The sequence below is a fragment of the Pseudomonas sp. DCB_BI genome, from assembly GCF_026240995.1.
Taxonomy (GTDB): Bacteria; Pseudomonadota; Gammaproteobacteria; order Pseudomonadales; family Pseudomonadaceae; genus Aquipseudomonas.
On record NZ_JAPFCG010000032.1, the window covers coordinates 1 to 49,518 of the forward strand.

Genomic DNA, 49,518 nt, shown 5'->3' on the forward strand with positions numbered 1-49,518 from the left:
ATCCGACCGCGTAAGCGCTTCGGTTTCAAGTGCCCCATCGAGGTCATGACCGAGCTGATGGCCAAGCATCACGAGGCTCCCGCCTCAATCCAGTAACTGTGTTGCACTCAGCTCCTGCAACCGCCCATTCTTAATTCTGAGTCCGTACTCGGCCATTCAATAAACTCCATACTGGATGAGCACAGGTGTGGGCGTGTAGCCCACCGCCGATACGAACGTCCAGGTGACCGTATTTCCACTGACGCTAATCTCAGGGGTTGTCTGCATAGCATCGAAATTGCTAGCGACAGCACAAATGAAAAAGGCAGCGCCCAAGGAACTGGGCACTGTGAAAGATCCGCTGGTCGTACCAGTGCTGAAAGAGCCAATGATCCTCGTGATTCGATCGGTGACTTCCAGAATCACAGCACCGGTTGCAGGGTGTTTTACCCTGAGCCCATAAACAGCCATCAGCTGAGCCTTCCAAGCGTGACCACATCTACGCTACCTGCATACACCTTGGTGCCAGCAGCAGTAAGAGTGTTGCGCCCATCGGTGGTGGCCTCGTTGATCTCAATTTCGTTGGTCACGAAGTTGATCCTGATACCCCGTTGACCAGCAAGGTAGTCGGCGCTGCGTAGTTCTCCCGTGATGATCAAGTTGACGATGTCTGCCTGCCTGATGACAGCAGAGTTCATGAATACCTGGCCGCCCTGAACAGTGAACGGACTCACCAGCGTGCCGTTGATGCCGTTGACCACCGCGAACCGGTCGGCCGCGACCAGGAACTGGCTTTGCAGGCCGGCCGGCCCGTTCTCGATGCCAAGACCAATGCCCGCGGCAACGTACTGCCCCTGGGCGTTAACCTGCATCTTGACCGACCACATCGTGCTGGCCTTGTTATCGAGTGCGGCCAAAGCTTGACTGGTGACCTGCACCGAGGCGCTGGTTTTCTGTATTTCACCGTTGGCTTTATCCAGCGCCGAATTGAACGACACCTCCAGCGTTTCGGTGCGCCGCGCCTGGACCTCAATCTCGGACGCCCGAACCTTCGACTCGTCAGCGATCTTGGCAGTGTTCTCCCAGCCCTTCAGTGCACCAGCCAGCGCGCCCTCGCCACTATCGTCTCGCTCAGCCTGCGGCACGGTGAACGACGCTTCCATGTAGCCGATGCGCGTGCCAAGGGCTTGGTCAGCATCTGCCCTGGTTGTGGCCTCGTCGCTGATGGAAGCCTCACGCAGCGCGCGCTCACCGGCTATAGCGTCGGCGCGGTCAGCCTTCTCTTGATTGAGCGCTTCGTTCGTAGAGTCCACCCGAGAGTTGACAGTCTGCAACCGCGAAGCCGTAGACGACTCGTTGTCCGATACGGTTTTTTCCAGCGCCGAGATGCCAGCCGTATTACTGCCCACCTTGGTATTCACGTCCATGAATCTGCTGGCCGTGGCCTGCTCGTTCGTGACTACCGTCTGCTCCAGGCTGCGGATGCTGCCCATGTTGCCGTCTACGCGCGCCTCGACCGTGGTCACCCGGCTGGCCATGGCCTCGTTCTGGGTCGCTCGGGTGCGAGCTTCTTCGGAAACCTTGGCCAGGGTGTCCCAACCGCGCAGCGCGTCGTTTAGATCCCCCTCCCCGTTATCGTCACGGTACGCCGACTGAACAGCCTGGAGCATCGCGGCAGTGACCTCGATTTTGCCCTCGACCGTCTTGATGTCAGTGGTGTTCTTGGCCACCGCCTGCGCCAGGCCATTTGCCGTCGAGGCAATGCTGCCGATATCGATCCAGTAAGTCGGGTTCGGCGGCGCGTTGCTTCCATCAGTTGCCGCCGATACCGGCGCAATGGCCATGTACAAGCGCTGTCCGCTGCGCACGGCGTCGTCCTTGGCGTAGGTGTTGGTGGCCACGTACTCGAGCGGGTCGGTCAGCTCGGCGATCAGGTCCTCCAGCTCCTGTTTCGCCTCGTTGATCCGGTCGTTGACGGAGCCCGGGAAGTCGCCCGAGATTTTCTCGATTTCCTTCAGCAACTCCTGGCCGAGTTCGCTCTCGGTGATCTGGCCGCTGATCAGTTCAAGGATCGGGCCGGCGTCGGAACTCGATCGACCGAAGACCCCATTGCCGACAGGGTACCAAGCGCCGATATTGCCCGTGCGGTCCACCAGGCGCGCCCAAAAGAAGAACGATACGCCAGCCTGCAAGCCCTGCATCACATAGTCGGTCTGCGGGTACGCCAGGTCTGCCAGCTTGGTCGCGGCCTCCAGATCATTGGTCGGGCCGTACCAGATTTCTGTCCGCTGGGTGTCCTCGGCACCCGGCGGAATTCCCCACTTCAGGCCAATACTGAAGATGAGAGAATCCGCAGTCAGGAATGTGACCGAGGGCGGCGCACCCTCCTTGCCCTTCAACTCTGTCAGCATCGACGAGCACCAGGTGGAGGTGATGTCGAACGCGCTCACAGCTCGCACGCGGGCAAGGTAGGCGCCGGCGTAGATCCCGACAACGTCCACTGAGGACGTGCCAACCCGCTGCAGCCTGATCCAGTTGCCGTTGTCCTTGCGCCATTCCACGTCATAGGCAACCGCCCCCGGTACCGCCGGCCAGCTGATGGTCATGGTGCTGACCGCAATCCCCTGATCCACGGCGTAAGCCGAAGTCAGCGCAACGCTGGCCGGCGGCGGCACGGTAGTGACCGGGATGACGCTGATCGGGCGCTCGTCCAGCTTGGCGCCTGTGTCGATGGCTGCGAATTTGCTTGGGTTGAACTCGAGTGCGGTGATTTCGTACTCACCCTCTTGGGTGCGCACTGTCTTGAGCACTCGGAACAGCTGCACAGCCAAGTCGTCGTAGTCGATCGCCCATTGCAGTTCAGGCTCTGGCTGCACGCTGTAGGCCACCGTCACCGTGACAGCACGGCCGCTGACCGACTGGACCGTCCGGGCCTGGGCGGTACCGTTCGGCAGGTTTAGGATCAACCGGTCGCCAGCTTTGATCGGAGTGTCACGGTCGAGCGTTACAACGCGGCCGGCAGCAGCAGAGATACGCCCGCCATTCGGACGGCCCGCCACCAGTTCATCAGCCACAGGAATGACGTAGCCCGGCAGCGGAATACGGCCCTCCATGCCGGTCTTGAAGGTGACAGTCCGGTCCTGACTGTTGCTCAGCAACGCCCATTTCCCACGGCGTTGGGCTTCGGAGGCGCGGGTGCAGCCGATCGCCGAAATCTCGATTGGCCGGTCGCGGAACCGCCGCTGCAGCGCCAGATCGGTCACCGGGATAACGTCGGTGTCATAGTTGTTGGCCGGGTTGTCATAGCTGACCAGGGCGCGGCTGTAGTGCGTATTGCGCTCGGCGCCACCGTAGACGAACTCGCCGTCGATAACGTTGGCCCGGGTGAACACGTAGTCGATGTCTTGGGCGCGCGGCATGTCCGCCTGCATGAACAGCGAGCCATGAGCCCAGTACACCATGCCCCTGTAAATGGCCGACAGGTCGCGCAGCAGGGTCCAGGCCTCAGCGCGGCCCTGCAGGTTCATGTCGCACAGGTAGCGCGGTTCTTGCCCGCCAATCCCGTCCGGCACCAGCTGGTCGCAGTACTGGGCGATGCGGTACATCTCCCACTTGTCGACCATCCACGACTTGATGCGCTTGCCCAGGCCAAAGCGGTCCTCGACGCACAGGCCGTAGGTCACGAATGCCGGGTTGTTGGTCCAAGCCTGCTTGAAGGTGCCGTCCCACACACCGGTATAGGTGCGGGTCGCCGGGTCGTAATTGGTCGGCACAGGCCAGAGTTTGGCCTTGCAGTCCACGGTCGCCGCAGGGATGTTCTGGAACTGCTGGGCGTCGAACTCGATGTAGAGGAGCGCGGTGTTCGGATAGCTGAGCTTCTGGTCGATGATCTCCGTGTAGCCGGCAATGGTCATCGTGTCACCCACGGTGCCGCTATTGGCGTTCGGGGTGATCCGGCGGACGCGCATCATCCAGCCGGTGGTTGCCTTAGGCAGATTGACCCGCACGGAGCGCTGGTAGCCGTTCGTGGTTTTACCGTCGACTGCGCCCAGATGCGCTTCAACGTACGCTCCTCCATCGGTGGCGATATCGATGGCGTATTCGATGCGGTAGCCGTTGGTGTTGCCACTGCTGTCCTGGCTGACCAAGCGAGGCCAGGACATGCGCACGCGCACCGCAGACAGCTGCGTGTTGCTCAGCGAGCGCGTGAACGGGCTGTCACTGCGCAGCTCAACGTTGACGGTGTTCTCGCTCTCGATCGAGGGAATGCCCTGGATGTAATCCTGCTCAACGCTCCCGCGGCGCCACTCCCACTTCACACCTGGGAAGTTCACATTGCCGCTGACGTCCATGATCGGCGTGTTGTCGAGGTAAATGTCGCGATCGGTCGGCGTGCCGTCGAACTCGCCCTCGCCCACCGCCAAAAGAATCTTGGCGATGTTCGTCGACTGCAGGCTGTCCGGTGCCTCAACCGGGGTTTTTGGCTTGCTCTCGCCGCCCTTGGCGCCGGTGATGTCTAACTGATCTGTGGCGCCCATGCTTTCCTCCGGGCAATAAAAAACCGCCCGAAGGCGGTCTGTTCGCTATGTTGGCCTAAGCCTTGTCTTGCGCCTCGATGGAGGCCGAGATGATCGCCCCGCCCCAGCGGCGCTTGCCGATACAGATCGGCACCGGGTTTCCGCTCGCGGTAGTGTTCTTGGCGCTGCCGAAGGCATAGCTCGGGAGGTTCTCCGGAGAGCCACTCATGGTGAGTCCTTGAGCCTGCGGGCTTAGCATTTGGATCACACCGCCCACGGCCATCGATCCACCGCCCATGCCAACGGCGAGAGCTGTGGCAGCAGACCAGCCCAGCGGGTTCCACCAGGCCAAGGCCACAATTGCAACGCCGATGATGGTCTGAAGCAGACCTGCTCGCTTGCTGCCGGTGATCACCGGGGCTATTCGGATATCACCAGTTCCCCCGAAACCGAGCTCCTTTTCTTCAAGGTTTCTTGCTCCACGGAAGATGGCAAACTCGAGCCCCTCCGCCTTGGAATTGGCAATAAACCGCTCGAAGCCAGGAACCTGAATACAGAGGGCTTTGATCGCTTCCGCAGGAGACCGAACGGATAGCCTGAAAGACCGCCCGAATCGGCGAAGCTTTCCGTAAAGCAGGACGTTGGTCATTGGTTGATGTTCGATTGCAAAGGCGATCATGGCTTTCCTCCAGGAACAAAAAAAGCCACCCGAAGGTGGCTTGAGATAAGTGCGTCCTCTACTTGACGCACGCCTTCACCGCATCGGTGACCCGTTCAAGCGGCGACTGCCATCTGCGGTAGAAGTGATACTTCACCGTGGATCCGGCCTTGCTTGGCTCCACATCGACTAAGTGCAAAGGCGCCTGAGCGTCTGGAGCAAGAACCGAGTAGCGATTGCCGGATGACTGAAGGATTCCACCGACGCTTGCGCCCAGAACGGTAGTGCTCTGCCAGCTATCACGAATGCATTCAGCGACGTCCTTGGCAGGCTTTTGTGATTTCAGATCCAAAAGCGGCGGATTGTTCCGAGTTTCCGAAACGCTCGCACACCCGGCAACCAAGGTCAGGCCCAGAGCACCGATCAGAATTCGCATGTGATCCCTCCTTGTTGATGGCCGGCAATCTACCACAGCCTGACCGGTCTAGGAGACTAAGCTACAGGGCTTGGACCAACTCAACTGGCTTTTTGATATCTCTTTGCTTTACTCCACCTAGCAAAGCGCAACGCGGAATTGTGAGATAGCCCCGGCAGGAGTTTGACGATGCGTGCATACCTTCAGATTTTGCTTTGCCTACCACTTCTCCAGAGCTGCGCATTTTTTCAGCAGAGGGCCAATCACTTTGAGTCGAACTCCTTCATCGGATACGCCAAACCAGCCACCCTCAATCCACCTGCCAACATTGCTACTGGAAGCGCACCGCTGAAAATACAAGACATCAACATTAACAAATCCGACGCTACAGGCGATCTTCTAGAGGCCGGAGAATGCATCGTTGTTGACCTTGTAGACGGATTTTACAACCAGAATTTCGAAACCGGCCTTGAAACTATTTTCGGAAAATCCACCACTAGAAACGAAGTAGTCTTAACAACAGCAATTTACGAGCGGGCCAACAGCAGAGCTCTTTCAGCAGATTCTTCCGGAAAAATACAGGGAGCGGAGTACTTCATCCATAATGGTAATGGCCAGATTGCTAGGCGGCCATTCCACTTTGAAAATATCCCTGTATACGGACCTAGACCCTACAACGGCGGCGACATAACTTTCGAAGTCACTCTACTTGAAAAGGACAAAGATGAAATCAAGGCAGTAACCGAAGATATCGCCGAAGCAACAAGCCAGGTCAACGCAATTATCCCTTCTGATCAAAGGAAGGGTTTGAAGGATGTTGCATCAGAGGTCCTAAACGGGGCAACCTTATCACTCACTGGCGCAGGGTATGTAGCAGTCGGGATCAGCGCCGTGGAGCTGTTCAACAAGGCATATAAAGAGCTCAACGAGGAAGATGACGTAATCATTCGTCACTCCTTTGCACTGGCATCCAGCGGGCGCTCAAACAAAACCTATCAACCGTATCTGAGAGAAGGCTATTTCCCGTTAATTAGGATATCAGTTGAAGACACGGTAAAAGATCGTTTACAAGACGCCACGTACGACCCACTGCAGAAAAAGCTTCGCACTGGCGTCAAATCGGCCACCCCACTATGGCTAGTGTTTAGAGTTTCCAAGGTAGATACCTGTGGCACTAAGTAACTGGACAGGGCTGGTGATTTAAGAAGGTACTCAATCTGCGCAACGATGGTGCAATACAAGCCGTTAAGCAAAAAGCCCAGCGCGAGGCTGGGCTTTCGACCGGAACTTAGACCGCGCCATCTTCTTTTTTTATGGCCGCACGCTGGAAGATGAAATAATCCATCAAAAATACAAGTGCGATTACGGACCCCCAAGTCAAGAGCATAAAATCCTCCGTAACCAGGCTATGATCGAGAGCCAAACTACCAACCTGATACTCACGAATGTATCCGATGCCAGGTAATGCGACAAAGGCCAACACAAATGAGAAGGCCAGAGATTCTAAGCAGGTCCGCTTAGCTGAAAGGGTGTAACCACAGACCAAGAGCAGTAGCGTCAGGCTCATGATAAGGTTGAGCGAATTGTAAGGCCCGGAAGCAAGGAAGATAGAAACCGAACTTGCAGTCGCCGCAGCTGATAGTGCCGGAATGTCTGTTTTATTGCTCAAAATATAACCTGCTGAATTTCCTAATTTGAGCTTCGCATTGTAGCCAGTCGACGACCAGCAAGGCAAATAGCCATCACTATCTCATGCAGTGATGGTTATCCGCTGCCCACCCACCCTGTACGAAAACCCAGTAACCGGCTCTCTGTGCGGCGTAGTAGCGTCATGCCTCCAACGAACCGCCCCGGTCCGTTGCCGGAAAGCCCATGGACTGGGGTTCTACACGCTAGGAGGCAAACTTGAGCAAGAATGAAGCATTTGAGCCGAGACCCGCATTCTCCATTGACTGGGTCCGTCAATACGACTGCGGCCCTTCTGACTCTCACTTGCACGCAATCGGGCAGTTCATCGCGAACTATTCGTCTGTCGAGTGGAGGATAGCCGAGCTATTTGCATTGATGCTTGGGAAGCCAGTGGCCGAAGCCCAGCGCATCTGTGTCGAAACTAACATGTCCATCGCCGGGATGGTTCGCTACACCAAGTCAAAGCTTTCCGACATTTCCGGGCTGCACGCTGAGACAGCCAGAGATCTTGAGTTCAGCGTCGACGCCTTTGAAAAGATCTCTCCCACTCGCCACAAAATTGTACATTGGCAGTGGGGACTGAATGAGGGCGAGCACGCTACGCTATCGGATCTTATCAAGCCCAGAGGTCGAGAGAAGGCGAACGCGGCGATTACATTGGAGGAGATCAGAAAACTTTGCTTGAGCCTGATGAAAATTATGCAGGCTATTTCTCTTGGCCTTGAGGTGCTTTCTGGGCGCATGACCAGGCAACAGATTCTTGCAATCCGCGAAGGCACATCTCCTGAAAAGCTCTTTCGACCGTGAGCCGTGAAAAGGGTCGGTCATCAGTTTCCTCCAAAACTGCCAGACCGACCTCTACCATGCCCCTGGATACGGCTATGTCCTCTGCACGCATGCAGCTCAGGGCAGAAGGTTCAATCGTCGACTTCATATCCTTCTCCTTGCAGTGCAGTCTATCCGCTTCAGTTCGCGTCCTGATGACGCAGGACAAGGCGCGTACGTTCGAGCCAAGGCCCGCCGAACACAATGATTTCAGATGGCCGCCCCAGCAGGTGGTGCAGCATAAACGGGCCAGGCCCGAAGACCTCTACCGCTTCCTCCGGCACCCGAGCGTCAGCGCCCAGGTAGATGCCGGCGTGGTTCGGGTGAACCGTGCGGCCTACGGCCATGACGATCATGTCGCCGCGTTGCGGCTGGCTGACCTGGTAGAAACCGGCGGCCTCATAAGCCTGTTCGTATAGGCTAGGGCCGTCTGCCTGCTCCCACCATCCCTCCTCCCGGGCGTAAGCCGGGAACTCCAGCCCCCACTCGCGCTTGTACCAGTCCGCGCAAACCTGCCAGCAGTCCCAGGCGCCGTGCACGAAAGGTCGGCCCAGCAGCGCTGTGTGACCGGTTGGCGTGGTAGTGCGAAGATCGCCCTCCGGCCACGACAGGATGTACCAGGGCAACCCTGTCGCCTCACACATGGCGAGATCGCGGGACGAAGGCCTGCTGGTGGCGTCCGGATGCGAGTGCACGATACCGATCACCTGGCCCTGGTCCTCGGCGGCCGCATACTGCTCCGGTGAGATGCGGAACTCCTCCGCCGGATCGGTCGCGGTATTGTCGCACGGTATGTACCGCTGGGAGCGGCCCACGGCAATGATCAGGCCGCAGCACTCGCGCGGGTATTCCGCCGCAGCGTGCGCTTGCACGGCGGCGAGGATGTGTTTGCGCATGGTCAGCTCCGTGCGATGAGGGAAACGGCCGGGAAGCCGCCAAAGGGCAGTTGGTTGCCCTGGCCAAACCGGACGGTGCAGCCTGAGTCGAGGCAACCGTTGCACTGGTCTTTGGCCGGGTCATCCGTGGGCTTGCCGTCCAAGTCGTAGTAGGGGCCGGTGTATCCACAGTTCGGGCCACGGTAGCCGGCGGTCATCGCCCAGTGGCATAGCTGGGTCATCTGCCGACCGATTGTCTCCCCGCCCACATCGCCAGGGCTGGCGAGCTCCCAAGACACAGTCATACCGTTCTCGGACACCTTCTGGTCGATATACCAGACCTCAATAGCTTCTTCGGTCGGGTCGGCCTCAGGGTTGCCTTCCGGAAAGTTCACCTCATCCAGGTAACGCGCCATCGTGTGGCGCATGGTCAGCTTGAACTCGAGCAGGTTGTCGAAGGCCAAGCACAGGGCTGTGATCCGTCCATTGACGTTGCCCACGCTCAGCGTTGGGCGCACGGCGGTGCCGTCCGAGTTCGCTTCGATGCCATCGATCTGCATGGGCCAGGCGCCGTATTCGTTACCCTGCCACCAGATCGACTTGGCCGGAAGCTGATCAGCGTTCGCGCCAGCGGCAGCCAAATCCTGTGCAGTGTGCGGGATTGCATGCCCATGGAACCGCAGCGTATCGGCGCCGAAATCCGAGCCATCCAGCTCGAACAGCAACACCTCATTGCCAGGCTCTAGGGTCTGGATGTCCTTGATCAGTGACATGCTCGTTCCTATGGGTGGAAGGCCCGCTCAAAGGTGGCGGAGACCTTAAATCGACCGCCGCCGACAGGCGTTGGCTTGGGATCCTTACAGGTAAACAGCCCAAGATCACCTAGCGGCGTCGACCATAGAAAGGCCTTGGCGCCCCCGTGCCGGTCAAAGAACTCCATGATCTTGCGGACCTGGGCCTTCGTACCGGTCACAGTGATCGGGTAGCTGTCTTCCTTGTTGTTGGGACCGTCGCCCACTGTTTGCCGGTAACCACCACCGAAGCGAGACTCGCGTACCCGGTAACTGATCTCTGGCGTTTCACCGCGCTGGGTGGGCCAGCTGAACTTCTCGATGGCCATCAGCGCTTCCCTTGTGCGTTTCGGTAGCTCACTCCGCCCGGGCGCCACGAATCTGCGACCGCCTTTTCTGCAGCAATCTGCAACTGCTTCTGCATGTTCTGTTGAAGCAGTGCTTGATCGAGCTGCATCCCCTCGTTACTGCGGTCCTTCATGACTAGGCTGATCGGAGCCGACAGGCTAATAGCGGTTCCAGATCCTCCTCCGACCGCCCTGACACCCAATTGGCCGCCGGACGTGCGGGTCAGAGGCATGACAGCTTCGTCGCCAGCCTCCCCCATCACCCCCAACTTGCCCCCGGCCATGCCGAAGGCCGTGGGCGTGCTGACGATGGAGTTGGTAAATGCGCCCCCATTGGCGAACATTTGCACGCCATTCGACCAAGCCCCGCCCAGAGCCTGGGGGAAATAGGCGCTGCCGTATCCCGCCTGCGAAGCCCCGAGATTAGAGGAAACAGCACCTGCGGAACCGGCAGCCATACCATTGCCGCTACCCCCGCCAAAATAAGCAGAGGCCGCAGTGGCGCCCCAACTCACGAGGCTACCGAGGAGACCTGATGCAGCCCGCTGCGTCTCGATTCTTACCATGTCGGCCAGAATCGACTTGGTGAAGTCCGCGAACGAGAACTTGCCGGTCATGGCGAAGTTCACGACCGCATCCTCCATTGACGTGAAGGCATTCGTGAACAAGCTTTTCGTCTGCCCGGCAACATCCCGTGCCTGATCCAGGTAATTCTGGAAGGCCGACGATGCGCCTTTGCGCCAGTCACCTTGCGCCGCGGTCATCGCGTCGTAGTTGGCAATGGTGGTTTCCTGAAGATCCCTTTCGGTCTTGCTCAGGGCTGCCAGCTTCTGGTTGTACTCATCGAGGCTCATGCCGCGGGAGCCGTCGCCATACTGGTTGGCTAGGTCCAAGCGCTGCTGATTCATGCGATCGGTGATGCCGTTCTGCTGATCCTGCAAGCCACGCTGGCGATCACCGAGCCCAAGGCTGTCGGCGGAGCGCTGCCCCTGCTGTCTCAGCGCAAGGACCTGCTGGTCTAGTGCGTCGGTGTAGGTCTGTACTGCCCTGGCCTGCTTGGCCAGCCGGCCTTGCTCATTGGTCGCCAGCACCGAAAGCTCGGTGTCGGCGTCCTTCTGCGCCTTGACCATGGCCACCCGGGCATCTGCGATCTTCTGGTCCAATTGGATGCGCTGCTGGGCGCTGGTGCTGCTGCGCCCTTTGGCTTCCTCCAAGGCTTGGATTTCGGCCTCGTAGGCGTTTGTGACCTCGACCTTCTGCTGCTCAATGATCGCGGCGCGCTGGGCGGCATACGACTCCTGCGAGATGAGTCCGGCCTTCTGCGCCGCGTCCAGCTCCTTCTGGTGGTTTTTGTATTCGGCCAGGATGGCTGTCAGGGCGTTCTTCTGGTCGTTGAAGCCGGAAAGGTCGACGGGCGTGGTGCGCCCGCCGGTATCCTTGAACTGCTTGGCGATGTCAGCCTGCACCCGAGCGATGTTCTCGGGTTTCAGCCGCTCATCATCCGGGTTGACCTTGCGGATCGCTTCGAGAGATTTGGTGTACTCCTTCAGCGCGTCCGCCCGCTTTTCTGCGTTGGTCCTGGCTGACTTCTCCAAAGCGTCGATCTTGCCGATCGCCACAATTGCCGCCTGCTGCCGCTGGGCGTCGAGCTCCTGTGCCCTAGCGATGGCTTGCTGCGTGTCTCGCTGCTGGATGAGCGCTTTGAGCTCAAGGTTGGCGTCCGTCAGCTTCTTCTGTGCTGCGGTGTCGTCAGGATCACCATTCACCGCACTCTGCGCCGCTGCCAGACGCTGCTGCGTCTCGACGATACGGCTCGCTATATCCTGGTCACGGCCGATGTTCTTGACCGAATCGACTGTTGCAGCGACCTCGCCCCGCAGTGCCTTCCAGCCGCGTTCCCAGATCGAGAGGTTCTCGGTGACTTCCTTGCTGCGGTTCTTGATGGTATCGACGTAGGTGTCGGTCAGCAGCTTGGCAGCGCCAATGGTGTCGCCCTGCTCCTTCAATGCGACGATCTGCGAGTACGTTATTGCTGTCAGGAAGTTGTACTGCTCGTTGAGCTCCTTGGCGGCGGTCACCGGGTCCTTGCCGATTTTCACAAACTCGGCGACGGTATCTTCGACTGCCTTGCCGGTTGCCGATCGCCACTCCAGTGCGGCCTCGGTGATCTCGACGAAGCTGCCAGAGGCTACCTTGCCGCTGCTGGCTAGCTGGGTGAGCACCTCTGCTGCAGCGCCAGTGGTGCCGACAGTTGCCGCTACCTCACGGGCCATGCCGGAAAGTCGATCCGATGTTGTGCCGGCGGCATTGCCGGTGGTGATCAGCGCTTTCTCAAACCTGACCGCATCTTCGCTGCCCGAGTAATAGGCATAGCCGAGCACGCCCACCGCTGCAGCTGCGACGGTGAACGGGTTCACCAGGCCCAAGACGTAGCCGCCGAGCGCTTGCACAGCCGGCCCAATACCGCCAAACATGTCCTTGAGCTGTCCGCCCTGTTGCAGCAACACCTGGAGCGGAGCCTGTCCACCCTGCAAGGACACCACAATATCGGTGAACTGCGCCGGTACGCCGCGCAGTGCTGCTGCGGTGGCCTTGGCCGACATGCCCGTCTTGTTCAGCGCAACATCGGCGCCGCCCAATGCGGTGCGCGCTTGGTCGATCTTCGTCTGGTACTCTCCGAAGGTCTCTGCATCAAGCGCGCCACTGGTGCGGAAGCCCTTCAGCTTCTGCTCCATCTGGTCCAGGCGGCTCATTGCTGCGACGGTCGGGTCAATCTTGCCCAGCAGCTCGTCGAGCGCCTGGCCTTCTTCCCGATGCGCGCCGGCGGCCTTCTTCGCCGCCTCCGCCTGACGCTCCTCCGTGGCGATGAGCGCTTGGGCCCGGCTATTGATGGACGCCTGACGGCTGGCACTGTCCGATAGAACTGCGTTCGCCTGGGAGGTGACCTCGGCACTTTGCTCTGTCGCCCGGTTCAGCGACTGGACGTACTGGCTTGCCTCAAGCGAGGCCTTGGCCACGGCCAGAATTCTGGCTTGCTGCTCGTCAGCAGATTCGGCAGCGCGCCGGCCGGCCTGGGCTCCGGCATCCGTGGCACTGGTAAGCGCCTCCTGCACCTTGCCCGCCTGTGCGGCCTCGGTCCGAAAAGCCCCCATGTTCGCCGCTGCGCTGCTGAACGCCGTGGATGCGCTGGTAACGGCTCGCCCCACAGTCGCCATTTGCTGCGCCAGCTCTGCCTGCTTGGCGTTGAGCGCCTGAAGCTCCTGCACGATCTGCCGGGTATCACCCTGCAGACTGCCCAGGGCAGTTTCCCAGGCCCGGCCCGTTCGACCAGCCGACTCTTCGCTACGCTTGCCGGCAGCCGTCAGCTGGTCGAGATTATCCTTGGCCTCAACGGCATCACCGGAGTCGATCTGAAGACCGAGAGAGGCAATGGTGGTCATGATCTACTCCATGAATTCGGCCATGACGGCCAAGGCCTCGACCTCCATGACGCGGAGATCGGGGAAAATGTCGGTGAGGTCGCGGCGCTTGATGCCGAGCATTGAGGACGCTGCAGGAATGGCGGCGTAGTCCAGGCCTGACGGACCGCCAGAAGCCACCCGCCACTGTGTACCCATGGCATCGAACAGGCGGAAGGCAGGCCATGCATCTGGCCAGACCTCCACTTCCTCTTCCTCGATGTCATCGAGGGTCAGCCCCAGCGCCGCCAGTTGCTCGGCGGACGGGCCGCGCTCGTAGCAGGCCCGTGCCGCCGCCCTCAGTTTCCCAGGCGGGCCGGGCTGTAGGCGGACTGGAAGGCGTCGATGACCGCCTTCGGAGCGCCGGTGCAGGTGCGCACCAGTTCGGCGATGGCCTCGGCGCTGAACTCGTCCTCGAGATCCCAGCCAGTGACGATCTCGCCCAGTTGCTCGGCCTGCAGGGCGATTTCACCGGTGGTGACCTCCTCCCACGTCGCCCCGTCCTTCTGTGCCTTCTCCGCCCAGGCATCACGCGCCTTGTTCCAGCGGTCGAACATTGCGGACAGGGCCAGGCGGTCCATGTAGCGGAACTGGAACTCCACCGGCGCCGGCTCTGCGCCAATGCGCGGAACCTGCACCACAGCGGCGAACGTGGGGTTCTGCGCGATCTTGATCTTTGCCATGAGTGCTCCTTACGCGCCGGCCAGGTAACGAAGCGAGCGAGCCGACAGGCCGACGCTGATGGTTCGAGTCATGACGTTGTTCCGCTCCATGGTTGGGTCGGGCGTGATGCTGACGTAGCCCGGGTACAGGATCTGGTCGCCGTTGCGAAGCTTCATGCGGATCACCGTCAGCTCTTTCGAGGCGTCATAGCCCTCCACGGTTTCGACGTAGGCAGCGCTGGGCTGGTCCTCAACCGCGATGGTCAGGGACCGAGGGTTGCGGTTCGACGGATACTGCTTGTCGTCGTCATCCTCCAGATACCCGACGGTGGTGTACTGCTGCTCACCACCTGCGGAGTTGAAACCGGTCACCTTGGAGATCTGCACCCAGTCCGACACAGGCAGAACGGAGCCGACGCCTGCGCCAGCGGTGAAGAATTCGGCGTCGCTGGTGTCCAGGCCGGCCAAGGAGAAGGCGTCGGCGGCGACACCGGAAGCCTTGACGGCTCGGTCGTTAATCAGCGCCCAGCCGGAGTTAACCAGCAGAATGTCGCCGTTCGCGATGTTGTGGCCGACTGCGGTAGCAACCGGCGGCTTTGCGTTGGACAGCGCGGTGAACGGGACGGCGGCGCCGATGACGCGTGCGATTTCCAGCACCGCGCCGTTTGGCAGCGGGAAGCGTGCGGCCATGGTGTGTTTCCTCTTGATAGCCCGCCGGGCGGCGGTTGGTTATGCCCCAGCGGGCGGTTGGTCCGCGACACCGCGGTAGGTGAAGCTGGCCGGAACCGTGTAGGTTGCCGACTCGGGGATGGTTGGGCCCTGGTCAAACGGTTCGGTGACCAGGCCCTCGAAGCCGTTGCGACTGAGCGCCGAATCAACCCGGAAGAGGCTCGAAAGCTCGTCGATCAGGTTCTCAGCGGTTACCAGAGGCTGGCCTGCTGGGCAGACGATGCTCACCTGGTAGACGCCGGTGTATTCGTAGGCCTCGCCGCCCAGGTAGCGGCAGGTGGTTGCTCCGGGCAGCTGAAAGGCTTGCAGGTAGGTTTCCCCTGGCTGAGCCTCGAAGGCCTGTTCGAAGTTCGCGACCCGAATCGGGCGCGCAGCGGCCCAGGCCATCAGCTTGATCTCGATGGCCTGGCGGGCTCGTGCATGGCTCATACGCTGTTGTTCCTGATGGCTTCGTCGACGATGCGCTGGAAGTTGGCCAGGGTGACCCGGACTATGCCGGCCGGCGCCTGGGTTGAGTGTCCGTATTCCAGCGGCACCGCATACGCCAGGTTGTTCACGATGTAGGCCGTCTGGCCAATGGTCAGTGCCTGCACCTGCGTGACCAGCGCGGTAATGGCTTCGCTGCCCGACGGGTCGATGCGGTCGAGCTCTTCGGTCGCCGGCGAATCGATGGAGAACTGCCAGTTACCCCGGAACCGCCCGCCGACGTAACCTTGACCGGCGACCAGACCATTGGTGGCGAAGTTCTGCTCCCGCTCGGTCTTCGTCAGGGGCTTAGCGTACTTCACGCCCTTGCGCAGCTTGCCGGCCTTGGTGAAGTTGTCCTGGTTCAGGTTGATCAGGGTGTTGCGGACCGCGACCTTGAAGTCGTAGTCATCGGCTGCCCTGGTGGCCTTGGCCCGGTGCGCTACGTTGGCCGCCCACAATTCCGGATTGCCCACCGGCGACATGCGGATAACGCTGCTGCCGATCTCGATCACAATCTCGCGGAAGGTAGCGTCAAGGGCTTGCTCCGCCTGCTCGGCGAACGCCCGAATAGCCTCAGCAAAGCCGCCCTGCTGGCCGCCGTATCGCTGGGCCATGTGTGAGCCGCGAGCCATATCACTTCCTCAGCTGAATAGTCCAAGTCGCCTGGGCTGGGTCCTCGGAAACGTTGAGCACGCGGTAGCCGCTCACCTGGTCGCCGATCTTGGGCGCCGCTGGAACATCGGTAACTGCGCCAGTCTGCCCCTCGAACAGTTCGTTCTGCAGCACCAGCAGCTTCACGTCCTCGGTCTGGATGCGTGTGCCATCGATTTCCTTGGCCAAGTAGCTGCCGAACACGCCGCGCCCGGTGTAATGGATGGTCAAGGCCGGTACGGTGCCGCCGATCTCGGGGTCATATCCGCCCTTGACCGTGCGACTCCCGGCAACGGGCTTCACCGCGTCGGCAAGGCCGTCTGGATCATCGAAGGCTTCCGCCAGCTCGGCCTGCAGTTCTTCGCGCATGCCCATGGGTCAGATCCTTTTGAGCATTACTGTGCCGGCGCGGCGGGTCCAGGGTGCGATGAGGTCGAGGGCGAAGTTCTCGCCGGTCGAGCGATCAACAGACCCCGCGACGTAGGTCTTGCTGGTTGAAGTGCCAGCCTGGGCCGACACGGTCTTGCTCTGCACCTCACGCTGGGTGTCCTTGTAGAGCTGACCAGCCGCAGCCAGCTTGGCTACCTGCGCTCCGGCACTCACGATGGCGTCCGGAACCGGGACTGGCACCGTTCGCTTGATCTTGGCGGTGAGCCAGGCATTGGCCATGGCCACGGCAAGGACCGCATCACCGCTGCCGGCCCAGCCCTGCCCGAGCTTCTGGTCAACATCAGCAACAGTGATGAAGTCGGTCATGGCTTATTCCTTCGACGGGATTAGTGCCTGCAGCTCGGGCTTGTTGAGAGCGGGATCGAAGGTGATGCCCTGGGCCGTTAGCCACTCTTTGAGTTCCGGGACCTTCATCTTGTGAGGGTCGGTCTCCTCGCCGCTCTCCTCTTCGATCGCCTTGTCGATCTCGGCCTGGCTGCTGACCGGGGCATAGCCGTTCGGTGGGTAGGTCGACGCCTTGTAACCCTCTGCCACCCACTGGGCGACGGTAGGGCCATCCAGACGCAGGCCTTCCTCGATCTCGCTCACGCTGATGCCCTGGCGCTGGTAGGCCTCGCCGATGTGCGGGGCGTCGCCCTGCACGGACACCGAGGTGGCGCCGTCGATCACGCCGAAGAACTGGTCCAGGCGGCGATAGCAGGTGCCGCGTTCGCTGCCTGGGGTGTTGGTGTAGATGACTTTCATGCTGATCTCCTGCGCGGGGCGCCAGGCCGGCGCCCTGCATCATGGGGTCAAGGAGTGGCGGTACCGCTGATGACCGCGGCGAAAGGGACCTGTTTGCGATCGAACACACGCTTCCAGTTAGGCGCGGCTGCGTACTGGGTGGCACTCGGGCTCAGGTTGCGGTTCTCGCTGCCCTGCCAGCTGAAGCCGGCCGGCTGGAGGATGTAGGTCTTACGCTCCCATAGCACCTCGGCGCCGCCACCGTTACCGCCATCCGGCTTGCGCTGCATCTCGACAGGCATGTGCGGGTCGCCCTCGCCATAGCCGAAGGCGCCTTGGCCGAAGAACAGCGACAGGTACTGGCCCGGGGCGTAGATCAGGCCGTCATCCATGAACACCGGCTTGCCCAGGTAGGTGGCCAGGATGACCTTGCCCTGCGAGTCGCGCAGGTACTCGATCATGTCCTGCTTCACCATCTGGTTCATCACGACTGAGTGCACACCGATCGCGGCGAACATGTCGGCCGCGTCACCAGCGGTGAAGGCAGCATCTTGGAAGGCGTTTGCGCTGATGGATGCGCCCGCATCTTTCACCATGTCCCCGCCGTTGTTGGCGATGTTGGACGCAATCACGCCGCGGGCCGCCCCCATCAGGTAGCGCTGCCATTGGCGGGTCCAGTAGGTGCCGAAACGGTTGCGGATGTGCTGCATGGGCTCGGAGTTGGCCAGCTCAGCAGTCAGGTCGGAGACGCCGTAGCCTTTGTTGAGGTACAGGGTCCGGGCGCGCATGCTGCCCTGCTCGGCCTTGCCAACGGCGCCCAGGTCGTCCGGATCGTCATTGGAGATGTTCGGCGCCTCGTCGGCGTCGAGATCCTGCCAGTAGCTGATCTCGGAAGTACCCTGGCCGTTCTTCGCGATGCCGTCCAGGGTCGCGGAACGAGTGATGATGCCCGACTCATAAACGGCGGTCTTTTCTGGGGAGTTCACCGGCTCCAGAGTGCCGTAGTAGTCGGCAACAAAGATGTCCGACAGTTGGGTAGATGCCATGGGTTAGGTTCCTCGGGTGGCTTGGAGTTTTTTGAACGCGTCGGGGTTGTCACGAGCCATCGCTGCGCGCTCGGTCTCGGTGTACTCGCCCCATTTCTTCGTGGCCTTGCCACCGTTGTCGCCGGTCTGCCCGGCACCCTGAGCCCTTGGCCACAGGTGGGTTGCGGTTTCGCGCAGCGATTCCGCCCATTCGAGGGGAGACAGCGGGGTCTTGCCGTCCTTCCCGTACACGACTTCGCCGGCACGGTCAGTGGCAATGGGCTCGCCGTCTTCGCTCAGTTTGAAGGTGCCGCGGGCGCGGAGGATGATGTCCTCGGCAGCCTCGGGCAGCGCGCCGGCCTTGATGGCGGCTGCGCGGATGGAGTCAGCCAGCACCTTGTCGCTGTACTTGGCGGCGAAGGCTTCGGCCTTGTCGGCACGCTCGTTGGCAGCCTTGACCTGCTTGTCCAGGTCGGTGCGCAGGCGCTCGGTGCGCCGGCTGATGACTTCGTCCAGCTTGCCCTCGGCGATCAGCTTGGTTTCTTCATCCTGGCCAGCTTTGGCCAGCAGGCCTTTCACGGCCTCGATGTCCAGGCCTTCGAACTGGCCTTTCAGCTTGTCCAGTTCGGTCTTGATGGTCTTGTTGGAGCCGATCAGCTCGGCATTCTTGGACTTGAGGCCCGAGACCTCGCCGTCCAGGAACTTCTGCACCTCGCCGCCCAGCGCTGCCTTCAGCGCGGCGGTTTGGGTTTCGTCGAGAGTGAGGCCATGGGCGGCCGGGTCGAAGTCAAAAGGCATGTGGCTATCCCCTTGGGATTGATTGGCCCACCTTGCGGGCATAAAAAACCCCGGCGATTGCCAGGGCTGGTTGAACTGTGCGCAGTTAGGGAGCAAATCCAAAACAGCTGATCTCACCTCTATCTGTGAGCGAAAGCTGAATCCACGGATACTTCGCCTCCAACCTCGCCTTGATCTGACTAAATGCCTCTTCGGCCCGGTCTGCAGGCCCTTCGATAGGGAATTCCCCAGTTACTCCTACTCCTCTGCGATGCGGCATCGCCAAGTAGGATTCGAGAATCTGAGCGGTGATCTCCAACCCAGACTCAAACTTGATACTCATAAACACCTCAATGATTTTGTGAAAGCGCTATGGTAAAGCACGTTTCCACGCTGAAAATTGAGGGGTTTGCACTTGTTTCAGAGTCCCGCCCGCTCAAACGCCAACGGCTCCAGCTCCTTGAGCTGGTCGAGCGTCAGCGGCTTGAAGTTCTTGTCCAGTTGCAGCGCCGCGAAGCGTTCGGCCGTCAGCCCGCCATCGCGGAACAGCTTGCCGCGCACCGGGCCCAGCGCGGCGTCCTGGAAGGTCGCTGGCTGCGTTTTTAGCCACTGGTAGTAGCTGAGGCTTGCCGACACCTGTCCGCCGCCATCCGCACCCGCTGCCGCCCTTGTGGCACCTTGTCCGAACAGCGCCGACAACCTGGTGATCGGCGTGATCGTGGTTCGGCAGTGGATGTGGAACGGGGGCACAGGGCCCTTGCCCATCTCGTACTCGCGACCGTCCAGGCTCCGGCACTGCACGCTGGTCTTCCGGTCCAGGGTGGCGACGATCCGATAGCCCGGCACCACCTCGGCGTTCGCCTTGAGCGTTTCCATGCGCGCCGTTGTGGCTACATGCTGGACTGCGGTCTGGACGACCGCCCGGACGCTTCGGTTCGTGACCGCCAATAGGCCGTCCGTGAAATTCTGCCCGGCGGTGCCGCGTATGGCTTGGGTGATCTCGGCGTTGGTCTGGCCCTGTACAACCCCCATCCGGACGGCGTTGGTTACCCGGTCCGACTCGGTGCGGGTCCAGCCGCTCAGGAAAGGCTTCAGCAGCTTCCCGCCATCTACCCCAGCCACCTGTAGGGGCTGCGTGTTGATCGCAGCCCTGAGCAGCGAATCCGCTGGCATGACCGCATCGATCAGCAGCGCCTTGGCTAGACTGCGGCCCTCGAATGCGGCCTCGTACTGCGCGATGTCCACCAGGTCGGACTGCATCCGGTCGCTGAAGGCCTTGTAGATATCAAGCAGCTTGCCGCCCACCCGCCCCAGGAACTCTTCCAGCCGGCTCCGGCCGTAGGTCGACAGTTCCTTGCGGGTGAGCTGGTCACGGACATGGCTGTCAGCCCGGCGCAGGTAGGTCTCGAACTTCTTGACCTCGCCCGCCTTCAGCCGCTCAAGCAGTACCGAGTGGCGGCTTACCTGCTCCAGAAGCTTCTCGTCCGCCGTTTGCTCCGGTTTCGTCGCCATCGTCTTTGTCCAAGTTGACCCCGCCCGCGCCATGGCCGTCGCCGATCAGCTCGGCCTCTTCGTCGTATGGGCGCTCGGGCAGCTTGCCGGTGGTGAGGTACTGCCAGTAAGTCCCGGCGCTGATGGTGCCGGCCATAACACTCTTCTGCAGCTCGGCCAGCACCTGGGCATTGACCTCAGGGATCACGAACTCAGGTTTGACCGTGAAGACCACCTCGTCCGGGTTGAAGCCGGTCCACTCTGCGGCGTACCGCAGAGCCTGCTCGATGGCCTCCGCAGCGGTGATGACGATGCTGTGCAGCGTCGCGTGCTGGTCGTTCTGGCGTGTCTTGCGGGCCTCGCCCGACTCAGTGCCGGAGACGTCCATGACCTTGGCGCCGGCCTCGAGCGCGGCGTTCTTCTGGTCTTCCATCGCGGTACGAACGGCCTGGATGCCGGCGCCCTGGAACTCCAGGTAGCCACACTGGCCTTTCGGCCCGAGATCCCAAGCCGCAGACGGCCCGGTCACGCTAAGCTCCACGCTCTCGTCCAGACCCGACACCCACGGCTGCGGGTGGCTGGTCTGATGCAGCGCGGTGAAGTAGTCGGCGCTGAGCTGGTAGGACTTGAGCGCGGCCCGGGCCATGGTCAGCAGCGGGATCTCGTCCACGTCGGGCGAGTTGTCGGTGGAGCCGCAGTAGATAACCGGGATGTAGTCCAGACCGCGTACCAGGTTGTTGCTGCCGTCGACGGTACCCAGTGGGCGGTCGTCCTCAATCAGCGCACCGGCCTCGTTGCGTACGCCAGTGCGGCAAACCGCGCCGTCCATGTAGAACTCGCGGTACACCGTTTCGCATTCGTGGCTGTAGCGGTCCTGCTCCTTGCGCCTGAATTCACGGAAAACCGACAGCACCAGGTCCTGACGGCCGCCTTGGTCTGCAGTGTCCCAGTTGATGGCATTGCGCACCGCGTAGGTGGCGAAGTACGGCTGACCCCTATCATCGATGTTCACCACCAGCGGTACCCGGCCATGAGAGATGGCCTGGCGCACGATCCTGAGGAACAGTTGTGTCAGGCCAAAGCCATCAGCCGTGGCGTTGTCCTCCAGCCCTTTCAGCCCCGAGGGAAGCTTCACCTCGGGTATCAGCCGAGAGACCAGGCCCATCATCGAGCGCAGCGAATCCCGCACCCAGTGCTCGTACTGGGCCCGGTCGGTGTAATTCCGGTAAAGGTAGGCATTGCCGGCGCCGTCAAGCTTCTCGGCCTCGGTCATGCCGCTTGGCTTGGGCAAGTTGCGCGGGCTGCGCTTGATGGCGCCCTCGCCCTCCAGGGCGTCGTCCATCATCCGCCACTCTTCGATGTGAGCGTCGTAGTCTGGGTTGGTGGATTGAACAGGCATTACGCCAAACCTCCGATGCGGCGGACACCGCCTGTGCGTTTGCGTCGCGCCATGGCAACGGCGAAATAACGGAACCCGTCTGCCGGGTGCGAGGACCAGTCATGAAGCGGCTTATCCTTCCAGCACCCGCGCTTGTCGTCCCATTCCTTGCGGTAGCTTTCCAGTGCCGTGATCCCCTCGCTGCACTTGGCCTCTTCGAAGGCGCAGTTGGGCAGGATCTCGCGCGCCTGCTCGATGCCTTCATCAACGCCGAGCTTGGGCACCACTTGGAAGGTCATGCGGTACTTCTCACCGTCGATCTCGTAGCCCTCTCGTGCGAGCTCGCGCCGAGTCTTGCCGTCGCTACCAAATTCCCGGTTGTCGATGTCGTGTGGGCCCCAGTGCTCGCCGTACTCGTAACCGCGATCCTTCAGCACCTTCATGTAGTGCCGCAGGCCTTCGCCGCTGTTCTGATAGAAGTCGACGACGTGGTACTCCTCGCCAACGATCCGGACGAACCAGATGGCCGTGGAGTCGCCCACGCCGATGTCCCAGAAGGTGTGCACCGGCAGGTGGCTGTTGTCTGGCAGCTTGCCGATACGCTGGGCGGCGTAGAGCTTGGTGAACTGCTTGGCGTAGTACGCGCCCTCGATCGTCTGCTGGAATGCCTCGGCAGGAATCGACGGGTATTCGCGCTTCATGTCGTCGCCGAGGGTCTTTTCCTTGGCGGAATACCAGGCTCGCTGGCCTGGGTTGGTGACGATGCCGTGCTTGGCGGCCAGGTCGTCGAAGTACTTGGTCAGCCGGTCTGGAATGACCACGCCGACCGGGTCCAGCCAGTACAACGCGTTGCGCCACCAGCTGAAGAAGAAGAACTTCCAGTCCAGCAGGCCCAGGGGCACACCGGCCAGTTGCTGCTTCTCGGCAGACTGGCTGTAGTCGAAGAAGTACCCCGCCCGCCCCTCTGCCGTCGACTCAATGGTGACGAAACACTCAGCGGCCACAGCCTCGAACGCACCGGTTACGATTTCCCGCGCCTTATGCGGGAACTTGGCGCAGATCTTCCCGAACTCGGAAACGTGCAGGTAGCGCAGCGTGCCGCCCCGGAAGGACGTAGACACGTAAAGCGACCCGCCCTTGCTGAACACCAGCTCGCCCGCGGCATCGTTGCGCGCCGGGTTGGCTGCCTTGATCTCCTTGGGGAGGTTGTCATAGGCGTATTTCACCTTCTCCCTGAACAGGCGCTTGGCGTCGTTCAGGGTGTGGGCGATTAGGGCGCACTTTGCCGCCTCAAACAGCGCAGCATCCAGTTGGACGATACACACCAGCGTTGTGAACCCCAGCTGCCGAGCCTTGAGGATGATGTTCCGGGTGTGCATCCCCTGGAAGTAATCGACCTGCTCCTGCGTCATGCGGAAGCGGACCTTCTTGCCCTGCTTGTCAGTGATGAAGTACAGGTTGTTCAGCCGCCAGAACCGGTCCCGGAGCAGTTTCATGTGCTCGGGCTTCATGGTCAGGCATCCTTCGATAGTTCATCCATCAGCTGCGAGAGGTCGTCGGCGTCTTTCGACTGCTCCTTGTCGTCCAGGCCAAACGCGGTGCGTTCGAGCACCTGCAGGTTCTTCATGGCCGACGACAGCTGGAAAAGGGTCTTGGCGTTGCTGGGCAGGGCCACGGCGGCGAGCATCGAGCTACGGCGAAAGCCGCTCTCATCGTCGGCAGTCTCGCGCTCAATCTCGTCCTCGATGTCCTCGCGGCGCTTGATGGTGGTCAGCAGATCATCCATCAGCAGGTTCGCAAGGTTCGCGGCTTTGCGAATATCGCGGCGGTGGCTGCGAACAACCGTCGCGCCCTCTTCTGCCGCCTCCTCGATGATCTCGGCGTCCCGCTCAGGGTTCGCGCATTGGTCTTCGCGAACCTCGCCGCGAACCAGCTTGTTGCGAACCTCTTTGCGGACCTGCTCGGAAAGGTCCCGCTCCCAGCCCAGGGCCTTGGCCTTCTTCCGGATTGCAGTGTCACTGACGCCGTTACGGTCAGCGATGGTACGGATGGAAAGCGCCCCGGCCCGGAAGGCTCGCTCGATCGCCTCCCAGTCGGGTTGCTTGGTGGTCATGGGTAGATCCTGATGCTTGAAATGGTGGCGCGTTGCCGGTATTGGTAAGGATCAACCAAAAGAAGGAACTACCTGTGGCAAATGCAATTGATAAACTTACTGAACTCGGCGGTCATCGCTATAGCGCACTGCCAGATGAACAAAAGCGGGCATTAGCCGTTGCAGCCGCGCTTGAGGTTATCTGCGCTAAGGCTTCTGGCGCAGATGCCACAAAGCTAAGCGTCGAATTCGGAAGCCTTTCGGCATACGCAGACCAGATTCAAGACGCCTTGAAATTGAAGTGATCCATCAGTGCCGCACTCACCTGCGGCACACCTACCCCGCCTGCACTCTCATGCAAAACGTTCTGATCCTTCCGCCGGTGCTGGTATCGCGCTTGGCCGCCATCTCGACAGCCTTCTCGGCGGAAGCGCCCATATCCATTGCAGCGAAAGCGTATGGCGTGCCGCTGCCAATTGCATACGGGCGATCAAGCAAGACCGGAGACTTCCACAGCCCGGTGGCGTCATCGACGGCGACCATCATAAGGCTGCTGCCATCAAAGACGATCGCCGTGGCATCGATGTTTTCATCAGGCTTTGCGCCGAAGTACGCGTCGACCAAACGTTGGTAGTCCGGGACAGCACCGCAACAGAAGAACTTCACGCCGCCCTGCTCGAGGCACTTCTCGTAGTCGTCGTAGGTGATCACGTCACCGCGGGTGATCTGCGAGTCGTAGGCGATCACGCCATCTTTGTAGGCGATGGTGGTCATGGCAGGATCTCAGGCGAACGGGTCGGCGGGCTTGGCGATCGAGCGCACAAACCACATGAAGCCCTGCTGCAGGTTGGTCTTGGCCAAGGCCAGGGTGCGCTGGTCAACGCCTTCAATCTGTCCAATCTGCTTGAACAGCTCACCGGCGTCGGCCTCCAGGGCCTTGATTGAGTTCATGCCGTCGATCTCGCTCTGAGTGAGGTCGCGGTAACCGGTGATCTTCTTGTGCTGGTTGTCCATGGAGTTTCCTCAAGCTATTGCGCCACGAAATGGCACTCTTCGATTTCGTGGAGCGCCTACAGAGAGCTGGACGAACCAGTTCATCCGTGGACGGTGACACGGCACGCCATCGAATCGTCTCGATGAGACATATTGATGACTTCCCTCAGCAGAGCTAATACTTAATTGTCTGCCTGGGGAGGGTCGAAACATGCAACCAAGATTCGTTATCGTTCCGGCTGTGCCTATCGAGGGTGAATCCTTCAAAATTGGTAACCGGTTCTACGCCGCCACGACTTCCGGCGGCTTCGATATCTACGACAATCAAGAGAAGGAGCGCCTTAAGCGCGGCTTTGCCAACAAGTCGGAAGCCGCGTCTGAATGCGAAAAAATGAACGCCGCGTCACGCAATCCCGAGGAACTGTTCCCGTTGTTGCGGACTGACTGAGCCGCCCTACCCCGGCTGGAATACATGGCCGCGCCGGGCAACGGCATACAGAACGATCCCCAGCTTGAGGATCACGGCGTACAGGGTGGGCACGTGGCCGTTCATGGCCAGGACGAAGGAGCCAAACGCACCGATGGCCACCAAGTAGAACGCCACGGCCAGTAGCGGGTGGTCCATGGGGCGGATGCGGCGCAGGTAGTCGCAAGCAGCGATCACCACCAGCACGCTCAGGAAGGCATTGGCGCCGATCAGGACTGGAATCAGGGTAGAGCTCATCAGGTAGCCCCCTTGGCTCCGAACTGACTCACCACCGACTTCAGGACTGGGATGATGTTCATTGCCAGTAGGCCTATGAGAAAGGCCACGCCGTATTGGGTTTCTCCGCTGGTGCCAAGGTTGAAGTAGCTGATGGCGAGCGGGGTGCAGAAGATTGCAGATGCGAAGCCGGTGAAGAAGGCGGCTACAGCCTGGCCCCGGGTGAGGCCTCGCAGGAACGTCAGGGAAAGGATCGCTCCTGCGAAACCACCAATAATCACGCCGTACTTCACCAGCAGGACGCCGGCAGTCGTGCTTGCTGGTTCGGCCATGAATGGTTCCTAGAAGAAAAGGCCCGGCGAGGCCCTATTGAGGGACCGGGCAAGCGGCGAAGAGAAGAAAAAGATGGCTCCGTGCTATCGTCGCTATCCCTACAAACGCGGCACAGGAAGGAACCATGTCAAATTTCATCATCACCTTTGAGTTCAAGTCCGACGAAACCCGAAAGGCTCGATATGACTCATTCGTGAAGAAAATAAACGAGCTAACCGAGTACAGACACTGGGACGAGACCACATCCTTCTACTGTGTCCAACTGGACACGACAGCAGATGATCTGTGTTCTTCCCTGTACTACGGCAGCGAGTTCAATGCCAACAAAGACAAGATGGTGGTGATAGATGTAAGCAATAGGGTGAAAGCGGTGAAGGGGCCGCTTGAGTACCCTGGCCTGCTGGATAAATACCTAGGCTTCTGATTTTGCAAGGAGGCCTGTAGCCATCTGCGACTCAATCTCAGAAACTCGTACTTCATATCGAGCCAGCGTTTCCTGATTGAGCCGCAGCGCATCAGCAAGCTGCTTCTCACGAGTAACAGCTTCAGAGTGGAGCTTAGCCACCTCAGCCAGCTTGGCCTCTTGCGCGATAACCGATTCAACGGCTTGGCGGTACAAGCTTTTCATGCTGATCTCCGAAGACAACAAAGCCCAGACCTATGCCTGACCCCTAGAATTATTTGCGTGTCTTCCCACGCCGCCCGCCGAAGACCATTGCAGCGCTGGCACCCCAATGCACCAGTTTCGCCGATCAAGTCTCGCGCCACCCATCAGCACAGTCAGGGAATGGATGCGCGGGCTGCCGGTGTTTTTCCGTACACCACACTACCGGCTAGCAGTGTCCAGGCGTTCCCGTTAGGGCTGCCCTGGCTGCAGTTGCGTCAGAAAGCTGGAGCTATGTCCACGTAGTAGGCCTTGCCAACTTCGAGCTTTTCGGCAACCTCGGTAACGATCCCGGCGCGGAAGTGGCCATATGGCGTGTACTTCCCATAGATCGAATCCTCAGTAGCGGGGTCGCTGGAGTAGACGGCGCCGAACTGGACAGTGCAGAGCTGGCCCTGACTGTGCTCGTTCGGGGTCACTTCGTGGCAGATCATTTTGCAGCGCATGCGATTGAGCATGATTGGCTCTCCAGGTGAAGCAGGTTGGCCTATCAGTCTTTTGCCTGCCGGAAACGAAAATCCCGGCGCTCGGCCGGGACTCTTAAGGCCCTCTTCGGGCAATAAAAAACCCGGCGCTATGGCCGGGTTCTGTATGTCACTCCTCAACACGCGCAGGAATGACAGGATGCAAGAATTCTGTTGCACCGTTGCAGAGTTGTCAAGCTGCATCTGCCATCAAAACGCCTTCCTCCTGAAGTATCTTGGCAGACCCTGCCAGCGCCTCGGCCACCATCTCGTCGAGCACCTTCTCGATGCCCTTCTTCCAGCGCCAATACGTGGTCCGATTCAGGCCCTGGCCATCCCAGGTGTTGATGTCGTAGAACTCGGCAGGCAGCACGATCATGTCGGTGGAGCGCTTCACGTACTGCTCGCGGCGCGCCTGGCCGGCATCCTCTGGCATCTCGCCGCCGTCCAGGTGCTTGACCACGCCAGCATGCAGCGAGTCGAACTCAGCACGCTCACGGGCCGCCCGGCTGGCCACCTCATGCCCCGACTGCGCCTGCACGCCCTTCACTGGCGGGATAGCCCAGGCGGTTACCGCCTTGTACCGGAACAGGTTCGGCGCTTGGGTGGCGATTAGCGGCACCAGCTTCCCGATGGCCTCGACCTTCTTGGCCTTGTGGGTGGAGAACCTGGCCGTCAATGCATTCCAGTGCCGCGGGATCAGCTTGCTGTGCAGGCGGGCGTGCACCCAGCAGTCCACCAGCATCGCCGCATCCTTCCCGGTGATCTCCCCCTTCAGCTTCGAAGCCTGAACCTTCGGCTCGAAGTCGCCACCACCAACGCCGCTCATGGTCTCTGCCGCTAGGGCGCGCACTACCGCGGCCAACACGCTTTGATATTTCACTGTCCCTGCTCCTTCTTGCGGCGATACGAGATAACCATGCCACGCACTACGCAGTAGCCGGCGATGATGAAGATGCCCAGAGCCAGCAGCTGGGCGCTGTCGATTGGTGTCCAGTTCATGCTGCCTTCTCCTTCAGCTGCTTGATCTTGTCGCGGTACTCGGCCTTCAGGGCCTTGAGCTCGTCGATGGTGTAGCGCTGGGCCTTATGAGGGCCTTCCAGCCAGGCAACCTGCTCGGCGCCGATGCGCTGCACCAGGTTGATCCGGTAGTTAACGATGTCGCCCGACTTGTGCTGGTTGCAGGGCACGCACTGCTTGTGGCAGTTGAGCGGTTCGAACCGAAGCTCCGGGTTTCCACCAACGGTGCGGTAGTGCCCGGCGTCGTACTTGCCCTGGTGGTGCCGGCCGCAGCTGATGCATGGCTGGGCTTCATCGCGTAGGCGCACCCACTGGTTGAATACGGCCTGGGCCTCGCGCACGTAGTCGGCCCGGCTCTTGAGCTTCTGCTTGCGAACCTGGATCTCTCGGCGCTCGCGCTGGGCGATTGCTTTCCGTGCAACCGCCTGATTCTCTGGCTTCTTGGCCAGAGCCAGGGCGCACTGCACGCCGCAGGCCTTCTGCGTCGACAGTGCCGGCCGGAACTTCTCCCCGCAGGCCTTGCAGGTCTTCTGCTTCACTTCCTTGATGGCTACGCGCATGGCTCGGCCTCCTTGGATTTCTGCTGCTCGGGTTCAAAGTCGCCGCGCAGGGGCATAAGGAACTGCTCTCTGCATGGCCCTTCGGAGGTCGTCACGCCGCGCTTGTCGGTGTACTGGCCATCGGTCAGCCGAACGAGCCAGATACGGTTCTCCTCGACGTTGTCTACCCAGCCTCCAGCCTCAAGGAAAATCACCCGGTCATTCCCAAGGTATTCAATCAGCTCCACCGTTCTGCCCAGCGTCTCGTATGCCGTGAGGGTGCCGACGATCAGGGCAAGATCACCAGCCTTGAATTGATGCCTCATGCCGCGGCCTCCCACTGCTCAGGCATTTGCCCCTTCGGCTCGCTCCAGCGAACACCGCGCTCGGAGCCAAACGCGTACATGCATTCGATCACATCGCCAAGTTCGGCCACGGTCATCCGACGGGTGCTGATACCCAGCATGACGACGCCTCCGTTGATGCCAGAGGCCATGCGCACCTCCTGGCGGGCAGCAGCAGTCATCAGCGCCTTCCAATCCTCGCTGTCGAGCTTCTGCATGACACCGTTCACCGGCCATTCGACCTGGTGCGAGATGTCGGCCAACATTGCCCAGAGCTTGGCGTTCTGCTCCAGGGTTCGGCGGGACTTGACCGGGCGGACGATGATCTCGACGGCGCCTGCCATAGAAAGCTCAGTGGCAAAGAGGTAGGCCAATCGGCACACATCACGCACACGAGCCGGGCCGGAGGACCAGAAGTGGCGAGGCTTGGTCACCGCCTCGGAGAGCTTGGCCTGGCTGTTGACGCTGATCTTCTCGGTCATGGCATCACCTCAAAGTCAGCCAGGATCCGTGCATAGGTCTTCCAGTGGCTGCGCGCCGTCCAGTCGCATCCGGCAGGCTCAAGGTAAGCTGCGGGCTTGTGGCCAATTTCCTCGCCACTTGGATATCGGACACGGTAAATCCCGCCATCGCGCTTGCGTCGAAGCTTTCTGCCCTTCAGATGCTCCAGTTCATCTGGCCATTCCTGCATGCCGCTGAATTTCTCGAACGAAGAAATCACGCTCACGCCCCCTCCCCGGCCGGCTGCCCGGCGCGCTCGATGTTCAACTTGGCCAGCAGGTGGGCACGGCATGCGGCAGCACCACTGGGAATTTGCTGGACTTCGAGCAACCGGGCCTGGCGTTGGCGTGCGTACTCATCTGCCAGATCGATCAGGCTCTTCTGGCTGTCGTGGCCGATGCCGGTGGCGATCTTGCCGTCCAGGGGCTGGCCTTCCTTTGCCCGGCGCAGCACGATCTCGTAGGCCCGGTCGAAGCGCGCCTGCAGGCCCTTATCGTTCTGCTGTGCGGCGCGCAGGTCGAACAGGCCGGTGGCCACGGCGGCGATCTTCACGCCCTCGTGGCTGTAGACGCCCAGCAGGGCCTCGACCCAGGCAGCGGCCGGCGCTGGCATGCCGAAGTCCTCGGGCGTCGGCTGGCACATGGCGATGAACTCACCAACGCTCGGGGCGAAAGGCTTCTTGAGCTTGCGGCACTTCTCGATGCCGAACTCAATCTGCTCGATGGTGCGGATGCCCTCGGCGGCGAACTCCTTGATCCACTCCTCCTTGGCAGCCGCCAGAGCCTCGGTGGATGGCCAGGCTTGGCGCCAGGCAGGGAAGATGCCGCGCAGACGGCGGAAAAGGCCATTGACCACCTCGGCCGTCTCCAGCGAGACAACAACCGGGCCGCCGTGCAGCTCTGGCGGTAGGTTCTGCATCGCCGCCATCAGTTGGTTTGCTGATTTCATGTGCGCACCATCAGCCCTTCGGCCCAGGATGAGTCGTTGAAGTCGGGTTCGTTGTTCTGGCGGCGCTGGCCATGCTGGACACCCGGCAGCACCTTCTCCGGGAACAGGCCGGTCCAGCCGTTGATGATGGACTGGTTGATCACGGCGTCGGGCGCGTGATGGCCCGACAGGGTCTTGGCCTGCTTCGCGCAGGTAGTGGCGGTCAGCGGCTTGCGGATCTCTTTGCGGTGCTGGCACCAGTCGGCCCAAGTCTGCTCGCTGACGTTGGCCGGCTTGGCAGTCAGCGGGTCGAACTTCTCAGCCTTCTTCGGAGCCGCAGGAGCGTCAGCGACTGGCCCCTTCGGTTCTTTGATGGTTCCTTGATGGTTTATTGATGGATTGGGTGCAGCTCCTGCACCCCGTTCTGTCGTGGTTTGCACCCCGTTCTGTCGTGAGCTGCACCCCGTTGTGTCGTCATTTGCACCCCGCTCAGAACCGGGTGCAGCTGGTGCACCCCGTTCCACACACAGGTCGTAGACGGTCGGACGACGGTCATGACGGTCGATATAGGCGCCGGCAATTGCCTGATTCCCAAGGCGAATTACTCCGATCTCGAGCAGGTGGTCGAGCTTGTACTTGACCGTGCGGATGGACAGCCCAGTGTCTTCACTGATGCTGGATGACGAGGGAAAAGCCCCGCGGCCGTTCTTGTCGGCATAGTTGGCCAGGACCAGCAGCACGTAGCGCGCAGTGGCATCTACGATGTCGCGCTGCTCCAGGGCCCAGGACATCGATTGAACGCTCACGCCGCACCTCGCACAGCCTTGTCGTGGGTGTGTCGGCCGTCCCAGTTCTTCTTCATGGGCAGCTCGCCGGCCAGATACAGGTCGTAGAGGCGCACGGCGCCCTTGCGCAGCAGGATCGGGGTGTAGCTGATGAAGGCCTCTTTGCCGTGCGGGGTGATGGTCTGTTGATGCTCGGTCATGTACTTGTCGCGGGCGTAGGCGGCGACGCGGTATCGGGTACCGGATTTGCTCTCGTTGTAGAGCCAGTTGCGGCCTTCAAGGAAGTGACCCACCTGCATCACGTTGCCCCCATTCAGGCCCTTGCAGAACTGGACGTGGCTCATGCCCTCCTTGAACAGGTTCTCCAGATGGTCGATCTTCTTGGCCTGGGCCTCGACCTGGACTGTGAGCAGCACGCGGGCCTTCTCCGACTCCAGGGCCATCTGGAGGATTTCCAGCTTGCTGAGATCGGCAGGCGCGGCAGGCTCGGCCCTGGCTTCGAGTTCGCGCCAGCGCTTGATGACGGCCATGCGCATAGCGGCGCTGTAGCCGGTGAGCAGGCAGTCGGTGTGCTCGCGGTCCAGGCAGTACTCGCGCCGAGCCCGGTTTTGCGAGTCGAAATAGATCTGTCCAAACTTGGACGCATCTTCTTTCAGGTCGCCGAGCATCTTCTCGATGTCGCGCTTGACGTGCTGATGCTGCTTTCCAGTCAGTTCAGCGATTTCGCGCGACGACATCGTGCGCGCCACGAAATCGTGGTTCGCATTTTGTGGCGCGGGCCGGCTCAGGGCCTGTACACTTTGGGTCTGCATAGGTAAGATTCCTCAACAGAGTTTTTCGTTATGCAGAGAGCCGGGCCGCAATCCCGGCTTTTTTGTCTCTGCGATTTGGTGTCCCTTATGAGGGACTGGCGCCCGGGTCCCTAATTAGGGATCGGACGGTTACCTTGGGGCCGCGAACGGCACCACGTTGTTGCTCTTGGGCTTGCCCCTCATCGAGAGGAAGCGGGTGGCCATGCCGACGATCTGCGATGCAAGTTCGTCGGGGGTAAGGCCGGCCTCCTCCGCCCAGGCTTCCAGCTCCTGGAAGTCGGATCGGCGGAACTGCTCGACCTTCACGTCGTGCTGTACTGCTTCGTTTGCAGGCGACATTCGTGCTCCCCTGGACCTATTCAGGCCATGGCCTTCTTCTCGTTGATCAGCGGCAAGTGGCCGTGCTCTTTCTTGAACGCCAGCGCGGCCAGGATGATTTCCCGGGCCAGCACGCTGTGCTGCGCCTTGAGCTCCAGGGCGTACCCCTTCAGCTCGTTGAAGTCCTCGTCATCCAAGCGGACCTTGACCTGATGGTCGTGGCGGTGAGCTTTGTCGTCATAGGCCATCAGGTGTACCCCTGGTTTCTACGTGGTCGATCGGTTTGGATGACAGGGACTTGGTTGCCCGCTTTTAGGCCCCATCGAGGGCCTTTTTATGTCCTACCAGGCCCAGTACAGGCGCCCTATGTCGCATTTGTCTCAATTGCTCCTGGATGGCTAGCGATCGACTCATCTCCAGGTATTCGTCGGTCGATCTCTCCAGGCTCCAGCCGAGGTCGGCAGCCAGCTGTCGAACCTCAGCCTTCACCTCGATTGGCAGCAATTCGAAGGTGGTTTCAGGCATAGGCCCTCCATAGGGGCTTCAGGCCGATTTATCCTGCTCGCCGGCACCGTTCATTTCTCGAAGTAGGTCAGCGGCGCCCAAGCGGCGTCCGAGGTTGGCCAATTCGTGCACGTAGGTGGCCAGCTGCATGCCGGCCATACGGGCCTCCATGCGCAGCTTGCGAACCTCTTCAGGCTTCCAGCGCGACTTGATCACTTCGCTGCGTTTGTTGGCGGGGTCCAGGTGCATTCAGGGATTTCCTTGTGATTGAAAAATGGTTAGGCGGCGGACTTTTGGGACGGGAACGGCCGCTGCTCTTGCGCGGTAACCGTGCCGTCTTCATCAACAGTCACGTAAACATCGCGGCCGACGCGGATGGCCTTGCTCAGACCTCCTTGCGTGCAGCCGAGCATCTGAGCGGCGCGGGTATGGCCGTGCTCTTTTGCGAATTCGGAAAGCGGGATTCGGCGCATTGCGACGTCCTCAACAATGGATCTACGGGACCAGTATGACCGCCGGTATTGTTGCTCGTCAATACCGCCGCTATTGGTGCCGTGAATACCGGTGGTCATATCATTTGCAGATGACGAAAAACTCCCGAAAAGTTCCCCTTTCCGACTGGCAAGTGGAGGACGCCCAGCGCCTGAAGGCGCTCTACAACCAGAAGCGTGCCGAGCTCGGCTTGACGCAAGATCGCATTGCGGCAGAGCTCGGGGAGGGTGTGACGCAGGGTGCCGTAAGCCATTTCATGAATGGTCGTACGGCGCTTAGCCTTCGCGCCGCGGCGGTCTTTGCCAGGGCTCTGCAAGTCCCTATATCTGAGTTCAGCCCAAAGCTGTCCGAGCAGCTCGCATCAATGCAGACCGTACCCCTGGTTGGCGCGGCGCTTGACGCGTATGAGTCATACCAGAGCTCCAGGCATTCAGACGCCCAATCCCCTCTCCCTGAAGGGGCGGATGAAGATGAGCTGGATGGTAGGTATGCCTACGTACCGCAATACGACGCCAAGGCGGCAGCCGGCCTTGGGAGCGAGAACCCGCACGTTGAAATTCGCTCCACCCTCGCCTTCAAACGTGACTGGCTGAAGGTCAAAGGAGCAAAGGCTGACCAGCTCATCGTGATCTACGCCGAAGGCCAGAGCATGTGGCCAACAATCAACGACCGGGACGTACTGCTGATCGATCGATCTCGGATCGACCCTGTTGATCGCAAAGTATTCGTGCTAGCCGGCGCTGAAGGAACGATCGTCAAGCGTCTGGTGCAAGCACCACTAGGGCGCTGGATCTTGCGCAGCGACAACGACGACAAGGACCAGCATCCGGATCGTTATTTCCTGCGAAGCGACGATAATGAACACCGGATCATCGGACAGGTGATCTGGCGCGGCGGGGACCTTTGAGCCCCCTTGTAAAATGGAGATGTAGATGCCGGAAAAGCCACTGAGTAAAGATGACGCTGCGGAAGCGGAACTGCTCGAGACGCGCGCCAAAAAACTGAAGGTCCCTCGCGAGGCCTTTCAAGATTTTATGGAGCGTATGCGCCCTGGTCGCGGCTGCTCATTCTGCGAAGATGGCATATACCATGCCGCTCCCGCGCCGAGCGGTGGGGCCACGGGGATTGTGGCGACCCCTGTGCCTTACCTAAAGGGCCTGGGTGTATGGTTTTACTCCGCCACATGCGATACTTGTGGTGACACTCGGTTCTTTCATGCGAACCACGTCAGGTCTGCTATGGGTGATGATCATTGATGGCTGCGGCAATTGCGTTTGATTTCTATGACCTGGTTGAAGACCAGAGCGGCGAGCCGCCTATCGTCTATTCTGACTTTTTCCAAGCAGCTACCAATCTCAATGCCATGGTTGATATTTGCGTAAACGGCGCAATCTATACTGAACCAATGGTAATCCCGCGTTACGCGGTAATGGGGGCGAAAATGAAGCACGCACTCACCCTCGACATCAGGGACTTCCCGGTGATGCTCGGCTCTTCTGCATTCTGTGGAGCCCTTGCCGGTGTGGCTTGGAGCCTATTCGCATCTGGCCCTGCGCCGTCTCTGCTAGTCTTCGGGAGCTCAGTAGCAGGCCTTGGCGTCGGCCGCATTATCTCAATGCTGAAGAAGGTGTCCGATGACGATCGCTGAAGTAGCTGACGGGTATTTTGCCAATCTCCAGCCAATAACCGTTCTCGCCTTCTTCGTCGTCAGTGCTTTCGCCTTTTTTTGGCGAAAGGGTGACGAAGCCGTTGCGATCGATTCGATCTCAAAAGGCGCGACGGCCTGCGCGTTTCCCAGCGGTGTAGCTTTCGTAATTTGCGCAGCCTACCCTGGGTTCGTCCCAAAGATGGCGGATTCAAGCCTGGCTTTCTCAGTAGGAGGAACAGCGCTGATGATGATTCCGTTCTTGGACTTCAAGAAGATCTTTCAGGCTTACAAGCAGAGCGCATAGCTTAGCTGTCGGAATCGAGACCCGCTTCGGCGGGTTTTTTAATGCCTGTGCGCTGGCCGGCGTCTGACTTTTGTTCTCCCAATCCTGCCACCGAGCGGGATTTTTTGTGGGCGCAAGGAAAATATGACCGGAGGTATTGACCACATGAAATACCGGCGGTATTGTTCGTCTATGCAGTCACTCACCAGGGACTGCGGAGGCCCTCAAGCCTCACCGCTCTTTAACAACCAGCGCAACAACCAACAGACCGCATTGCCTCTACCGGCGACCGGCGATCAGACAGCCCCGAAAGGCTGCCCACGACAGGGACAACCCTGTACGGCTGACGAAGGTGAAACGCCTGAACTGAGAGAAAGACCCGGGCATGCAATGCGCCCCGCCACCCCGGCGGTAATGGGAGAAACACCAGATTCGATAGGTGGCCACTGCCTGCCCAGTGAGCGAGCAATAGGAGATTTAGTCATGAAGTAACCGGACGATTCACCCGTGAGGCGCAGCAAGCCTGAAGGCCGCGCCCGTACCCATGACAGGCAGCGGAAAGTAGGGCCGTCGATGTCACCGCGCATTGGCCAAATGGTAGGCCCACCCGAAACGACGATCACCGCTGACGCAACACCCCGGCCTGTCGCCAGTAGCGAGGCCGGGATTTCACCAGGTGCCATTCCATGAGTGGCATCTGGGAAGTCAACTGGAGGAACACAGCATGAACAAAGTCCTTCGCATCACACTGCGCGGCGAGCTGCAGGCGTTCACCGACAGCGACCTGAACGCCTGCATTCGCGAAGCGAACCGGCTCAACACCGAGCGCGGCTACCGCAACGGCGTGTGTGTGGTCGAGATGGAAGACGGGCAGCGCATGACGGCCGCCGACTGCAAGAAGGCCGCATGAGCCTGCGCGACCAGGGCTTCAAGTTCTGCATCAGCCCGGACAAGAAGCAGGGCCATTGGCTGCACCCAACGGTGGTCAAGGTCATGCATCCCGACTGGACGGACGTCACCGATTGGCCGACCGAGCAGCTCGTCGCCTACTTGATGCCAGCACCACAGCAGCGTGAATTGTTCGCTGCCTAACCACCCTTCCCTTCACATCGACCGCATTGGCAGGCGCCAGGCCACCTTTCACGGTGGGTTTGGTCACCCGCGCCTGGCTCCTGGCCAATGCGGTCCAGAGGATCACCAAATGAGCGGAATGAACGTTTCCGGCCAGGTCATGGTTCAGGAGCCTTCAGGCAGCGGCTTTTCGGCCCATGTCTACCCAACACGCCTTGATGCGGCCATTCAGTTGCTGCGCGTGATGATTCGCCGCGCAGCTGACGCGGAGCAGGCCATGGCCCAAATCGAAAATGCCGTAGCTGAGCTGATCAGCGAGGAGCGACATGATTTGGATATGGAAATGGCAACCGAGCGCCGGCGCCGTGGAGAAGAGCCGTGAGCGGCTGGCAGCCGATTGCCTCGGCGCCGCGCGATGGCACTGAAGTGCTGCTTGCATCGATTGGCCAGAAGTTCGAGGGCGTGCCGATCCCGGATCGGGTAACGCTGGGGCATTACACCGTAGGCGACGAGCTCCTGAAGCACGTAGGCGACTGCGGCGGTGTGTGCCGCTGCCCTGAGTACGAAGACATCGAGCCCTTCTGGATGTCCTGGGACGGCGGATTTACCGACGAGAATCCGCCCACCCACTGGTTGCCACTTCCGGCTCCACCCACCGAGTAACCCACCACCTGGAGGCGACCATGAGTCGCGAGCATGAACTGTACGCGGACAGCGCCCAGGCCCGCGAGGTCGACCGCCAGTACCAGCTTTTCGGCGATGCCAGCTGGGCGGATCACCTCACCTCGAAGCAGGCCCGGGCGAACAACCAGGCCTGGAACGCATTGATCAGCGAACGCGACGAGCGCCAGCGGATTGAAAGCCGCCGGGTGATCGCCTCAGCACTCGACAAGATGGAAGCCATGTGCGGCACAGGCGCCGCCCGGAGGTCTGCATGAACAGAGGAACACGCGACGAGGTTGTCGCCATCATCAACTCGCGTTTCGACGCCATCGAAGCCTCGTTCAGCGAGGGGCTGCGCGGCGAGCTGTCGATGGCCATCGACCTTGCGGGACTGACCGGCGCGATCGATCTTCCAAAGCAGCGCGGGTACATGGAGCGTCTGAATCTGGCGATAGCACGCAACAACGAAGCATGGTTGCAAGCGAACGGGAGGGTGGCATGACAACGCCTATCGTAATGTCGCTCATCGACGAACAGGTCGCTGAGGCCGCGCAAGCCTTGCCAGATGACCGCATTCTCATGGTGTTCAAGGGTCTTACCTTGGAAGACGCCATGAACCAAGCGCGCATGGCCCACATCGAGAACCCGGCTGCATGGTCGGGCCGGGCTTACCTTTGCGGCATGTGCACCCTGGCCTACGAGGTCCGCACGTGAGCCGCCAGCAGGCCAGGCACTTGGCGTTCTGGCGCGGCAGCTTCATCACCCTATCCCTATCACCGCCTGGATGCTCGCAAGCGCCCTAGCTGGCGGCATCACCCAGTAACTACCCATTTCAGCGCCGGCCGCACGCATGGCGCGGGAGACTCGCATGTCAGAAATTCGCGTAGAGCTCGACCAGCAGGTTGTCGGCCTGACGCCGGCAATTCTGGCCAAGGCCTTCTGGGCCATGGAAGACACCCAGCAGGCAAAGTTCTTCGATGAACTGGCCAAGGTGATTGAGGCCGATCACATTACCAACGCCAGCTCCTACGGTTACGGCGAGCTGCAGTGGTGCTACCTGAAGGACGTCCTGCGCCGTCCCGGCATGGAGCGCGCCAACAAAATGCACATGGCCCTGTCAGCGTTCGCCTTCGACTTCTGGCCGCGCAAGCCTCACGGCGCACGGGAGGGATTGTGATGAGCAAACACACACCTGGCCCTTGGATCGCTCGTCAGGTTGGCGGCGTAGGTTTTCCTGGGCAGAAGGGCTGGGCAATCGACTTCAACGAAGATCAGGAGCAGGTAGTCGACTTCGTCTACGAAGAGCCCGACGCGAAGCTGATCGCTCAGGCGCCAAACCTCCTGGCCGACCTGATCACTGCCGCTGGCACGCTTCGCCACTACGAAGCGCTGCACCGCGCCAAGAACACCGAAGACAGCCTGAAGAAGGCCGAGGTGAATGCCGCACTGGCAGCCAGATTCGAGCAAACCATCGCCAAAGCCGCATCCTGAGGCGCCCATGAACACAACACCCCGCCTGGCCGCCCAGCTTGACTGGATGACGGTCGGATCGTTCTCGCCTGAGCGGTACCAGGGCGAAGATCGCAAAGAGTACGAAGAAGAGGCCGCTCGCATTGAGCGGCAGTGGGACAACCAACCGAGCTGAGGTGCCACATGGCAACCGTAACCCTGATCCTCGGCAAGTCCGGGGCTGGCAAGAGCGCATCACTGCGCAATTTCAAGCCTGATGACGTGGCCCTGGTCCAGGTCATCAAGAAGCCGCTTCCCTTCCCAGGCTCCAAGGCCTGGAAGTCCTATGTCACCGACAACTGGGTCAAGGTTATCGGAGCCTGCCGCCAGACCAAGCGCAAGGTGATCGTGATCGACGACTTCCAGTACATCCTGGCCAACGAGTTCATGCGCCGGAGCGAGGAGAAAGGGTTCGATAAGTTCACCGAGATCGGCCGGCACACCTGGAACATCTTCGAGGCACTGCTCGGCCTGCCCGACGACGTTCGTGTCTACATCCTCAGCCACACGGAGGAGACGGACGCCGGCCAGATCAAGATGAAGACCATCGGCAAGATGCTGGACGAGAAAATCACGCTGGAGGGCATGGTCACAATCGTCCTGCGCTCTGTGGTAAGCGACGGCCAGCACCTGTTCAGCACCCGAAACAACGGGTCGGACACCACCAAGGCCCCAATGGGCATGTTCAATGAGGCGATGATCGATAACGACCTCGCCTTGGTCGATGCCGCGATCTGCGAGTACTACGACCTCACCAACACCACTCAGGCCGCATAGGAGCCTTCTGAATGTTCAACCTGGACGCAAATGCCGCGCGCTCCGCGGACAACAAGTCAGCCTTCATCGACGAAGCGGGCAAGTTCATTGGCGAGTTCTTGCGCGCCGAGTATATGGAGAAGCAAGAAACCGGGTCGACCGGTATCGGCTTCACCTTCAAGAGCCGCGACGGTGCTGAGGCCACTTTCTACCTCAATCTGACCTACCAGCACGGCACCCGCAACGAGGGCGGCTACGCGATGATGAACGCCATCATGGCCTGCCTTCAGCTGCGCACCGTCGGGTCGCCGCAGCCAACCCAGTTCGAGAAATGGAACAACGACACCAAGCAGCGCGAACAGGTAACCGCGCCCGGCTTCCCTGAGTTGCTGAAAAAGCCTATCGGCCTGCTCATCCAGATGGAGATCGAGAAGAGCAGCCAGACTGGAATGCCGCGACCGATCATTTACGCACCATTCAGCGCTGAATCGGAGAAAACAGCATCCGAGATCCTGGACCCGCGCTGCACAACCCCGGCGAAGCTGGAAAAGATGGTGCAGCAGTTGATGAAGAAGCCAGTGCATGACCGTCGTCCGAAGTCCGCCCAGGTGGCCGGCGGATACGCCCAGCCCGACAACTACGACTACGGCGCACCGCCTGATTTCTCAGACGAAATCCCGTTCTGATTGTTCATGAGCAGCAGTCAAGCCCGCTGCTGCCATCCACTCTATCTTCCATGATGGACATTATATGACCGCCTACATTTTCGACTCTGAGACCACCGGCCTGAACAGCCCGGAACTGGTTGAGGCCGCCTGGCTGCAACTCGGTGCTGGACTGGCCGTAACCGGCGAATTCTTGCAGCGCTACAAGCCGTCCAAGCCCATCGAACTGGGCGCCTTGGCAACCAGCCACATCCTGGACGAAGAGCTGGCTGACTGCCCGCCTCACGACTCTTTCAAACTGCCTGAAGACGCCACCTACCTGATCGGTCACAACGTCGATTACGACTGGGGTGTCATCGGCAAGCCAGAGATCAAGCGCATCTGCACCGCAGCGCTGAGCCGCGCGCTGTGGCCTGATGCTGACACCCACACACAGTCAGCCATGATCTACCTGCATTACCGTTCGGAGGCTCCAGAGCTTCTGCGCAACGCTCACGCTGCTCTTGACGACGTCAAGAACTGCCGTCGCCTCCTGGCAGCCATCTTCACGACCCTCAAGGCGCAGCTGGGGCGGCCGGTGGCAAGCTGGGAAGAGCTTTGGGAAATCTCCGAGGAAGCACGAATCCCAAAGGTTATCCGCTTCGGCAAGCACGCCGGCTCGAAGATCGAGGACATCCCTCGCGACTACAAGCGCTGGCTGCTCGGCCAGGCCGACATCGATCCGTACCTGCGGAAAGCACTGGAAAAGTAAGCCATGCCACTCGCCACCATCCTCGACCTGCTCCAGCGCCGAAAGGAACTGGAGCAGAACCTGCAGTTGCTGTTCAACCGTAGCTGCCAGTGGAGTCGCGCCGAACGTGTGCGCGGCGCTGCCACCATCGAGAACCTGACTCAGCAGCTGTTCGAGATCACCGAGCAGATCGACTCGGCGCGCGCGGCATGAGGCGGATCAACAACCTGGTCCGCCGGCGCCGGCGGCAAGAACAGTTCCACCTGCCGCCCAGCGGCCTCACGGAGCACCGAAATGCAGAAAGCACCTTCTGGAGTGGTAACCCTGCCGGCCTGGATGAATCGGCCGGTCAAGAAGCTGTACAACACCCGCAGCGGCGGCCAGTACCGGCCTGACGACGTGGCCCTGGCCTTTGCGCTGAGCCTGCGCGAGCACGACAGCGCGGACCATCTGCGCAGACTGGCCCGGCGCCTGGTCGACAAGGTCTGCCTGGAGCACCAGCCGAACATGAAGCGCCTAGCCCGCGAGCCGGACGACGCCAAGGTGTTCGACGCTGCGCTCAAGATCATCAACCGGGTATGCGACCTGCTCGACATTGGGCCGGGAGCCAGCTTTGTGCGCAATGGAGGCGATGATGGCCCTGACGTCGAAGCAGCGTGACGACAAGCGCAAGGAGAAAGAAGCCAAGGCTGGCATTGAAGAGCTGCGCATGAAGACGCGCGCCGGAACCCGCCAGGCTCTGTCCGAAATCATGCAATGGGCCCAGGTTGAGGAAAACGGCGAGGCCATGACCCTGCTGATCCATCGCATCCATGAATTAGGGCCTGAAGCGGCTCGCCACTTCCTCAGTGCGCCGCGCCACGAAATCAAACTTTCCAGTTCTGTGGTGCGCAAGCTCGATCAGTTTAGGCTGAGCCGTGAGCTGCGGGCTCCAGGCCTGGAGCTTGGCGACGACCCGGACGATACGGGCCTGATACTGCTGGCAGAGCTAGGCTGAAGAGCGGGCGCGTCGACTTCAAAGACCTGACGAGCCAGCTTTTGGGCCAGTCAGTCCTTGAACAAAACTCGTCCTTTCGCATAGGTACCGATAGATAAAAGATTCTCGGTGCTAAGCGTCGACGCTCCTTTTAGGATCAATCTACCCTCGCCCATGCTGGCCTGAGCTGCAAGTTGACATAACTCGCTGACTGCTCGACCAGTGATGGACATTTCAATCGCAACACCTGACGCGATCAGATCGGTTAACTCTTTCAACGGCCTTGCTTCAAAACCCATCTGTATCTCCTTATTCCGGCCCCATGCCGACTACCTCTTATACCGCAGAGGTAATTGAAAAACCGCGCAGATCGTCATTCCGAACCACATCAAAACCTCATACAACATGCCGCATCCGGCCACGGAGGGCGGCGCATGCATGGAGAAAGCCATGACCCAGTTCTACCTGCAGGACAGTCGCAGCCATGTCGGTGACGGCATGATGTTCTGGGCCAAGCAAGGCCGCGGCTACGTGACCAACCTGGACCAGGCCGAGCTGTTCACCTTCGAGGACGCATGCCGCCAACGTGACACCGATATCCCCTGGCCGAAGGATTACATCGACGCCAGGGCGCACTACGGCGTCGACTGCCAGCTGATGGATGACGACAGGCGCATTGCGGGGCTCCAGGCCGGGGCCCGCGTCTATGTGCACGTGCCAGGCGACTGGAATGGGAACGACGTATATTGGATAAGCGAGCAACGCGGAAAGGTGACCGAGAATCTGCAGCAGGCCATCTGCATGGATCTGGAAAACGCCCAGTTCACTTATGCCAACCACGCCGGCCAAGGCACGCGAGTATTCTGGCCGGCAGCCTACATCGAGGAGATCCGCCGACGCCTGGTGCATCGCCAGAACGTCGACCATAAGCTGGCCCTGCGCGTGGCCGGGGTAAAGATGCCCAGGCAGCCCAAGGTCGCCAAGCGCCGCCAGCCGATGCTCAATTGCTGCGGCTGCGGTCGCTTCATCAGCTGGGACGGCCGATTCCTCAACGACTGCCAGAACTGCGGCGCGAACAACTGCCCGTGACCCTCCGGCGCTACCCGCCCGCCTCAGTCGACTGAGCGGGCGTCAACACAAGTTGCAACGCATTCGACGATCGCCGTGAAGCTACCGGTGAAGCTGTGCCGCAGCTCTCGCGGCATGTCGTAGGAAAAGTGGATCAGCCAGGAACCGTCGCCCAATAGCACAGCCTCCCGACGATACTTAGCAACCTGATCCTCATCAATTCCGAGAACTGCTGCGACTTCCTGGTTTGTTGGCTCGCGGTCCATCGGGGATTCAACTCGCTGGTCTGGAATCACAAGCAATAGACCAAACGACATCAAATTGCCACTAATAAACGCCACCCCGGCGAGGGCGGCGCCTGCACGCAAGGACCACAACATGACCCAGCAGCACCGCATCCTGGTGGGCGACTGCATCGAGATGATGCGGACGCTGCCGGATCAGTCAGTGCATACCTGCATCACCAGCCCGCCCTATTTCGGGCTGCGGGATTACGGGGTCGACGGCCAGATCGGGCTGGAGGCCTCTCCCCGCGAATTCATCGACAATCTAGTCGCCGTGTTCCGGGAGGTCCGGCGGGTGCTGCGCGATGACGGCACGCTGTGGGTGAATCTGGGCGACAGCTACGCCAGTGGCGGTCGCGGAGGCGGCGGTCGGTACATGGCCGAGCGCGGCGACGGGGCATGGCAAGGCAGAGGCGAGGCAACAGGCTGGCGATCAGCCCCCACCGGCTGGAAGCACAAGGACCTGCTGGGGCTGCCTTGGCGCCTGGCAATCGCACTGCAAGACGACGGCTGGTACCTGCGCCAGGACATCATCTGGCACAAGCCAAACCCGATGCCCGAATCGATCAAGGACCGGTGCACCAAAGCGCATGAATACCTATTCCTGCTGAGCAAAAGCCCGCGCTACTACTTCGACCAGGGCGCCATTCGAGAGCCGGCCCGCGCCCAGTCTGCACCGGATGGAGCCAGCAGGCGCAACAGCTTCGCCAGGGAAACGAAGTACACCGAAGGCGAACACGGTCAGACCGCCCAGCACCGCGCCGGACGCGATGACATCGACTACGACGAGACGCGGAACAAGCGCAGCGTCTGGACGGTGGCCACCGCCAGTTTCAAGGGTGCCCACTTCGCCACCTTCCCGCCCGACCTGATCCGGCCTTGCGTGCTAGCTGGCGCGCCGCGCGGCGGGCTGGTGCTCGACCCGTTCGGCGGCGCCGGCACAACCGCGCTCGTCGCCATGCAGGAAGGCCGGCAATCGGTCACCTGCGAGCTGAACCCCGAATATGCCGCTCTCGCCCGCCAGCGTCTTGATGTCGCCTGGATCGAAGGAGCTGCGCAGATGGACTTCCTGCTGGACCACTCACCAGCTGCCTGAAACCGAGGATCACATGACCACAGCAATCGACCTGTTCGCCGGCCTCGGCGGATGGAGCACCGGCGCGCGCGCCGCAGGCGTCCAGGTTCTCTGGGCGGCAAACCACTGGCCGGTGGCCGTTGAATGGCACAGCGCCAACCATCCCGAGACGCAGCACGTATGCCAGGACCTGCATCAGGCCCGCTGGGAACAAGTGCCGGCACACGACATCCTGCTCGCATCACCCTGCTGCCAGGGCCATGCCAAGGCCCGCGGCAAGAAGTCGGGCAACCCTGAGCATGACGCTTCGCGATCGACGGCCTGGGCACCGGTATCAGCTCTGGAGTTCCACCGGCCGCAGGCGGCAGTAATCGAGAACGTGCCGGAGTTCACCGACTGGGTGCTCTACCCCGCCTGGCTTCAAGCGGTACAGGCGCTGGGATATCAGGCAGCGCCGCACATCGTCGACTGCGCCGACCTCGGCGTGCCGCAGCACCGGGTACGCCTGTTCATGGTGCTGACGCGTAGCAAGGCACCGCTGATGCTGCGGCTGCCGCAGGAACGGCATGCGCCCGCTGCCAGCTTCCTCGACTTTGCCGCCGGACGCTGGTCGCAGATCGAGAAGCCAGGCCGTGCCCAGGCCACGCTCGACCGGGTGCGCAACGGCCGCCAGCGCTTCGGCGACCGCTTCATCATGCCCTACTACGGCAAAGGCTCCGGCACCACCGGCCGCGACATCAACCGGCCGATCGGCACCATCACCACCCTGGACCGCTGGGCCCTTGTCGACGGCGACCAGATGCGGATGCTCAGCGCCAGCGAGGCCCTGGCCGCTATGTCGTTCCCAGCCAACACCCTACGCCCGGACAGCCACCGATTGACCATGCACATGGCCGGCAACGCGGTGCCGCCTCTGGCGGGGCAGCGAGTTATCGAAGCGCTCATGGCAGCGGCCTGAAGTCGTTAAACAGCCGCACCAGCTCGTGAGCGAGCTGCGCAATAAGCAAGAAGATTTTGAGGATCTGGAGGAGGGTCATTGCTGCTCACCAAATAGACGTGGTGAGCCGAAGAATACCGACGCCAGTTTCACCATTTTTCGACTGATATGCAAGGTACCCCCATGCCCACAGAAAACCGATCCTGCAACACCGAGATGGTCAGCGTGCCGCGCGAGCTGGCCGATCGCATTCAGCAGCGCCTGGACCTGGCCGCTTCAGCGTTCAAAGCCGCAAAGCCTGAGCGCGACCAATTCCGCGCCCTCCTCGCCAAGCCAGCCCCGCAGCCCCACCCCGACCCTATAGCCTGGATGGTTGGTACTGCCATCTGGTGGACCAAAGAAGAGGCAGAGCGGGATGCGCAGGCGGCTGGCCTGCCGGTGGTTGCCATAGGACCGATGCCGACGCGCCAGGACGAGCCAGCCTGGTTTATGACCGAGGGCGGCGTGAGCGCGATGCATGCGAAGGCCAAGGCAATGAGCGCCCAGCAAGGCTTGGACACCAGCTCCTACTGCGTGCCGCTCTACACCCACGCCGATCCTGGCGAGGTTGAGCGGCTGCGCCTGGAGCGCCGGCGAATGGATCAGGCGTTGTCAGCGTGCGCGAACGAGCGCGACACCCTGCGCACCCTGCTGGTCGAAGCGCTAGCCTTCCTTGATGAAGCCTACAAGCATGACATCGGAACGCAGCTCAAGCGCGAGATCAAGGCCTTTTACCTATCCGCCAGCGCAGAGCCGAGCGCGCCGGTTGCGCAGGCCTGAAACAAAGTCGTTTTAACCCGCCTCCTCTGGCTCTCGCTCCAGCAGCCAGAGAGCACTTTCGATCTCCGCAATTGCGCCAGGCACCAGCTCGGCATTTACCCATTGCCAGGACGTGTTGCCTATGAGCCCGCCAATGGCTTGGCGGCGCAGTTCACCGATGTCGATGCCCTGTTGCTCCGCTGCTGCAAAGGCCGCCGCCAGCGCGTGCTCCAAATGCATAACCCTTTCTGTGGTCATGGCTGCTCTCCAGTTGGGGAGCTGAGTTTAGCCCTCTACCGATGACCCGTATGTGAAAAACGCACAAGAGCACACTTGTACTCTATTGATGTAGCCCATCACTCCTCTACTTCGTGCAGGCTGAGAGCTTTTCTGTTACAGCTCCCCCCTCAGTGGCGATCTGACGAGCACGCCCAACGCCCCAGGCCAAAGCTCTGGTCATCGACTCACCTGGTCTTGAGTCAAACGCCTCTTCATGAAGAGCACTTCCAGCCGGCGCGTAGACGCCGATGAACATCTGGGTAGTGCCTGTGCGGGACAATCTGACCTGAACATCAACCATGGTGCCGTCGTCGAGAATTTCGTCATGGGTACGATGGTGAAGCGTTGGGTCGGCCCAGTCCCAATATGCCGGTCCTCGAATTCTCATAATTCCTCCGTTCCAGCTGTTCTGCTTTAGGTCGTGAAAAACAACATAGCGAACCTAACCATAGAGACAACTAAAACGACCGAAACTGAGAACTCGTTCCGACAATTGGCCAAAAACTATACATATTTACGATTTTGTATAATTTTTCGCCGAAGTTCTTACACGTCATCCCGGATAGTCACGGCAAAATCGATCCACTCTTGAAACGCCTTACGCTGAGCTTCGAGATCCTCCTCCCAGCAAATTTTACCCCCGTGGCTGTAGGCCACTCGATTCATCAATGCAGCAGTCGATTTATCGAGCTCCTTCAGCAATTGATAAGCACGATATCTCTGGTCGGCGTTCAGCATCTTGTTTTCTCTCGCGGCGCTCGCAGCCCACTCTCTGTTGAGCAGGGCTTGCTGGCCGTCTGCTATCTAGACCCCTCAGTAACCAATTTTATTCCCAGCACACGCTGAAATCAGCAGCGTAAGGAGAAGTCATGCCTGAAGAAATCAAGCTAATCCAACGTGTGGCCGTCGAACGAGGCAAAGACAGCCAGGCGGCGCAGCCATGACCCGCCTCGCCATTTGTCTCCTGCTGCTGGCCACCGGCGCCAGCGCAGACCCACGCGAAACAATCCCGATGCCTTACGACGCCCGGATCTACCACGACGATCTGCGCAGCGTCACCTGCTGGAAAATCGGGAACGGGCTGAGCTGTATCCCCGACAGCCAACTGCAGGCCGGCAACCAGCGCCAGCTCTCCCCGCACGAAACACAACCCGAACCTACACCCGCACTGGCGCCTGGGCGCTGGATTGATGAGAGGTATCAGCTGTGAGCAAAGCCGCCAGGGAAGATGTGCTCGACGAGATGACCAAGGAAGACCTGGTGGAGTGGATCAGGTCTCAGCACTTTTTCATGAAGCCCAAGAAGAGCGATGTGCTGTATCTGCGCTGGAAGCGGCAATCGGCAGACGTTCTGACCGAAATGGAGAAGGAAAACCGCGCGCTTGACCATCTGGACTTCAGCGAGCGGGATCGACTGGCTCGGCAGTTCAACGCGTCAACAGATCCAAGTGAGCGGCTTCGACTGGTCGAGAAGATCGAGCCTTATGACAAGGCGCTGAGAGACCACCTGAACCGCTCCGAGGCGATCAACCGCAAGCAAAAGCGAGTGGATGCACTCTACGACCAGATCGAGGTCGAGCGGAAAAAGGAGTGCCGATGATGACCGACCTGATCGAAGTGAGAGTATCCAACCTTGTCGGAGCGGCGCTGGACTGGGCCGTCGCGAAGGCCGAAGCGGTACCGGTCTTCATCGATCACCAAGGATGGGTGCGAAAGCTGCCAGATGACACCAGCGCCTGGCGTCCGAGCTGGAACTGGACCCAAGGCGGGCCGCTGTTCGATAAGCACCTGGGCAGCGCCCATCACAACTCGCACCTGGAGGACAACAGTTGCCGGTACAGCGCCGGCCCTGCAGGCGCCGGAATCTGGCTCTACGGGCCAACCGCATTGATCGCCTTCTGCCGAACCCTCGTTCTCACCAAGCTCGGCGATACCGTCCAGGTGCCGAAGGAGCTGATGCCGTGAGCGCTGCAGCCAAAGTGCTCGACCCCTGCAGCGCCAGCCGCATGATGTGGTTCGACAAAGAAGACCAGCGCGCCCTGTTCGGCGACATCCGCGACGAAGAGCACCTGCTCTGTGACGGCCGTGTGCTGAAGGTTGAGCCCGATGTTCTGATGGACTTCCGTAGCCTCCCCTTCGAGGCCTCAACCTTCCGCCTGGTAGTGTTCGATCCGCCGCACCTCACCCGGGCCGGAGTCGATAGCTGGATGCGCGCCAAGTATGGACTGCTGACCAGCGACTGGCGGGAGGACATCCGCCAGGGCTTTGCCGAGTGCTTCCGCGTGCTGGAGCCCGAGGGAATCCTGATCTTTAAGTGGAACGAAACCCAGGTGCTGGTCAGCGAGCTGTTGGCCCTCACCGATGAAAAGCCCCTGTTTGGCCACAAGTCCGGCAAACGCGAAAAGACGCACTGGATCACCTTCATGAATCGCCCAGCTTCGGCCTAACTCCTCCCCCCCAATTCACCACTCAACCCGCCGACATGCGCGGGCATGGAGATCTATTGCCATGACAAAACACACAGCAGAGCCCTGGGACCTGATGCCGCACGGCGTTATCTACGGGGGTCCGGTACAGCAATACGCCAACGGCTCTTCTCGGTCCCAGATCGCCATGTCCACCGGCGCTGACTTCATGGCTCCTGGCGAGCAGCAGGCCAATGCGCGCCGCATCGTCGCCTGCGTGAATATCTGCGCAGGCATCAGCACTGATGATCTTGAGCGGCATTCTGACATTGTCAGTGCCCAGCTTGCGACGGAGCATACGTTGCAAACGCAGCGCGATGATCTGCTGGCTGACCTACAGCTCGCCGCCGCCCAGCTGCGCAAGTACGAAGAACTGCACCGAGCCAAGGGCACCGCCGACAGCCTGGCAAAGGCCGAGGTCAACGCCGAACTGGCTTCGCACTTCGAGCAGACCATCGCCAAGGCCACGGCCTAACCAACCTGCCGCCACCGGCGGCATGGAGACCACCCATGAACCTGATCGACTGCTACGTCACGAAGATCCTCGGCGAGCCGTACCGCAAGTTCGGCCACTGGTGGGTCGACGTTGAATACGACAGCTGGGGCAGCACCAGCAAAACCCAGCTCATGTTCCGCACCGAGGAAGCCGCCCGGGCGGCGAAGGTCGGGTACCACTTCACGGCCTGAAAGGCATGGAGAAAGACATGGCGAATGCCACAGCAGCAAAGCCCTCAAGCATTCAGCCGCGGTTCATCCGGTTCGGCGATGCACCTGGGTATCTCGGCATGTGCCGGGATGAGTTCAACAAGACGGTCAGGCCGAACGTGCGGGAATTCCCCATCGGAAAACAGGGCGTGGCCTTTGACCGCCAGGAGCTTGATGAGTGGGCGGACGCCTACATCGAAGCCAAGGC

Annotated in this window: 82 protein-coding genes (1 of these 82 only partly in view); 35 read left to right on the plus strand and 47 right to left on the minus strand. The window is 60.6% G+C overall.

From position 1 onward, the window contains the following. Positions 1–449: 449 nt before the first annotated feature. The 3 genes from OO258_RS25615 to OO258_RS25625 are packed head-to-tail and all read right to left on the minus strand — an operon-like array spanning position 450 to position 5,590. Positions 450–4,517 (minus strand): phage tail protein, encoded by a 4,068-nt coding sequence (locus OO258_RS25615; RefSeq protein WP_266034250.1) that lies wholly within the window; start codon positions 4,515–4,517, stop codon positions 450–452. Between the two features lie 55 nt (positions 4,518–4,572). Then, positions 4,573–5,175, minus strand: coding sequence for a tail assembly protein (locus OO258_RS25620; protein ID WP_266034253.1), 603 nt, complete (start codon positions 5,173–5,175; stop codon positions 4,573–4,575). 58 nt (positions 5,176–5,233) lie between these two features. Next, on the minus strand, positions 5,234–5,590 hold the full coding sequence (locus OO258_RS25625; protein ID WP_266034256.1) for a hypothetical protein: 357 nt from the start codon (positions 5,588–5,590) through the stop codon (positions 5,234–5,236). 168 nt (positions 5,591–5,758) lie between these two features. Between OO258_RS25625 and OO258_RS25630 the strand changes: the two genes are divergently transcribed. Continuing rightward, positions 5,759–6,751, plus strand: a complete 993-nt coding sequence (locus OO258_RS25630; protein WP_266034259.1) for a hypothetical protein — start codon at positions 5,759–5,761, stop codon at positions 6,749–6,751. Between the two features lie 106 nt (positions 6,752–6,857). On the opposite strand, the gene OO258_RS25635 is transcribed toward OO258_RS25630, so the two are convergent. After that, positions 6,858–7,238, minus strand: a complete 381-nt coding sequence (locus OO258_RS25635) for a hypothetical protein (protein WP_266034262.1) — start codon at positions 7,236–7,238, stop codon at positions 6,858–6,860. Positions 7,239–7,474: 236 nt separating this feature from the next. Here OO258_RS25635 and OO258_RS25640 point away from each other — a divergent pair, with 236 nt between their 5' ends. Continuing rightward, positions 7,475–8,065 carry a hypothetical protein gene (locus tag OO258_RS25640; RefSeq protein WP_266034266.1) on the plus strand — a complete coding sequence of 197 codons (591 nt, stop codon included), beginning with the start codon at positions 7,475–7,477 and terminating at the stop codon, positions 8,063–8,065. A gap of 158 nt (positions 8,066–8,223) precedes the next feature. Here OO258_RS25640 and OO258_RS25645 read toward each other — a convergent pair whose 3' ends face one another. The 18 genes from OO258_RS25645 to OO258_RS25730 form a co-directional block, all read right to left on the minus strand. Beyond that, on the minus strand, positions 8,224–8,979 hold the full coding sequence (locus tag OO258_RS25645; RefSeq protein ID WP_266034269.1) for a C40 family peptidase: 756 nt from the start codon (positions 8,977–8,979) through the stop codon (positions 8,224–8,226). 2 nt (positions 8,980–8,981) lie between these two features. Next, positions 8,982–9,731 carry a phage minor tail protein L gene (locus OO258_RS25650; RefSeq protein ID WP_266034271.1) on the minus strand — a complete coding sequence of 250 codons (750 nt, stop codon included), beginning with the start codon at positions 9,729–9,731 and terminating at the stop codon, positions 8,982–8,984. Between the two features lie 8 nt (positions 9,732–9,739). Beyond that, positions 9,740–10,078 carry a phage tail protein gene (locus OO258_RS25655; protein ID WP_266034273.1) on the minus strand — a complete coding sequence of 113 codons (339 nt, stop codon included), beginning with the start codon at positions 10,076–10,078 and terminating at the stop codon, positions 9,740–9,742. Then, positions 10,078–13,536: a phage tail tape measure protein gene (locus tag OO258_RS25660; RefSeq protein WP_266034275.1), complete on the minus strand. Its 3,459-nt coding sequence runs from the start codon at positions 13,534–13,536 to the stop codon at positions 10,078–10,080. Before OO258_RS25660 ends, OO258_RS25655 begins: the two co-directional genes overlap by 1 nt. A 3-nt stretch (positions 13,537–13,539) precedes the next feature. After that, positions 13,540–13,857, minus strand: coding sequence for a DUF1799 domain-containing protein (locus tag OO258_RS25665; RefSeq protein WP_416309230.1), 318 nt, complete (start codon positions 13,855–13,857; stop codon positions 13,540–13,542). Next, on the minus strand, positions 13,854–14,237 hold the full coding sequence (locus OO258_RS25670; RefSeq protein WP_266034278.1) for a phage tail assembly chaperone: 384 nt from the start codon (positions 14,235–14,237) through the stop codon (positions 13,854–13,856). The genes OO258_RS25665 and OO258_RS25670 overlap by 4 nt, the downstream gene beginning before the upstream one ends. A 9-nt stretch (positions 14,238–14,246) precedes the next feature. Next, complete coding sequence (locus OO258_RS25675) at positions 14,247–14,906, minus strand: phage tail protein (protein ID WP_028697968.1); 660 nt, start codon at positions 14,904–14,906, stop codon at positions 14,247–14,249. Positions 14,907–14,945: 39 nt separating this feature from the next. Beyond that, positions 14,946–15,374 carry a phage tail terminator-like protein gene (locus tag OO258_RS25680; protein ID WP_266034284.1) on the minus strand — a complete coding sequence of 143 codons (429 nt, stop codon included), beginning with the start codon at positions 15,372–15,374 and terminating at the stop codon, positions 14,946–14,948. Further along, complete coding sequence (locus OO258_RS25685; RefSeq protein ID WP_266034287.1) at positions 15,371–16,045, minus strand: hypothetical protein; 675 nt, start codon at positions 16,043–16,045, stop codon at positions 15,371–15,373. Before OO258_RS25685 ends, OO258_RS25680 begins: the two co-directional genes overlap by 4 nt. 1 nt (position 16,046) lies before the next feature. Then, positions 16,047–16,439 carry a hypothetical protein gene (locus OO258_RS25690; RefSeq protein ID WP_266034289.1) on the minus strand — a complete coding sequence of 131 codons (393 nt, stop codon included), beginning with the start codon at positions 16,437–16,439 and terminating at the stop codon, positions 16,047–16,049. Between the two features lie 3 nt (positions 16,440–16,442). Continuing rightward, on the minus strand, positions 16,443–16,820 hold the full coding sequence (locus OO258_RS25695; RefSeq protein WP_266034291.1) for a hypothetical protein: 378 nt from the start codon (positions 16,818–16,820) through the stop codon (positions 16,443–16,445). Positions 16,821–16,823: 3 nt separating this feature from the next. Next, complete coding sequence (locus OO258_RS25700) at positions 16,824–17,258, minus strand: hypothetical protein (RefSeq protein ID WP_266034293.1); 435 nt, start codon at positions 17,256–17,258, stop codon at positions 16,824–16,826. Positions 17,259–17,305: 47 nt separating this feature from the next. Continuing rightward, complete coding sequence (locus tag OO258_RS25705) at positions 17,306–18,283, minus strand: major capsid protein (protein ID WP_266034295.1); 978 nt, start codon at positions 18,281–18,283, stop codon at positions 17,306–17,308. 3 nt (positions 18,284–18,286) lie between these two features. Further along, entirely contained in the window at positions 18,287–19,060 is a 774-nt protein-coding gene (locus OO258_RS25710; protein ID WP_266034298.1) for a hypothetical protein, read from the minus strand. A gap of 399 nt (positions 19,061–19,459) precedes the next feature. Then, positions 19,460–20,551 (minus strand): minor capsid protein, encoded by a 1,092-nt coding sequence (locus OO258_RS25715; protein ID WP_266034300.1) that lies wholly within the window; start codon positions 20,549–20,551, stop codon positions 19,460–19,462. After that, on the minus strand, positions 20,478–21,929 hold the full coding sequence (locus OO258_RS25720; RefSeq protein WP_266034303.1) for a DUF4055 domain-containing protein: 1,452 nt from the start codon (positions 21,927–21,929) through the stop codon (positions 20,478–20,480). The genes OO258_RS25715 and OO258_RS25720 overlap by 74 nt, the downstream gene beginning before the upstream one ends. Further along, the gene (locus OO258_RS25725) at positions 21,929–23,419 is read right to left on the minus strand and encodes a terminase (protein ID WP_266034306.1); all 1,491 of its coding nucleotides are present in this window, start codon (positions 23,417–23,419) and stop codon (positions 21,929–21,931) included. Before OO258_RS25725 ends, OO258_RS25720 begins: the two co-directional genes overlap by 1 nt. A 2-nt stretch (positions 23,420–23,421) precedes the next feature. Then, entirely contained in the window at positions 23,422–24,021 is a 600-nt protein-coding gene (locus OO258_RS25730) for a hypothetical protein (protein ID WP_266034309.1), read from the minus strand. Positions 24,022–24,095: 74 nt separating this feature from the next. On the opposite strand from OO258_RS25730, the gene OO258_RS25735 reads away from it, so the two are divergent. After that, on the plus strand, positions 24,096–24,305 hold the full coding sequence (locus OO258_RS25735) for a hypothetical protein (protein ID WP_266034312.1): 210 nt from the start codon (positions 24,096–24,098) through the stop codon (positions 24,303–24,305). Positions 24,306–24,336: 31 nt separating this feature from the next. Here OO258_RS25735 and OO258_RS25740 read toward each other — a convergent pair whose 3' ends face one another. Beyond that, the gene (locus OO258_RS25740; RefSeq protein ID WP_266034314.1) at positions 24,337–24,774 is read right to left on the minus strand and encodes a proteasome subunit beta; all 438 of its coding nucleotides are present in this window, start codon (positions 24,772–24,774) and stop codon (positions 24,337–24,339) included. A 9-nt stretch (positions 24,775–24,783) separates the two neighbouring features. Further along, complete coding sequence (locus OO258_RS25745) at positions 24,784–25,014, minus strand: hypothetical protein (protein WP_015269843.1); 231 nt, start codon at positions 25,012–25,014, stop codon at positions 24,784–24,786. Between the two features lie 190 nt (positions 25,015–25,204). On the opposite strand from OO258_RS25745, the gene OO258_RS25750 reads away from it, so the two are divergent. Continuing rightward, complete coding sequence (locus OO258_RS25750; RefSeq protein ID WP_266034321.1) at positions 25,205–25,441, plus strand: Arm DNA-binding domain-containing protein; 237 nt, start codon at positions 25,205–25,207, stop codon at positions 25,439–25,441. A 6-nt stretch (positions 25,442–25,447) separates the two neighbouring features. Here the strand turns inward: OO258_RS25750 and OO258_RS25755 are convergent, their stop codons facing one another. Together OO258_RS25755 and OO258_RS25760 are read right to left on the minus strand one after the other, a co-directional pair. Continuing rightward, on the minus strand, positions 25,448–25,717 hold the full coding sequence (locus tag OO258_RS25755; RefSeq protein ID WP_266034323.1) for a hypothetical protein: 270 nt from the start codon (positions 25,715–25,717) through the stop codon (positions 25,448–25,450). Next, positions 25,717–26,028 (minus strand): peptidase M48, Ste24p, encoded by a 312-nt coding sequence (locus OO258_RS25760; protein ID WP_099816003.1) that lies wholly within the window; start codon positions 26,026–26,028, stop codon positions 25,717–25,719. Before OO258_RS25760 ends, OO258_RS25755 begins: the two co-directional genes overlap by 1 nt. 125 nt (positions 26,029–26,153) lie before the next feature. Between OO258_RS25760 and OO258_RS25765 the strand changes: the two genes are divergently transcribed. Beyond that, on the plus strand, positions 26,154–26,453 hold the full coding sequence (locus OO258_RS25765) for a hypothetical protein (RefSeq protein ID WP_061550560.1): 300 nt from the start codon (positions 26,154–26,156) through the stop codon (positions 26,451–26,453). Here the strand turns inward: OO258_RS25765 and OO258_RS25770 are convergent. The 16 genes from OO258_RS25770 to OO258_RS25845 form a co-directional block, all read right to left on the minus strand. Next, entirely contained in the window at positions 26,442–26,657 is a 216-nt protein-coding gene (locus OO258_RS25770) for a hypothetical protein (RefSeq protein ID WP_266034336.1), read from the minus strand. The genes OO258_RS25765 and OO258_RS25770 overlap by 12 nt on opposite strands. Before the next feature lie 254 nt (positions 26,658–26,911). Further along, entirely contained in the window at positions 26,912–27,151 is a 240-nt protein-coding gene (locus tag OO258_RS25775) for a hypothetical protein (protein WP_266034339.1), read from the minus strand. A 199-nt stretch (positions 27,152–27,350) separates the two neighbouring features. Continuing rightward, positions 27,351–28,040, minus strand: a complete 690-nt coding sequence (locus OO258_RS25780; protein WP_266034341.1) for a hypothetical protein — start codon at positions 28,038–28,040, stop codon at positions 27,351–27,353. Continuing rightward, on the minus strand, positions 28,037–28,159 hold the full coding sequence (locus OO258_RS25785) for a hypothetical protein (RefSeq protein WP_266034343.1): 123 nt from the start codon (positions 28,157–28,159) through the stop codon (positions 28,037–28,039). The genes OO258_RS25780 and OO258_RS25785 overlap by 4 nt, the downstream gene beginning before the upstream one ends. Beyond that, the gene (locus tag OO258_RS25790) at positions 28,156–28,737 is read right to left on the minus strand and encodes a recombination protein NinG (protein ID WP_266034345.1); all 582 of its coding nucleotides are present in this window, start codon (positions 28,735–28,737) and stop codon (positions 28,156–28,158) included. Before OO258_RS25790 ends, OO258_RS25785 begins: the two co-directional genes overlap by 4 nt. Continuing rightward, positions 28,728–29,042 (minus strand): hypothetical protein, encoded by a 315-nt coding sequence (locus OO258_RS25795; RefSeq protein WP_266034347.1) that lies wholly within the window; start codon positions 29,040–29,042, stop codon positions 28,728–28,730. Before OO258_RS25795 ends, OO258_RS25790 begins: the two co-directional genes overlap by 10 nt. Beyond that, complete coding sequence (locus OO258_RS25800) at positions 29,039–29,542, minus strand: recombination protein NinB (protein ID WP_266034349.1); 504 nt, start codon at positions 29,540–29,542, stop codon at positions 29,039–29,041. The genes OO258_RS25795 and OO258_RS25800 overlap by 4 nt, the downstream gene beginning before the upstream one ends. Further along, positions 29,539–29,787 (minus strand): hypothetical protein, encoded by a 249-nt coding sequence (locus OO258_RS25805; protein WP_266034351.1) that lies wholly within the window; start codon positions 29,785–29,787, stop codon positions 29,539–29,541. Before OO258_RS25805 ends, OO258_RS25800 begins: the two co-directional genes overlap by 4 nt. After that, the gene (locus tag OO258_RS25810) at positions 29,784–30,509 is read right to left on the minus strand and encodes a replication protein P (protein ID WP_266034353.1); all 726 of its coding nucleotides are present in this window, start codon (positions 30,507–30,509) and stop codon (positions 29,784–29,786) included. Before OO258_RS25810 ends, OO258_RS25805 begins: the two co-directional genes overlap by 4 nt. After that, on the minus strand, positions 30,506–31,294 hold the full coding sequence (locus tag OO258_RS25815) for a helix-turn-helix domain-containing protein (protein ID WP_266034354.1): 789 nt from the start codon (positions 31,292–31,294) through the stop codon (positions 30,506–30,508). Before OO258_RS25815 ends, OO258_RS25810 begins: the two co-directional genes overlap by 4 nt. After that, positions 31,291–32,085, minus strand: a complete 795-nt coding sequence (locus OO258_RS25820; protein WP_266034356.1) for a Rha family transcriptional regulator — start codon at positions 32,083–32,085, stop codon at positions 31,291–31,293. Before OO258_RS25820 ends, OO258_RS25815 begins: the two co-directional genes overlap by 4 nt. A gap of 129 nt (positions 32,086–32,214) precedes the next feature. Continuing rightward, positions 32,215–32,424, minus strand: coding sequence for a hypothetical protein (locus tag OO258_RS25825; protein WP_172286092.1), 210 nt, complete (start codon positions 32,422–32,424; stop codon positions 32,215–32,217). A 20-nt stretch (positions 32,425–32,444) separates the two neighbouring features. Beyond that, positions 32,445–32,651 carry a hypothetical protein gene (locus tag OO258_RS25830; protein WP_266034358.1) on the minus strand — a complete coding sequence of 69 codons (207 nt, stop codon included), beginning with the start codon at positions 32,649–32,651 and terminating at the stop codon, positions 32,445–32,447. Between the two features lie 64 nt (positions 32,652–32,715). Continuing rightward, positions 32,716–32,928: a hypothetical protein gene (locus tag OO258_RS25835; protein ID WP_119140677.1), complete on the minus strand. Its 213-nt coding sequence runs from the start codon at positions 32,926–32,928 to the stop codon at positions 32,716–32,718. 18 nt (positions 32,929–32,946) lie between these two features. Continuing rightward, positions 32,947–33,156 carry a hypothetical protein gene (locus OO258_RS25840; RefSeq protein ID WP_266034360.1) on the minus strand — a complete coding sequence of 70 codons (210 nt, stop codon included), beginning with the start codon at positions 33,154–33,156 and terminating at the stop codon, positions 32,947–32,949. 29 nt (positions 33,157–33,185) lie between these two features. Further along, on the minus strand, positions 33,186–33,380 hold the full coding sequence (locus tag OO258_RS25845; protein ID WP_019097753.1) for a Cro/CI family transcriptional regulator: 195 nt from the start codon (positions 33,378–33,380) through the stop codon (positions 33,186–33,188). A gap of 35 nt (positions 33,381–33,415) precedes the next feature. Here OO258_RS25845 and OO258_RS25850 point away from each other — a divergent pair, with 35 nt between their 5' ends. The 19 genes from OO258_RS25850 to OO258_RS25940 all read left to right on the plus strand — a co-directional run bounded on the left by OO258_RS25850 (position 33,416) and on the right by OO258_RS25940 (position 41,721). Beyond that, positions 33,416–34,306: a LexA family transcriptional regulator gene (locus OO258_RS25850; RefSeq protein ID WP_266034363.1), complete on the plus strand. Its 891-nt coding sequence runs from the start codon at positions 33,416–33,418 to the stop codon at positions 34,304–34,306. 348 nt (positions 34,307–34,654) lie between these two features. After that, positions 34,655–35,047: a hypothetical protein gene (locus OO258_RS25855; protein WP_266034365.1), complete on the plus strand. Its 393-nt coding sequence runs from the start codon at positions 34,655–34,657 to the stop codon at positions 35,045–35,047. Next, positions 35,034–35,351, plus strand: coding sequence for a hypothetical protein (locus OO258_RS25860; RefSeq protein ID WP_266034367.1), 318 nt, complete (start codon positions 35,034–35,036; stop codon positions 35,349–35,351). The genes OO258_RS25855 and OO258_RS25860 overlap by 14 nt, the downstream gene beginning before the upstream one ends. 703 nt (positions 35,352–36,054) lie before the next feature. Further along, complete coding sequence (locus OO258_RS25865) at positions 36,055–36,240, plus strand: hypothetical protein (protein WP_266034369.1); 186 nt, start codon at positions 36,055–36,057, stop codon at positions 36,238–36,240. Next, positions 36,237–36,422, plus strand: a complete 186-nt coding sequence (locus OO258_RS25870) for a hypothetical protein (protein ID WP_266034373.1) — start codon at positions 36,237–36,239, stop codon at positions 36,420–36,422. The genes OO258_RS25865 and OO258_RS25870 overlap by 4 nt, the downstream gene beginning before the upstream one ends. Before the next feature lie 109 nt (positions 36,423–36,531). Then, positions 36,532–36,783: a hypothetical protein gene (locus OO258_RS25875; RefSeq protein ID WP_253249168.1), complete on the plus strand. Its 252-nt coding sequence runs from the start codon at positions 36,532–36,534 to the stop codon at positions 36,781–36,783. Beyond that, complete coding sequence (locus OO258_RS25880) at positions 36,780–37,064, plus strand: hypothetical protein (protein WP_266034378.1); 285 nt, start codon at positions 36,780–36,782, stop codon at positions 37,062–37,064. The genes OO258_RS25875 and OO258_RS25880 overlap by 4 nt, the downstream gene beginning before the upstream one ends. 20 nt (positions 37,065–37,084) lie before the next feature. Continuing rightward, the gene (locus OO258_RS25885) at positions 37,085–37,339 is read left to right on the plus strand and encodes a hypothetical protein (protein ID WP_266034380.1); all 255 of its coding nucleotides are present in this window, start codon (positions 37,085–37,087) and stop codon (positions 37,337–37,339) included. Beyond that, positions 37,336–37,566 carry a hypothetical protein gene (locus OO258_RS25890; protein WP_266034383.1) on the plus strand — a complete coding sequence of 77 codons (231 nt, stop codon included), beginning with the start codon at positions 37,336–37,338 and terminating at the stop codon, positions 37,564–37,566. Before OO258_RS25885 ends, OO258_RS25890 begins: the two co-directional genes overlap by 4 nt. Next, positions 37,563–37,778 carry a hypothetical protein gene (locus tag OO258_RS25895; RefSeq protein WP_266034385.1) on the plus strand — a complete coding sequence of 72 codons (216 nt, stop codon included), beginning with the start codon at positions 37,563–37,565 and terminating at the stop codon, positions 37,776–37,778. Before OO258_RS25890 ends, OO258_RS25895 begins: the two co-directional genes overlap by 4 nt. A gap of 154 nt (positions 37,779–37,932) precedes the next feature. After that, complete coding sequence (locus OO258_RS25900) at positions 37,933–38,241, plus strand: hypothetical protein (RefSeq protein WP_266034388.1); 309 nt, start codon at positions 37,933–37,935, stop codon at positions 38,239–38,241. Further along, complete coding sequence (locus tag OO258_RS25905) at positions 38,241–38,555, plus strand: hypothetical protein (RefSeq protein ID WP_266034391.1); 315 nt, start codon at positions 38,241–38,243, stop codon at positions 38,553–38,555. Before OO258_RS25900 ends, OO258_RS25905 begins: the two co-directional genes overlap by 1 nt. 7 nt (positions 38,556–38,562) lie before the next feature. Then, positions 38,563–38,709 (plus strand): hypothetical protein, encoded by a 147-nt coding sequence (locus OO258_RS25910; protein WP_266034394.1) that lies wholly within the window; start codon positions 38,563–38,565, stop codon positions 38,707–38,709. 8 nt (positions 38,710–38,717) lie between these two features. After that, positions 38,718–39,350: an AAA family ATPase gene (locus tag OO258_RS25915; protein ID WP_004573816.1), complete on the plus strand. Its 633-nt coding sequence runs from the start codon at positions 38,718–38,720 to the stop codon at positions 39,348–39,350. Between the two features lie 11 nt (positions 39,351–39,361). After that, positions 39,362–40,015 (plus strand): hypothetical protein, encoded by a 654-nt coding sequence (locus OO258_RS25920; protein ID WP_266034398.1) that lies wholly within the window; start codon positions 39,362–39,364, stop codon positions 40,013–40,015. A gap of 64 nt (positions 40,016–40,079) precedes the next feature. Continuing rightward, positions 40,080–40,745, plus strand: coding sequence for a 3'-5' exonuclease (locus OO258_RS25925; RefSeq protein ID WP_266034400.1), 666 nt, complete (start codon positions 40,080–40,082; stop codon positions 40,743–40,745). Positions 40,746–40,748: 3 nt separating this feature from the next. Continuing rightward, the gene (locus tag OO258_RS25930; protein ID WP_266034402.1) at positions 40,749–40,937 is read left to right on the plus strand and encodes a hypothetical protein; all 189 of its coding nucleotides are present in this window, start codon (positions 40,749–40,751) and stop codon (positions 40,935–40,937) included. 81 nt (positions 40,938–41,018) lie between these two features. Further along, complete coding sequence (locus tag OO258_RS25935) at positions 41,019–41,384, plus strand: hypothetical protein (RefSeq protein WP_266034404.1); 366 nt, start codon at positions 41,019–41,021, stop codon at positions 41,382–41,384. Further along, on the plus strand, positions 41,359–41,721 hold the full coding sequence (locus tag OO258_RS25940; RefSeq protein WP_266034406.1) for a hypothetical protein: 363 nt from the start codon (positions 41,359–41,361) through the stop codon (positions 41,719–41,721). Before OO258_RS25935 ends, OO258_RS25940 begins: the two co-directional genes overlap by 26 nt. A gap of 50 nt (positions 41,722–41,771) precedes the next feature. Here the strand turns inward: OO258_RS25940 and OO258_RS25945 are convergent, their stop codons facing one another. Next, the gene (locus OO258_RS25945) at positions 41,772–41,999 is read right to left on the minus strand and encodes a hypothetical protein (RefSeq protein WP_266034409.1); all 228 of its coding nucleotides are present in this window, start codon (positions 41,997–41,999) and stop codon (positions 41,772–41,774) included. Positions 42,000–42,150: 151 nt separating this feature from the next. Between OO258_RS25945 and OO258_RS25950 the strand changes: the two genes are divergently transcribed. Then, positions 42,151–42,789: a hypothetical protein gene (locus OO258_RS25950; protein ID WP_266034412.1), complete on the plus strand. Its 639-nt coding sequence runs from the start codon at positions 42,151–42,153 to the stop codon at positions 42,787–42,789. Positions 42,790–42,812: 23 nt separating this feature from the next. Here OO258_RS25950 and OO258_RS25955 read toward each other — a convergent pair whose 3' ends face one another. Beyond that, entirely contained in the window at positions 42,813–43,148 is a 336-nt protein-coding gene (locus tag OO258_RS25955) for a hypothetical protein (RefSeq protein ID WP_232861628.1), read from the minus strand. Between OO258_RS25955 and OO258_RS25960 the strand changes: the two genes are divergently transcribed. The 3 genes from OO258_RS25960 to OO258_RS25970 all read left to right on the plus strand — a co-directional run bounded on the left by OO258_RS25960 (position 43,147) and on the right by OO258_RS25970 (position 45,883). Continuing rightward, positions 43,147–44,148, plus strand: a complete 1,002-nt coding sequence (locus tag OO258_RS25960; protein ID WP_266034416.1) for a DNA-methyltransferase — start codon at positions 43,147–43,149, stop codon at positions 44,146–44,148. The genes OO258_RS25955 and OO258_RS25960 overlap by 2 nt on opposite strands. A 13-nt stretch (positions 44,149–44,161) precedes the next feature. After that, complete coding sequence (locus tag OO258_RS25965; RefSeq protein ID WP_266034419.1) at positions 44,162–45,085, plus strand: DNA cytosine methyltransferase; 924 nt, start codon at positions 44,162–44,164, stop codon at positions 45,083–45,085. Between the two features lie 162 nt (positions 45,086–45,247). Further along, a complete protein-coding gene (locus OO258_RS25970) occupies positions 45,248–45,883 on the plus strand; it encodes a hypothetical protein (RefSeq protein WP_266034423.1) in 636 nt (211 codons plus the stop codon). A gap of 12 nt (positions 45,884–45,895) precedes the next feature. On the opposite strand, the gene OO258_RS25975 is transcribed toward OO258_RS25970, so the two are convergent. From OO258_RS25975 to OO258_RS25985, 3 genes are all read right to left on the minus strand, one after another. After that, on the minus strand, positions 45,896–46,120 hold the full coding sequence (locus OO258_RS25975) for a hypothetical protein (RefSeq protein WP_064590662.1): 225 nt from the start codon (positions 46,118–46,120) through the stop codon (positions 45,896–45,898). Positions 46,121–46,226: 106 nt separating this feature from the next. Next, complete coding sequence (locus OO258_RS25980; RefSeq protein WP_266034427.1) at positions 46,227–46,529, minus strand: hypothetical protein; 303 nt, start codon at positions 46,527–46,529, stop codon at positions 46,227–46,229. Between the two features lie 158 nt (positions 46,530–46,687). Beyond that, on the minus strand, positions 46,688–46,879 hold the full coding sequence (locus tag OO258_RS25985; protein ID WP_114942608.1) for a hypothetical protein: 192 nt from the start codon (positions 46,877–46,879) through the stop codon (positions 46,688–46,690). Positions 46,880–47,081: 202 nt separating this feature from the next. On the opposite strand from OO258_RS25985, the gene OO258_RS25990 reads away from it, so the two are divergent. The 7 genes from OO258_RS25990 to OO258_RS26020 all read left to right on the plus strand — a co-directional run. Beyond that, positions 47,082–47,351, plus strand: coding sequence for a hypothetical protein (locus OO258_RS25990; RefSeq protein WP_266034433.1), 270 nt, complete (start codon positions 47,082–47,084; stop codon positions 47,349–47,351). Continuing rightward, positions 47,348–47,740, plus strand: a complete 393-nt coding sequence (locus tag OO258_RS25995) for a hypothetical protein (protein ID WP_266034436.1) — start codon at positions 47,348–47,350, stop codon at positions 47,738–47,740. The genes OO258_RS25990 and OO258_RS25995 overlap by 4 nt, the downstream gene beginning before the upstream one ends. Beyond that, positions 47,740–48,105 (plus strand): phage protein NinX family protein, encoded by a 366-nt coding sequence (locus tag OO258_RS26000; protein ID WP_266034439.1) that lies wholly within the window; start codon positions 47,740–47,742, stop codon positions 48,103–48,105. Before OO258_RS25995 ends, OO258_RS26000 begins: the two co-directional genes overlap by 1 nt. Beyond that, the gene (locus tag OO258_RS26005) at positions 48,102–48,587 is read left to right on the plus strand and encodes an SAM-dependent methyltransferase (RefSeq protein WP_266034442.1); all 486 of its coding nucleotides are present in this window, start codon (positions 48,102–48,104) and stop codon (positions 48,585–48,587) included. The genes OO258_RS26000 and OO258_RS26005 overlap by 4 nt, the downstream gene beginning before the upstream one ends. Before the next feature lie 61 nt (positions 48,588–48,648). After that, positions 48,649–49,080, plus strand: coding sequence for a hypothetical protein (locus OO258_RS26010; protein ID WP_266034444.1), 432 nt, complete (start codon positions 48,649–48,651; stop codon positions 49,078–49,080). 35 nt (positions 49,081–49,115) lie between these two features. Beyond that, the gene (locus OO258_RS26015; protein ID WP_196766185.1) at positions 49,116–49,292 is read left to right on the plus strand and encodes a hypothetical protein; all 177 of its coding nucleotides are present in this window, start codon (positions 49,116–49,118) and stop codon (positions 49,290–49,292) included. A gap of 17 nt (positions 49,293–49,309) precedes the next feature. Beyond that, positions 49,310–49,518, plus strand: partial view of a hypothetical protein gene (locus OO258_RS26020; protein WP_230849534.1) — the 5' portion only. The gene runs 193 nt beyond the window's last position; the window shows 209 of its 402 coding nt (coding positions 1–209); its start codon is at positions 49,310–49,312; the stop codon falls past the right edge of the window.

Excerpts from the sequence above, each read along its gene's own strand:
- OO258_RS25615 (WP_266034250.1), bottom strand. The coding sequence starts at position 4,517 with ATGGGCGCCACAGATCAGTTAGACATCACCGGCGCCAAGGGCGGCGAG.
- OO258_RS25620 (WP_266034253.1), bottom strand. The coding sequence starts at position 5,175 with ATGATCGCCTTTGCAATCGAACATCAACCAATGACCAACGTCCTGCTT.
- OO258_RS25625 (WP_266034256.1), bottom strand. The coding sequence starts at position 5,590 with ATGCGAATTCTGATCGGTGCTCTGGGCCTGACCTTGGTTGCCGGGTGT.
- OO258_RS25630 (WP_266034259.1), top strand. The coding sequence starts at position 5,759 with ATGCGTGCATACCTTCAGATTTTGCTTTGCCTACCACTTCTCCAGAGC.
- OO258_RS25645 (WP_266034269.1), bottom strand. The coding sequence starts at position 8,979 with ATGCGCAAACACATCCTCGCCGCCGTGCAAGCGCACGCTGCGGCGGAA.
- OO258_RS25650 (WP_266034271.1), bottom strand. The coding sequence starts at position 9,731 with ATGTCACTGATCAAGGACATCCAGACCCTAGAGCCTGGCAATGAGGTG.
- OO258_RS25655 (WP_266034273.1), bottom strand. The coding sequence starts at position 10,078 with ATGGCCATCGAGAAGTTCAGCTGGCCCACCCAGCGCGGTGAAACGCCA.
- OO258_RS25660 (WP_266034275.1), bottom strand. The coding sequence starts at position 13,536 with ATGACCACCATTGCCTCTCTCGGTCTTCAGATCGACTCCGGTGATGCC.
- OO258_RS25670 (WP_266034278.1), bottom strand. The coding sequence starts at position 14,237 with ATGGCAAAGATCAAGATCGCGCAGAACCCCACGTTCGCCGCTGTGGTG.
- OO258_RS25675 (WP_028697968.1), bottom strand. The coding sequence starts at position 14,906 with ATGGCCGCACGCTTCCCGCTGCCAAACGGCGCGGTGCTGGAAATCGCA.
- OO258_RS25680 (WP_266034284.1), bottom strand. The coding sequence starts at position 15,374 with ATGAGCCATGCACGAGCCCGCCAGGCCATCGAGATCAAGCTGATGGCC.
- OO258_RS25685 (WP_266034287.1), bottom strand. The coding sequence starts at position 16,045 with ATGGCTCGCGGCTCACACATGGCCCAGCGATACGGCGGCCAGCAGGGC.
- OO258_RS25690 (WP_266034289.1), bottom strand. The coding sequence starts at position 16,439 with ATGGGCATGCGCGAAGAACTGCAGGCCGAGCTGGCGGAAGCCTTCGAT.
- OO258_RS25695 (WP_266034291.1), bottom strand. The coding sequence starts at position 16,820 with ATGACCGACTTCATCACTGTTGCTGATGTTGACCAGAAGCTCGGGCAG.
- OO258_RS25700 (WP_266034293.1), bottom strand. The coding sequence starts at position 17,258 with ATGAAAGTCATCTACACCAACACCCCAGGCAGCGAACGCGGCACCTGC.
- OO258_RS25705 (WP_266034295.1), bottom strand. The coding sequence starts at position 18,283 with ATGGCATCTACCCAACTGTCGGACATCTTTGTTGCCGACTACTACGGC.
- OO258_RS25710 (WP_266034298.1), bottom strand. The coding sequence starts at position 19,060 with ATGCCTTTTGACTTCGACCCGGCCGCCCATGGCCTCACTCTCGACGAA.
- OO258_RS25715 (WP_266034300.1), bottom strand. The coding sequence starts at position 20,551 with ATGGCGACGAAACCGGAGCAAACGGCGGACGAGAAGCTTCTGGAGCAG.
- OO258_RS25720 (WP_266034303.1), bottom strand. The coding sequence starts at position 21,929 with ATGCCTGTTCAATCCACCAACCCAGACTACGACGCTCACATCGAAGAG.
- OO258_RS25725 (WP_266034306.1), bottom strand. The coding sequence starts at position 23,419 with ATGAAGCCCGAGCACATGAAACTGCTCCGGGACCGGTTCTGGCGGCTG.
- OO258_RS25730 (WP_266034309.1), bottom strand. The coding sequence starts at position 24,021 with ATGACCACCAAGCAACCCGACTGGGAGGCGATCGAGCGAGCCTTCCGG.
- OO258_RS25740 (WP_266034314.1), bottom strand. The coding sequence starts at position 24,774 with ATGACCACCATCGCCTACAAAGATGGCGTGATCGCCTACGACTCGCAG.
- OO258_RS25745 (WP_015269843.1), bottom strand. The coding sequence starts at position 25,014 with ATGGACAACCAGCACAAGAAGATCACCGGTTACCGCGACCTCACTCAG.
- OO258_RS25750 (WP_266034321.1), top strand. The coding sequence starts at position 25,205 with ATGCAACCAAGATTCGTTATCGTTCCGGCTGTGCCTATCGAGGGTGAA.
- OO258_RS25755 (WP_266034323.1), bottom strand. The coding sequence starts at position 25,717 with ATGAGCTCTACCCTGATTCCAGTCCTGATCGGCGCCAATGCCTTCCTG.
- OO258_RS25760 (WP_099816003.1), bottom strand. The coding sequence starts at position 26,028 with ATGGCCGAACCAGCAAGCACGACTGCCGGCGTCCTGCTGGTGAAGTAC.
- OO258_RS25765 (WP_061550560.1), top strand. The coding sequence starts at position 26,154 with ATGTCAAATTTCATCATCACCTTTGAGTTCAAGTCCGACGAAACCCGA.
- OO258_RS25770 (WP_266034336.1), bottom strand. The coding sequence starts at position 26,657 with ATGAAAAGCTTGTACCGCCAAGCCGTTGAATCGGTTATCGCGCAAGAG.
- OO258_RS25775 (WP_266034339.1), bottom strand. The coding sequence starts at position 27,151 with ATGCTCAATCGCATGCGCTGCAAAATGATCTGCCACGAAGTGACCCCG.
- OO258_RS25785 (WP_266034343.1), bottom strand. The coding sequence starts at position 28,159 with ATGAACTGGACACCAATCGACAGCGCCCAGCTGCTGGCTCTGGGCATC.
- OO258_RS25790 (WP_266034345.1), bottom strand. The coding sequence starts at position 28,737 with ATGCGCGTAGCCATCAAGGAAGTGAAGCAGAAGACCTGCAAGGCCTGC.
- OO258_RS25795 (WP_266034347.1), bottom strand. The coding sequence starts at position 29,042 with ATGAGGCATCAATTCAAGGCTGGTGATCTTGCCCTGATCGTCGGCACC.
- OO258_RS25800 (WP_266034349.1), bottom strand. The coding sequence starts at position 29,542 with ATGACCGAGAAGATCAGCGTCAACAGCCAGGCCAAGCTCTCCGAGGCG.
- OO258_RS25810 (WP_266034353.1), bottom strand. The coding sequence starts at position 30,509 with ATGAAATCAGCAAACCAACTGATGGCGGCGATGCAGAACCTACCGCCA.
- OO258_RS25820 (WP_266034356.1), bottom strand. The coding sequence starts at position 32,085 with ATGCAGACCCAAAGTGTACAGGCCCTGAGCCGGCCCGCGCCACAAAAT.
- OO258_RS25825 (WP_172286092.1), bottom strand. The coding sequence starts at position 32,424 with ATGTCGCCTGCAAACGAAGCAGTACAGCACGACGTGAAGGTCGAGCAG.
- OO258_RS25830 (WP_266034358.1), bottom strand. The coding sequence starts at position 32,651 with ATGGCCTATGACGACAAAGCTCACCGCCACGACCATCAGGTCAAGGTC.
- OO258_RS25835 (WP_119140677.1), bottom strand. The coding sequence starts at position 32,928 with ATGCCTGAAACCACCTTCGAATTGCTGCCAATCGAGGTGAAGGCTGAG.
- OO258_RS25840 (WP_266034360.1), bottom strand. The coding sequence starts at position 33,156 with ATGCACCTGGACCCCGCCAACAAACGCAGCGAAGTGATCAAGTCGCGC.
- OO258_RS25845 (WP_019097753.1), bottom strand. The coding sequence starts at position 33,380 with ATGCGCCGAATCCCGCTTTCCGAATTCGCAAAAGAGCACGGCCATACC.
- OO258_RS25850 (WP_266034363.1), top strand. The coding sequence starts at position 33,416 with ATGACCGCCGGTATTGTTGCTCGTCAATACCGCCGCTATTGGTGCCGT.
- OO258_RS25855 (WP_266034365.1), top strand. The coding sequence starts at position 34,655 with ATGGCTGCGGCAATTGCGTTTGATTTCTATGACCTGGTTGAAGACCAG.
- OO258_RS25860 (WP_266034367.1), top strand. The coding sequence starts at position 35,034 with ATGACGATCGCTGAAGTAGCTGACGGGTATTTTGCCAATCTCCAGCCA.
- OO258_RS25865 (WP_266034369.1), top strand. The coding sequence starts at position 36,055 with ATGAACAAAGTCCTTCGCATCACACTGCGCGGCGAGCTGCAGGCGTTC.
- OO258_RS25870 (WP_266034373.1), top strand. The coding sequence starts at position 36,237 with ATGAGCCTGCGCGACCAGGGCTTCAAGTTCTGCATCAGCCCGGACAAG.
- OO258_RS25875 (WP_253249168.1), top strand. The coding sequence starts at position 36,532 with ATGAGCGGAATGAACGTTTCCGGCCAGGTCATGGTTCAGGAGCCTTCA.
- OO258_RS25885 (WP_266034380.1), top strand. The coding sequence starts at position 37,085 with ATGAGTCGCGAGCATGAACTGTACGCGGACAGCGCCCAGGCCCGCGAG.
- OO258_RS25890 (WP_266034383.1), top strand. The coding sequence starts at position 37,336 with ATGAACAGAGGAACACGCGACGAGGTTGTCGCCATCATCAACTCGCGT.
- OO258_RS25895 (WP_266034385.1), top strand. The coding sequence starts at position 37,563 with ATGACAACGCCTATCGTAATGTCGCTCATCGACGAACAGGTCGCTGAG.
- OO258_RS25900 (WP_266034388.1), top strand. The coding sequence starts at position 37,933 with ATGTCAGAAATTCGCGTAGAGCTCGACCAGCAGGTTGTCGGCCTGACG.
- OO258_RS25905 (WP_266034391.1), top strand. The coding sequence starts at position 38,241 with ATGAGCAAACACACACCTGGCCCTTGGATCGCTCGTCAGGTTGGCGGC.
- OO258_RS25910 (WP_266034394.1), top strand. The coding sequence starts at position 38,563 with ATGAACACAACACCCCGCCTGGCCGCCCAGCTTGACTGGATGACGGTC.
- OO258_RS25915 (WP_004573816.1), top strand. The coding sequence starts at position 38,718 with ATGGCAACCGTAACCCTGATCCTCGGCAAGTCCGGGGCTGGCAAGAGC.
- OO258_RS25920 (WP_266034398.1), top strand. The coding sequence starts at position 39,362 with ATGTTCAACCTGGACGCAAATGCCGCGCGCTCCGCGGACAACAAGTCA.
- OO258_RS25925 (WP_266034400.1), top strand. The coding sequence starts at position 40,080 with ATGACCGCCTACATTTTCGACTCTGAGACCACCGGCCTGAACAGCCCG.
- OO258_RS25930 (WP_266034402.1), top strand. The coding sequence starts at position 40,749 with ATGCCACTCGCCACCATCCTCGACCTGCTCCAGCGCCGAAAGGAACTG.
- OO258_RS25935 (WP_266034404.1), top strand. The coding sequence starts at position 41,019 with ATGCAGAAAGCACCTTCTGGAGTGGTAACCCTGCCGGCCTGGATGAAT.
- OO258_RS25940 (WP_266034406.1), top strand. The coding sequence starts at position 41,359 with ATGGCCCTGACGTCGAAGCAGCGTGACGACAAGCGCAAGGAGAAAGAA.
- OO258_RS25945 (WP_266034409.1), bottom strand. The coding sequence starts at position 41,999 with ATGGGTTTTGAAGCAAGGCCGTTGAAAGAGTTAACCGATCTGATCGCG.
- OO258_RS25950 (WP_266034412.1), top strand. The coding sequence starts at position 42,151 with ATGACCCAGTTCTACCTGCAGGACAGTCGCAGCCATGTCGGTGACGGC.
- OO258_RS25960 (WP_266034416.1), top strand. The coding sequence starts at position 43,147 with ATGACCCAGCAGCACCGCATCCTGGTGGGCGACTGCATCGAGATGATG.
- OO258_RS25955 (WP_232861628.1), bottom strand. The coding sequence starts at position 43,148 with ATGTTGTGGTCCTTGCGTGCAGGCGCCGCCCTCGCCGGGGTGGCGTTT.
- OO258_RS25965 (WP_266034419.1), top strand. The coding sequence starts at position 44,162 with ATGACCACAGCAATCGACCTGTTCGCCGGCCTCGGCGGATGGAGCACC.
- OO258_RS25970 (WP_266034423.1), top strand. The coding sequence starts at position 45,248 with ATGCCCACAGAAAACCGATCCTGCAACACCGAGATGGTCAGCGTGCCG.
- OO258_RS25975 (WP_064590662.1), bottom strand. The coding sequence starts at position 46,120 with ATGACCACAGAAAGGGTTATGCATTTGGAGCACGCGCTGGCGGCGGCC.
- OO258_RS25980 (WP_266034427.1), bottom strand. The coding sequence starts at position 46,529 with ATGAGAATTCGAGGACCGGCATATTGGGACTGGGCCGACCCAACGCTT.
- OO258_RS25985 (WP_114942608.1), bottom strand. The coding sequence starts at position 46,879 with ATGCTGAACGCCGACCAGAGATATCGTGCTTATCAATTGCTGAAGGAG.
- OO258_RS25990 (WP_266034433.1), top strand. The coding sequence starts at position 47,082 with ATGACCCGCCTCGCCATTTGTCTCCTGCTGCTGGCCACCGGCGCCAGC.
- OO258_RS26000 (WP_266034439.1), top strand. The coding sequence starts at position 47,740 with ATGACCGACCTGATCGAAGTGAGAGTATCCAACCTTGTCGGAGCGGCG.
- OO258_RS26010 (WP_266034444.1), top strand. The coding sequence starts at position 48,649 with ATGACAAAACACACAGCAGAGCCCTGGGACCTGATGCCGCACGGCGTT.
- OO258_RS26015 (WP_196766185.1), top strand. The coding sequence starts at position 49,116 with ATGAACCTGATCGACTGCTACGTCACGAAGATCCTCGGCGAGCCGTAC.